The following is a 57671-nucleotide window of genomic DNA, read 5'->3' on the forward strand; positions in this document are numbered from 1 at the left end:
CAGGAAGAGCCCATGTTTGTCGCCATAGGCGGCATACAGGCTGCCCGGCAACACGCCGAGGCCCTCTTTGAGGTCCCGCAGTGATGTGGCGGCGAAGCCGCGGCTCCAGAAAAGCTCCATGGCGCCCTCGGCGATCTGGTGGTCGTCGAAGGAGCGTGGCCGTCCGGTTCGTGGCATGAGCGCATGGTACGACTTCTTGACAGCTCGCTCAAGAAGTGTAGTGTGTCGACTCACTTCTTGATTGATCAATCAAGAAGTGAGTCGACAAGGAGATCCCATGAGGCGCCTCTTCCTGCACATCAACGTGTCGATCGACGGCTACATCGCCGACCTGGACGGCGACATCGATTGGCGATTCGCCGACGAGGAGTTCCAGGCGCACCTGGACACCATGCTGGAGTCGATCGACGGCATGGTCTTCGGCCGGACGGCTTTCGAGCAGCTCGCGGGCTACTGGCCGACAGCGGGTGATGAGGTCTCAGCCACGCAGCGGCGCCGGATGCACGAGCTGCCGAAGTACGTCATGTCGCGCACCCTTCGGGACACCGAGTGGCACAATTCCCATCTGCTCGGCGATGACCCCGCGACCGCCCTCAACGATCTCAAGCGCCAGGACGGGCAGGACCTTGCTCTCTTCGCGGGCGGTCAGGCCGCCACCGCCGCCATCGGCCTCGGCGTCCTGGACCAACTGCGCCTTCTGGTCAATCCCGTCATCCTCGGGTCCGGAACTCGACTGTTCGACGGGACGTACCCGAAGAAGGACCTCCGGCTCGTCGGCACCAGGAAGTTCGCTTCGGGCGCCCTGCTCAGCACCTATGACCTGGTGGCTGAGGAATAGCCGCCGGAAGGATCTCAGGACTTGGGGCGGAACTCCTGCCGGAGCCGCCAGTATTTCTTGCCGGACGCGGTGCAGGCGGTCGCCGTGGAGTAGCCGTACATGGAGTCGAACCCCGACCGGTTCATCGTCGTGCCCGCCGCGGCCGTGTCGTAGACGCTGTCGACCATGACCAGGACCTGGGTGAACAGGCTCCGCATGCGGGGTCGAGGTGGACATCGGCCGGCACGTGTATCACGGTGAGCCGACGGCCCGGCCAGGGCGGGTGAACGCCTGGGCCGGGCCGGTGGATGTCAGGAGGGTCTGTCGTCGGGTGGGGGTGCGAACTGGCCGAAACGGACGTCTCGGGTCCGGTCCTCGTAGGGCGGCTGGGGCCGGCCCTGCGGGGGCGCGGGCTGTCCGTACGGGCCGGCGCCGTGCGGGCCGCTGTGCTGACCGCCCGGCTGGTGGGCACCGTAGTGACCGCCGCCGTACTGGCCGTACTGGCCGCCCTGGTGGCCGCCGTGCTGGTCCGCGCCGTTCGGGACGTTGTTGTGCTGCGGGCCTGAGCCGTACGGGCTCTGCGCCTGGTGATGCGGGGCGGCGGGGAGCTGCTGCATCGGGTACGGCGACGGCTGGGCGTAGCCGCCGCCCGGCGGGTGCGGAGGGAAGGACGGCGGGGGACGCCGGCGGCCGCGCAGGACCTTGACCAGGATCAGCGCGACCACGAGGGCGACCAGCGCGCCTGCCCCGATCAGCACCCACATCATGATCGGCCGGGGCGACTGGTCCTTGCCCGCGGAGATCGCCTGCTGGGTGTCGCTGATGTACTTGGCCACGTACGGGTGGTTCGGGAACAGCGCCTGGACCTCGCGGAACTTCGGCAGCGCGTCCTCGTAGTAGTGACGGAAGTAGTCGTTCAGCGCCTCGTTGTACCGGGTGGTCGTGGTGGCCTGGGCCGCCTTGATGTTCTTCTCGCCGAGCTTCTCCTTGACGATGCTCACCGGCAGCACGAAGCTCTCGCTCTCCGAGGCCTCGCCGCCCTGGCTCACGGTGCCGGCGATCAGCATGCCGATGACCTTGCCGTCCTTGCTGAAGACGGGGCCGCCGGAGTTGCCGTGGTAGGAGGGCGCCTGGGTCTGGATGTACGGCACTCCGGTCTGCGTGGCGCGCGTGGCGTTGTACGGGCCCTCGGTCAGCGCCGGCTCCAGCCTCGACTCCAGGCTGAAGAACGCCGTGTTGGTGACCAGGCCGGGGAAGCCGCTGATGTAGAGCGTGTCGCCGGTGCGCACGTCGCCGTCGTCGCCGAGCGGCACGGTCGGCATGTTCTGCTGGCCGTTGACCTTGAGCAGCGCGAAGTCCTTGCCGGGGTAGTTCTCGCCCACCGAGACCAGCTCGGCCGGTACGGCCTTGGCGGTCTTGTCCACGCCGCCGCCGGGCAGGCTCTGCAGAACCGTCAGGCTCTGCTGCAGGCCGCGGATCTTCATGTGGGTGCTGTTGAACGTGACGAAGATCTGCTGCGCGAGCTTGAGGATCTCCTCGTCCGTCTCGATGCCCTGCAGACCGCTGACGATCCCCTGGGCGTCTTCCTTGTTGAACGTGGCCAGCGCCTGCTGCGCGAACATCTGCGCGAGCGCGGTGTCGCCGACCTGGACGCAGTGCGCGCCGGTGACCATGTAACCGTCGGGGGTCACCCACCAGCCGGTGCACAGGCCGCCGACCTCGGCTTCGACGGTGCGCTCCGGCGAGCTCACGGTGAGGTAGGCGTCCACGTTGCCGGCGATCCGCTGGAACATCCACTTGGCGATGCTGCGCTCGTCCGCGGAGATCTTGCCCGACGTCACGGCGTCGGTGGCCTGCACGGTGAGCTGGTTGAACGCGGCCTGGTTGAGCGCGCTCGACGGCACGGCGACCGTGCCGGTGTAGGTGAGGCTGATCAGCTGCACCGCCGGCTGGGTGCGGGCGGCCAGCCAGGTGCCGACGGGCACGTCGGGACGCTCGTCGGCGCCGTCGTCGGCGACCGCCGGTAGGGCGGGCAGCGCGACCGCCATCGCGACCACCGCGGCTGCGGCGATCTTTCGCAACTTACTGCTGTGATTTCCACGCACAACCGCACATGGTGACGGATCGATCTTGTGTATGACTTGTGGATGACTTGGCGACAGTGCCGCTGAGGATCACGTGGTGACGGTCACGTCGCGCAGCAGGAGCCGGCTGGCCGCGTAGGCGTGCAGATAAAGGTGGAAATTCTCTGCCTTGGCCTTGGCCGACCTGTCCGCGGTGACGATCGTGGCGACCACGTACCTCTGCGAAGGGTTCGTACGGATCATGCCGTAGGCGAAGTCGGCATGCGTCATGTCCCTGCGGACGTTGACCGAACTGTCCGCCCGCTTCTGCAGTTTTCTGGCGGTGGCCTTGGCGGCGCCGGCCGTCGGGAACTCCATCATGACCTGCACCGCTTTCACATGTCCGCGGTAGGCCGTGTAGGCGATCTGAATGGCGCGCTGACACTTGTTCCCGGCCAGCACACCCCGGGCGTCCACCGGGTCGCACGTGTCGTACGTCCAGCCGCCGACTTTCTTGGCCGAGTAACGCACGCCCTGGAACTCGAACCGCCAGTCCTGGAACTCGGTGTGCGCGAATCGCGTCCCCGACTCGTCCGGCGCGGCTGTCGGTTCGGGCTCGGCGGTCGGCTCCTGCGAGGGCTCCTCGGACGGCTCGCCCGACTGCCAGGGCGCCGTCGTGGGGAACGAGGGCGCGGTGCTCGGCTGGGCGGCGGGCGCGGAGCCGGAGGCGTTGACGTAGTAGGCCGCGCCGGCCACGCCCCCGCCCACCAGGATCACGGCCAGGCCGACGGAAAGCGCGACGATCAGGCCGGTGTTGCGCCTGGGCGGCGGGTCATACGGAGGCAGGTTCATGCCGAACCCGTCCTGCCAGGCCCGAGGGTCGAACTGGTCCTGCGGGCCGTGGTTCCGGTGGCCGGTTCCCCGGGTCTGACCGGTGTTGTCCCACTGTCCGAAGTCGGGCCGGGGGAACGCGTGATCGGGGGACGGCTGCCGCCCGTGTCGCATCGGTGGCCGCTGTGGCCGAGAGGCCCAGGGGTCGTCCGGATGAGGCTGTCGAGGGTCGGTCATTGCCCCATTGTGAGATGACTTTTCGCAGTTAATCGGACTACGCCGGTTAATGGCATGGAAGTGAACCGGACCGCCGCTTTCGTGCGTACTACCTCAATCGAGCCGTCTCGCGAACAACGGGATCCTCACTCACGGGGAAAGGCTGAAACCATTCTCCCTATGCGCCTTTCCCTCCGTCATCGGCAGCGCCGGCCATAAGGAGCAGGGCGGCATGTTCCGCCGGTACATCATCTGGCGGAGCAAGCATGCCGCCGACGAACGGCTCCGCGAGGTCGTGAACAGGGCGGAGGTTGCCGGACGCGGCACGACTAGCGCCACGGATCGAGGGCGTGCTTGCCGCGGGTCCGGCCGGCTTCGAGTTCCCGCAGCACCGTCGCCCCCGCAGCCAGGGGGTGAACCTGGGGGGTGCCGGGCGTGTACACACCGTGGGCGATGAGAGCGTCGATCTCGACGAGCAACGACTGATAGATCGACGGGGCCGCGGTCGCCAGCGCACCGATGTGCAGGCCCTTGACTTGAACCTGGTGGGTGAAGACCAGGTCGTGCGTGGTCAGGGTGGCGTCGCCGGAAGCGGCGCCGAACACGATGACGCGTCCGGTGAAGGGTTTGGTGACCGAGAGGCTGGTTTTGAACGTGGCCTGTCCCACCGATTCCAGGACCAGGTCGACCCCGCCGGTCAGGCGGGTGATCGCCTCAGCCAGATCGGGACGCCGGCTGTCGAGGATCTCGTCGGCGCCGAGCGCTTCGACGGTGTTGTGCTTCGCTGGTGACGCCGTGGCGATCACGCGTGCACCGTAGTGGCGGGCGAGACGAACGGCGGCCTGCCCCACGCCTCCGGCCGCGGCATGAACGAGCACCACCTCACCCGTCTTGATCTCGCCCAACGGCTTCAGTGCCGCCAAGGCGGTAGCCCAGTTCAGCACCAGGCCGAGGGCTTCGGCATCGCTCCAGCCGGAAGGCACGGGCAGCACACCCGCAGTCGGCATCGTCATGTACTGCGAGAATGCGCCGGGGCCGGCTCCGACGACGCGGGTGCCGAGCCGCAGTGGCCTCTCAACGTTCGGGCCAACACCCACGATCTCCCCGGCGGCCTCGAAACCCGCCACATAGGGCGCCTGCGGGCCTCCTCCGTAAGTTCCACGGGTCTGCATGACGTCAGCGAAGTTGACCCCGGCGGCGCCCACGCGGATCAGGTACTCGCCGGGCCCTGGGGTGGGGCGGCGATGATCGGCCGTGAGGGTCAGATCCTCCGGTCCCCGGTGCGACCGCTGGACCAGCGCTCGTACCCACTGCTCAGCGGTGTGCTGCTCGTTGATCTCCATGCGCCGAAGGTAGGAGCCTCACACTTACGTCAGGGTCAAGTAGCTGTCAGAGATCAGTGCGGCAGGCTTCTCGAAGGTAGGCGTCGAGTGCCGCCTGCTGATCGCTGAGAATCGCGATGCGCGCGGCGAGCCGATCGCGATAGCCCTGCACCTCGTGCAGGAACTCGGCGCACACCACGTCGGTGCCGTCATCGGATCCGTCGGTGAGGCCGGGCAGGACTTCCCTGATCAACCGAACGGGCAGCCCGGACTCCAGCAGCGAGCGGATGATGAGCACCCGGTCGATCGTGGACTGGCAGTAGTCGCGGAACCCATTGCTGAATCGGCCAGGGACGATCAAGCCCTCATCCTCGTAGTGCCGCAGCGATCTCACACTCACACCGCTCACCCTGGAGGCTTCGCTGATCTTCACACTCGGAGACAACACCCAGGAGCACCGCGGTCTTCCAGCGATCACCACGACGAAGTGCACCGCGCCGGGATCAGCGCACGTCACAACAGGGCGAACGTCGCCTGATGCGGCATTAGGGCTGTCGACGCGCGCGCAGGTGGTGACCGGACCGTCCACACCAAGACCGTCAACACCCCCTGGCAGCACGAGACCGCCTCCCGCACCCGCTCCTGGGGCACCTCAGCCGCGGTCCTGACCGGCGTCGCCACCACCCGCACCTGGACCGCCATGGACGGCGGCGGGTGGCGGCAGACCCGCACCGACACCGCCCACGACACCGTGACCGGCCTGCCGACCGAGGTCGACGACCAGGGCGACACCGCCCGCCAGGACGACGACCTGTGCACCACCACCACGTACGCCGTCAACGACGCCGCCTGGATCCGCGACCTGCCCGCCCGCGTCGAGACGGTCGCCGCCCGCTGCTCCGCCACCCCGGCCAGGCCGGACGGGATCGTCTCCGACGTCCGCACCTTCTACGACGGGGGCGCGTTCGGCGCCGCGCCGAGCAAGGGAGACCCCACCCGGGTGGAGAAGATCGCGGCGCACGACGGCACCGGGGCGACGTACGTGCCCTCCGTCCGGACGACGTACGACGCGTACGGCAGAGTCACGGCCGTCACGGACGCGGCCGGCCACACGACCACGACCGCCTACACCGAAACGGCCGGACTGACCACCCGGACCGTCACCACCGGACCGCCCATCACACCTGGGGACCCGTCGAGCGCACACGTCACGACCGAGACCCTCGACCCCGCCCACGGCCGGGCCACCGCACGGACCGACCCCGCCGGCCGCACCACCAACCTGACCCACGACGCGCTCGGCCGACTCACCAAGGTCTGGCTGCCGGGCCGCGCCACCACCGACACCCCCGACATCGAGCACGCCTACCAGGTCGCCGAGGGGAAGATCGGCGCCGTCACCACCAGGACCCTGACTCCTTCCGGCGGCCGACGCGTCACCCAGCAGCTGTTCGACGCGCTGCAACGCCCGGCGGCGAGACCGACACCGTCAGGTCCTACGCCAACGCGCCCGCAGGGCAGGGGCACCAGCTCCGCTCGGTCTCCCAGACCGGTGGCGCGAACCCCCGCACCGAGACATTCGACTACGACGCTGCCGGCGGCGTGACGCTGGGGGTGGACGGTCAGGTGGGGACCGCGATGCGCGGTGACGGCTCGACGGGCCATGCCGAGACGTCCGCATCGGTCGTCGACACCTCCAGGACGTACGCGGTGGGCGCCTGGGTCAGGCTCGCCCACACCGACGGCTTCGCCACCGTCGTCAACCAGGACGGCGACGTGGTCAGCGGCTTCTACCTGCAGTACGTCAAGGACGAGAACCGCTGGTCGTTCAGCCTGACCAACGCCGACGCCGTCCAGGGCGGGGTCCGGGTGAAGTCGCTCGCCCCGCCCGAGGTGGGGGAGTGGACCCACCTGCTGGGTGTGTACGACGCCGTGGCGAAGAAGGCGACCCTGTACGTCAACGGCGTGCCGCAGGAGGAGAAGCCCTTCACCGTCACCTGGAACGCCACCGGCCCGATGGCCATCGGCCGCGCGAAGCACAACAGCGCCGCAGTGGACTTCTTCCCCGGGGAGATCGACGATGTACAGGTCTACGACCGCCTGGTCAGTGCGGAGGAGGCCGCAGACCTGTTCACCCGTCACCCCGTGCTCTCCGGCCGCTGGACGCTCAACACCGACGGGCAGGACGGCGCCGGCGGCTGGCAGGTCGAGATGCCGGGCTCCGACGCGTCAGGCGCGGTGGCTCAGCGGGCGGAGCACTCCGCCTATCAGAGCCAGCTCGACTGGGACCATGTGGCCATCGTGTACGACTCCTTCGCGGACGTCCTGCGGCTGTATGTCAACGGCTGGCTTGAGGAGACCGAGGAACGGGTTTCGGCTCGCTGGCACACGATCGGCTTCGACGCCACCGGCCCGCTCCAACTGGGCCGTACGAAGACCGCGGGTGCCTGGGGCGAGCACTGGTCTGGCGTGATCGACGACGTGTGGGCCTTCTCCGGGGTGCTCACCCAGGAGCAGATCCAGACGCTCGCGGGCTACACGGAACTCCCGTCGGACTCTCCTTTCTGACTTTGGGTGAGATGGCGAATCATCGGTAAACAGAATGGATCTGTAATCGGCGTAAGAATGAATCGGGCGTGCCTTTTGGCGCCGGTCCGGTCAAGCCGGGGCGTGCGGCGGTTCGCCGTCATTCGTGGCCGAAGCCGCCACCTTCTCCCGGAAAGCGCGCAGTGCCGCGGCGCCCACCGCCTTGTCCTGCTCGCCGTTGCCGCCGCTCACGCCCACGGCGCCGACCACCTGGCCCTCGTGCACGATGGGGAAGCCGCCGACGAAGACGGCGAACCTGCCGGGGTGCATGTGGCTGATGCCGAAGGCCTCGTTGCCGGGCAGGGCGGGGCCGTTCGGGGGTTCGTTGAAGAGGTGGGTGTCGCGCTGGTGGCCGGCCGCGGTGAATGCTTTGGCGATCGCGATCTCCACTCCGGTGAGGCGGGCGCCGGTCATCCGGTGGAGGGCGATCGGATGGGCCCCGTCGTCGGCGACGCAGATGGTCTGTTTGACGCCGATGCGGCGGGCCTCCTGTTCGGCGGCCTCCAGCATGACGAGGGCGTCCTCAAGGGTGAGGCGGAAAACCGTGTGCATTGCCTTTTCAGCTCCTGCCCGCATGAATATTCCGGCCGTCTGACAAGAGAAAGCGGCGCGACGCCATTTACCGGCGACCCGCGGTCCCTGACATCGGGCTATTGCCTTCCGTTCCCCCGAAATGGAAAATGAGGGAAATCCGTCCTCCCTCCTCACCCGTGACTCGCGGCGACTCCGTTGACACCGTCAGTCTCCGAGGGCCGGTGGCCCACGGCTACGTACACACTGCCGAACCGGCGAGACAGGATTTGGGCACATGGCACAGACGTCCTCCAGCAGTGTCGACCTGATCGATGCCCAGGACCGTGACCCCAGTGGGCAGATCTCCCTGCGAGCGCTTCTGGCCGAACCTCTGCTGCGCGGCCGGGTCATCGCGGGCACGGCCGGGCTGAGCCGGAGCGCGTCCTGGTGCCTGCCGCTGTCCGAGCTGGGGGAGGCCGGGCCGGTGTCCTCGCCGGACCTCTCCGGCATGGTCGTCCACCTGCCCGCGGACGCGCTGGCCGAGCCGGACGAGGCGTGCGCGCTGGTCGCCGACCTCGCCCGCAGGGACGCCGTCGCGCTGCTGGTCTGGCCGTCTCCCGAGGGCCGCGTCCCGGACCTGACCAGGGCCGCGCGGGCGGCTGAAGAGGCGCGCATCCCGCTGCTCGTGCTGCCGGCGGAGGCCGACTACCGTGCGGTGAGCCGTCTGGTGGGGCAGAAGGCCCTGGCCCAGACCTCTCATGTGCTGGAGTACGGTTCGCGGGTGCACCGCACGCTGGCCGAGGTGCTGGCCAGGGGGTCGGGAATCCCGGCCATGGCGCGGGCGGTCGCCGGGCTCGCCCGCTGCCCGGTCCTGGTCATGGACGCCGACGGCGAGACCCTCGTCTGCGCGGGCTTCGAGCCGGGCGCCGCCGGTCTGGCCGCCGAACCGGCCAGGATCGCCGACCTCATCGCCGAACGCCTGCCCGACCTGCGGGAGAGCGACGACTGCGCCCGGACGCTGACGGAGCTCAACCTGCGCGAAGGCGAGCTGGACGACCCGGTCCGCGTCCTGATCGCGCCCATCGTGGTGGGCGGCGACCTGTACGGCAGGCTGGTGCTCGTGGAGAACGTCTGGCCGCCGGACGCCCACGACCTGGCCCAGCACCGGGTCATCGCCGAGCACGGGGCCACCCTGACCGGCTCGGAGATGTTACGCCAGCGTTCGGTGCGGGCCGCCGAGGAGCAGGCCAGGGGCGACTTCGTCGAGTCGCTCGTGCACGGCCGCTTCGCCGACCCGCACGAGCTGGAGGCCCGCGCCCGCCACCACGGCTTCGACCCGGAGGGCCGCTACGCGGTGCACGTGCTGACGGCGGGCGCCCTGCTGCCGGCCGGCCGGCGCGACCAGCGCCGGGCGGGGGCCGTGACCCGCATGGTCCAGGTGGTCGAGCCCTCGGACACCCAGCGGACGCTGGCCGCCGCGATCGGCCCCTTCATCGTGGTCATCCGGCAGGTCACCGGGGACGCGCTGGCCGGGCAGGCGTCCGTGGCGCAGTTCGCCGGGCAGCTGCACCGGGCACTCCGCCCTCACCTGGGGGACGACCTGCGGCTGACCCACGGGCGCGCGGGCCGGGGCGCGGCGGGGGTGGCGGCCAGCTACTACGAGGCGCGGGTGGCGATGGGGCTGGCCCGGCACACCGGCGCCGCCCCCGTGTGCGGGTACGACGACCTGCGCGTCCACGCCGCGCTGAAGGACGTGGCGGCCAGCGTCGAGGGGCGGGCGTTCGCCAGGGAGATCCTGGACGCGCTGCGCCGCGTGCACAGCCAGACCGGCGACCTGGAGCAGGTGGTGCTCGCCTACATCAGGTCCGCGGGCAACCTGAACGCCGCCGCCCGGACGCTGAAGCTGCACCGCAACACCATGCTGTACAAACTGGACCGGGCCTCCAGGGCGCTGCGGATGGACATCCGGTCGGCCGACGCCCAGTTCATGGTCTGGCTCGCGCACCACATCGACACTCTCGCGGCGGTCACCGGCGCGCTCTCCGACGAGTTGTCCCCGCCCGTCGACTCCGTCGAGGCCCCCTGACGGCTCAGCCCTGGGCGGCCTGCCGCCGGCGCCTGGGCCCGTCCTGCTCCTTGGCGTCGTCGGGAAGCAGCACGAAGATCTCGCCGTTCTCCTCGCGCACCGGATACACCCTGATGGGACGCGTCGCGGGCGGCAGGATCGGCTCGCCTGACTCGTAGTCGAAGACGCTGCCGTGGCAGGAGCAGAGCAGCCCCTCCTCGGTGGCCCGGCCGGAGGAGAGCAGGCAGTCCAGGTGGGTGCAGTAGTTGGACATGGCGTGGACCCGGCCGTCCCAGCGCGCCACGGCGACCTCCACCTCGTCCACGAAGAATCTGCGTACGAGCCCGTCGGGCACCTGCCCGGACCGTGCGACACGGCGGTATTCCATGGTCTCTCCTCAGAGCAGGTCGATCAGGTCGGTGTCCTCGTCGCGGAGCGCGGCGGGGTCGGGTGCGGCCCCGGCCGCCATGAGCTGCCGGGCCGCGGACACCTCGGCGCCCCGGTCCATCCCGAAGGCGGCCTTGAGCACACCCTTGCGCAGGTAGAAGGCGACGAAGTCGAACTCCTCGGCCGAGCCGCGCACGACCAGCTCGTCCCAGCCCTCGGCGTGTCCCGCGTACTGCAGGTCGCGGCCGAACTGCTCCGACCAGAACCAGTGCGGGGTCGTGTACGGGACGTCGCGGCCGAGGATGTTCCTGGCCGCCGCGGCGCCCTGGCCGCTGGCGTTGTCGAAGTGCTCCACCCGCACCGGCCTGCCGGCCAGGGGATGGAAGGCGCGGGCGACGTCGCCGGCGGCGTAGACGCCCGGCACGTTCGTCCGGCAGTACTCGTCGGTCAGGACCCCGTCGTCCAGGTCGATGCCCGAGCCGGCGAGCGGTTCGACGTTGGGCACCATGCCGACGCCCACCACCACCACGTCGCCCTCGACGATCCGGCCGGCGCTGGTCCGCACGGCGGCGACGTCCGGCGTCTCGGCGTACTCCACGACGCTCTCCCCGGTGCGCAGCGTCACCCCGCCCGCGCGGAGCAGCGCGGCGCACACGGCGCCCATCTCCTCGCCGAGCACCTGCCCGAGCGGGTGGTCCAGGCGCTCGATCACGGTCACCGCCGCGCCCCTGGCCCGCGCCGTGGAGGCCACCTCGGAGCCGATGAACCCGGCTCCGACCACCACGACGCGGGCCCCGGGCCGCAGGTCGGCGCGGAGCCGGTCGGCGTCGGCCACGGTGCGCAGGTACCGTACCCGGTCGCCGGCCACCCCCGGCAGCGCGCGCGGCCGCCCCCCGGTGGCGATCAGCAGCGCGTCGGCCGCGGCCGTGGAGCCGTCGGCGAGCTCCACGGCGCGGTCCGCGCCGCGCACGGCGGTCACCGCGGTGCCCAGCAGCAGCTCCACCTCGTTGGCCGCGCACCATCCCGCGGTCAGCAGGTCCAGCCCTGCCCGGTCCTCCTCGCCCGCCAGGTACTCCTTCGACAGCGGCGGGCGCTGGTAGGGCGGTTCCGGCTCGGCGCCGACGAGCGTGACACGGCCATCGAAGCCCAGCCGCCGCAGCGTCCGGGCCGCCACGGCGGCCGTCTGCCCGGCCCCGGCCACCAGCACCGACCGGATCATCGGCTCTCCTCCGGCGTCAGCGCCCGCGGCCGCGGGTCCACGTAGACCACGCCGTCGTCGACCCGTACGGCGTGCACCGGCTGGCACCGGTCCTGCCCGTCGGCCTCACCGGTGCGCGGGTCGAAAGACCACTGGTGGCCCGGGCAGATCACCCTGCCGTGCAGCAGCGTGCCCTTGCTGAGCGAACGCCGCTTGTGCACGCAGGTGTCGGCCAGCGCGTACACCTCGCCGTCCACCAGGAAGAGCGCGATCGGCTCGGCGCCCACCGTGACCAGCTTGCGGTTGCGCCGCTCCAGCTCGCGGAGCGAGGCGACCTCCACCCACTCGGCCGGCGTGCTCACTCCGCGGCCACGAGGTCCGGCCGGACGTAGTGGTCGTACAGGCCCTGCGTGTACGAGTAGCGCATCTCGGCGCCCCACCGGCACATCCGCAGGCACCGCTGCTGCAGCTCCGGCGTGTCGGCGTGGTCGAGCACGATCTGGTAGCCGCGCTCGCCGTGCACCTCGTCGGAGGTGATGTGCAGGTCGAAGAACTCGATCTCGTCCTCGCTGAAGCCGTAGACCTCGCGCAGGGGGACGATCTGCTTGCGGTAGATGTTCGGCACCTGCGACTCCAGGCCGACGACCAGCGCGGCGGTGGCCACCACGAAGTGCTCGCGCATGGCGACCGCGTAGCACCACGACTGCAGGCCGCGGGTGATCGGGTTCGCGTTGTCCGGGTCCTCCACCCGCTCCCGGGTGGTGCCGCACGCCTCCGCGAACTTGATGAGCAGATCGGTGTGCCGGATGTCGGCCAGCTCCTCCTCGTACATGTTCTGCAGGGTGAAGTCCTTGGCGCCGGTGTACTGGTCGGGGGTGTTGGCGTAGACGTAGGCGAGGTAGTCGGCGAACGGGCCGACATAGTGGTAGTGGTTCTCGGCCCAGCGGGCGAAATGCTCCCGCTTGAGCTTGCCCTCCGCCCAGGCGACGCTGAAGTTCGCTTTCGAGGCCTGCCGGCCCTTGATCGCGTTCTCCAGGGCCGAGCGGAAATCATCCCGCGACAGCAGTTCCGGCATTTCCGGTCTCCCTTTCCCCGAGACGGCTTTTCTCGTCTCACAGTAGGAATTTCGTGGTTCGTTTCGTACGGTCAACCGGCACAGGGAACCGCCGATTTCGTGTGCACGTTGCACGGCTCATTCGAGCGCGGACAGATAAACACTTTTCTCCTGTGTGTAGAAGAGCATCATCGTGGGCCCGGCCTGCTCCTTGAAGGTCTGCGTCCCGGACTCCTTGAGCCCGCCGAAGGGCACGTTCATCGCCATGCCGGTGGTCGGCTGGTTGACCTTCACCAGCCCGGTACGGCTGCGCCTGGCGAAGTCCAGGGCCCGGCCGAGATCCCGGGTGACGATGCCGGAGGCCAGGCCGTACTCGGTGGCGTCGGCCAGCGCGAGGGCCTCTTCGAAGTCGGCGGCCCGCTGGAACGCCAGGACCGGCCCGAAGATCTCCTCGCGGGCCAGCCGCATGTCCGGCCGCACCCCCGCGAACACCGCCGGGGACACGAAGAACCCGCGCTCCAGGCCGTCACCGGTGAGCCTGCGGCCCCCGGTGACGAGCTCCGCGCCCTCCTCCTGGCCGGCGCGCACGTGGTCGAGCACCTTGGCGAGCTGGAAGTCCGCGGCGAGCGGGCCCATGTCCACGCCCGGCGCCCGGCCGTCGCCGACGGTGCGTTCCCCGGCCAGCTTCGCCACCCGCTCCAGCAGCGGCTCGTACACCTCGCCGAGCGCGATCACCAGGCTGGTGCCGGTGCACGCCTGGCCGCTGAGCCCGAACGCCCCGGTCGCGATGATCTGAGCGGCCCGGTCGAGATCCGCGTCGGGCAGCACGACCACCGGGTTCTTGCCGCCCATCTCCAGCTGGACCCGGCGGGACGGGCCGGCGGCGGCGTGCACGGCGCGGCCGGTCGCGGTGGATCCGGTGAACGTCACCGCTCCCACCCTGGGGTCGCCGGCCAGCGCCGCGCCCGGCTCGGGGCCGCCGTGCACCAGCGCCAGTGCGCGCGCCGGCAGCCCGGCCGCGAGCAGCGCCTCCACCAGCCGCTGCGCCGTCAGCGGGGTGAGCGGCGAGGGCTTGAACACCACGCCGTTCCCTGCGGCGAGCGCGGGACCGAGCTTCCTGGACGGGATGTTGAGCGGGAAGTTCCACGGCGTGATCGCGCCGACCACGCCGACCGGCTCCCGCCAGGTGTAGACCAGGGCGCTGCCGGGGGCGGCGTAGGTCTGACCGCTCATCCGCACCGCCTCGGCGGCGTGGAAGCGCAGGTTCATCGGCGTCCGGCGGGTCTCCACCGACGCCTCGGCCAGCGTCTTGCCCTCTTCCCGTACGATCTCCGCGGCCAGTTCGGCGGCCCGGGCCTCCAGCAGGTCGGCGGCCTTCTCCAGGACCCTCGCCCGGGTCTCGGCCGGCGTGGCGGCCCACTCCGCCGCGCCCCCGGCCACCGCCGCCACGGCGGCGTCCACGTCGGCGGCGGAAGAGTCGGGGAACGCGCCCACCACGTCGTCGACGTCCGCCGGGTTGCGGCGGGTGAACGTCTCACCCGAAAGCGCGGGCACCCACCGGCCCCCGATCAGGTTGCGACCCTCGTACGCGCTCACCGGCGCACCCCCTCGGGCACACGCCGGGAAAGCGCGTCGGGTGTGGCGTTTTGCGGGATGAGGGCGGTGGGTGCGGTGTCTTGCGCGGTGGAGGTGTCGGGTGCGGCGTCTCGCGGGATCGGGGCGGCGGGTGCGGTGTCCTCCGTGATGGGGATGTCGGGTGCGGCGTTGTGCGTGGTCGGGGGGTGTTGGGCTGCTGCGGTCAGTTCGATCTCCACGGGGGCGCCGCCTGGCAGGGCCCGTACGCCTACCGCTGTGCGGGCGGGGGTGCCGAGCGCCGGTGCCGTACGGGCCAGCGCGGCGGACGCGCCGTCCGCCACCGCCGACAGCTCCGTGAACCCGTCCACGCAGGCGATGAAGACGCTCAGCCGGAGCAGCCCGCGCAGCCGGTCGAGCCCGCCCGCCGCGTCCGCCACCGCGGCCAGGGCGTTGCGCGCGGCCAGCCCGGCCGCCTCGGCGGCCGCGGCCGTATCGACCTCGCCGCCGACCAGGCCGGTCACGGTGAGCGTGCCGTCGCGCCTGGGCGTCATCCCGGCGCTCACCACCAGCGCCGAGCAGGGCACGTACCCGCGTCCCAGACACAGCGGGTGCGGCTGGCTCACCGCGGCAGCGTAGGCCCCGCGCGGGCACGGCACCTCGGGAAGCCCTTCCGGGACCGCTCCGCCCGTACTCATGTCGGTCTCAGACACCGAGAGCCACTCCGTCCTGTCGCGGATCCGCCGCGCCGAGCAGCGCGCCGGACTCCTCGTCGATCGAGATCACCAGGGCGCTGCCGCCCGCCCCCCACGCGCCCTGCGTCCGGACCTCGTGCCCCAGCCCGGCGAGCCGGGCCAGCGTCCGCCGCCCCAGCCGGGTCTCGCACCGCAGCTCGTACGGGCTGCCCAGGGTGTCGGCGTCGCTGCCGGGATGCACGGTGAACCGGGGGGCGCCCACCGCCCGCGCGGGGTTCGCCCCGTGGTCGAGGAGGTGTGACAGCAGTTGCGTGTTCCACTGCACCTGGCCGTCGCCGCCGGGCGTGTTCCCCGCGTGCCGCAGCCGCCCCGCGTCGTCGGTGACCAGCCAGGCGTTCAGCGTGTGCAGCGGGCGGCGGCGGGGGGCCACCTCGTTGGGGTGCCCGTCCCGGAGGTACGCCCCCCGGCCCAGCCGGTTGTTCAGCACCACGCCGGTGCCGGGCACCGTGACCCGGGCGCCGAACGTGAAGGCGAGCGAGTGGATCAGGCTCACCGCGCGCCCGTCGCCGTCCACGGCCACCACCGAGGTGGTGTCGCCCGCCGCCGGCACCGGCGGGGCAACCGGGGCGGGCAGCCGCCCGGCGGCGAGCAGCGACCGGCGGGCGGCGATCTCCCGAGGCGTCAGCAGCTCCCGCCACGCGTCGTCGCCGTCGCCGCAGCGGGCCAGCCGGTCGGCGAACGCGAACCGCGCCGCGCCCGCCGCCCAGTGCACCGCCTCGGCCGACAGCCAGGGCAGCTCCGCCAGCGTGCCGTCGCAGATCCCCGCCTGCTGGAGCACCATCCATCCGGGGGAGGGCGGCGGGGTCTGGTGGACGTCCATGCCCCGGTAGCGCCCGGTCAGGGCCGGGCCCGGCACGACCTTCCCCGTCTCGGCCCACTCCATCCCGGAGAACGGCGCGCCGGCGGCGGCCAGCGCGGACACGGCCCGCTCCGCCAGCTCTCCCGTGTAGAGGTCACCGGGGTCGCCGGCGAGGCGGCGCAGCGTGGCGGCCAGCTCCGCCTGGACGATCGGGGCGCCCACGGCCGGCACGGCGCCGCCGGGCAGGAACACCGCCGTGGTCCCGGGATCGGCGGCCAGGGCGTCACGGTGTTCCAGGATGTCGGCCCTGGTCTTGGCGGTGCAGCGCAGCCCGCCCTGCGCGGCGGCGATCGCGGGGGCCCAGAGCTCGGCCAGGCTCCGGGTGGCGCCGGCGCCGTGCAGCGCGGCCAGAGCCGCCATCGCGCCGGGCGCGGCCACCGCCAGCGGCCCCTCCATGGGGATGGCGGTCAGCCCGCGCGCCCGGTAGAAGTCCGCGGCGCCCCCGTCGGGACCGTATCCGCTGCCGGAGAAGGAGACCACCGCGCCGTCCGGGCGCCGCAGCAGGGCGAAGGCGTCCCCGCCCACGCCGCACTGACCCGGCAGCGCCAGCCAGCTCATCGCGGCCATCGCGAGGACCGCGTCCACGGCGTTGCCGCCGTCCTGGAGCACGCGCACCCCGCTGAGGCTGACGGCGGGATGGCTGGAGGCCACCATCCCTCCTGCCGACACCGCCGGTCCCCGTGGAGGGTCCTGCCAGTCCTGTCGTTCTGAACGCACGAACCACAGTGTCTGCCTGTCCGCAATGTCCGGATATGGAGGAAGTGTTGGATTCGGCGTGCGGAACTTGGGCGTCCTGCACATCCAGGGAAGCGACCCCCGGCGCGGCGACGCGGGCGTGAGCCGGTTCCGGGCTGCCGTCGCATCGGCACGCTGCACAAACAGCCGGGCGCTTAATGTGCAGTTTCCTCATTGTTCGCCTCGGGCCGACCCAGGACATTCTGTGCAACAGTTCGCAGCTTTGGTACGCCATGCCGTACCGAAAGGGAGGTGCCATGGAACTGGGTGCCGCTCACTGGATCTACCTGGCGGGAATGGCAGTGATCATCGGCGTGATGATCGCCCGCAAGAACATCGTCATCCCCGCCGTCGCCGCCACTTTCCTCACCGCCTGGGCATACACGGGAGACCTCGTCTCCGGGTTCCGGTCCGTCTTCGGCGCCAGCCTCACGGCCGCCGCCGAACTCTTCAACATCTTCCTCATCATCGCCCTGGTGACCGCGCTGCTCGGCGCGCTGAAGTCGCTGGGCGCCGACCGGCGCATGGTCGAGCCCTTCCGGGTGGTCATGCGCAACGGGCACACCGCCTTCTGGGTGATGGCGGCGGTGACCTACGTCATCAGCCTGTTCTTCTGGCCCACCCCCGCCGTGCCGCTCATCGGCGCGATCCTGCTGCCCGCGGCCATCAGGGCAGGGCTGCCGCCCTTGCAGTCCGCCCTGGCCATGGCCATCGCGGGTCAGGGAATGGCGCTGTCGAGCGACTACGTCATGCAGGTCGCCCCCGGCCTGTCGGCCACCGCCGCCGGAGTCGAGGCGAGCGTGGTGGCCGACCGCGCCATGGTGCTGTCCCTCATCACCGGCGGCGTCGCGCTGGTCCTCGTCTACGTCATGAACCGCAAGCACATCCTGCGGCCGAGCATGACCCATTTACAGGCGTGGGAGGCGCTCTCCACGAGCGCCGCCGGGACCGTCCAGGAGACCGGCGCCCAGAACGGCGTTCCCCAGCCCGCCGGGAGCAGCGTGCCGGTGGCGCACACGGCCGCCGGGCCGGTGGAGATGACCGCGGCCGGCGCCACGGTGGCCGTCGCGCCCGCCCCCCAGGACGGCGGGCCGGGCCACGGCGGCCCTCCCGGGGAGGGCGCCGGGGCGGGGCGCTCCAGGGCCTTCGCCGTCATCGTGCCGCTCGTCCTGCTCGCCGTGGTCGGCTACATGCTGCTCGGCAAGTTCACCGGCCTCGTCCCCGAGACGGTGGGCTCGGACGCCGCCGCCCTCGTCGGCGGCGTGGTCGCGCTCCTGCTGCTGGCCGCCTCGATCACCAAGGACGCCCGGGGCAGCCTGGAGGCGTGCGCCGAGCACGTCGTGGACGGCCTGGTGTTCTCGATGAAGGCGATGGGCATCGTGCTGCCGATCGCCGGCTTCTTCTTCATCGGCAACGGCGACTTCGCCGGCCGGATCATGGGCCTGGAGGAGGGCGCCGAGGCGCCGAGCTTCCTGTTCGAACTGGTGAGCGCCGCGCAGGGCGCGATCCCGTCCAACGCCTTCTTCATGGCCTTCGCCCTGCTCGTCATCGGCATGATCACCGGCCTCGACGGTTCCGGGTTCTCCGGCCTGCCGCTGACCGGCTCGCTGTCGGGGGCGCTGGGACCCGCCGCGGGCGTCGACCCGGCCACCCTGGCGGCCGTCGGCCAGATGGGCGCCATCTGGGCCGGCGGCGGCGTGCTCATCGCCTGGTCCTCGCTCATCGCGGTCGCGGGCTTCGCCCGCGTCTCGGTGCTGGACCTGGCACGGAAGGCGTTCCTGCCGGTGATGCTGGGACTGCTGGCCTCCACGCTGGTGGCCGTGCTGATCTTCTGATGGCCGCCTCCCTCTCCGGTTCTTGCAAGGTTAGGCTAACCTTATCTAGCATGTCCGGCAGAGGGAGGCGATGCCTCGGTGGAGACACTGCTGAGCGGACCGGACGGCACCTACGACATCCTGGGAATCGGCTTCGGCCCATCCAACCTCGCGCTGGCGATCGCGCTGGCCGAGCACAACACGCGGGTCCCGGAGAGCGAGCGGCTCCGCGTCGGATTCCTGGAGAAGCAGCACGACTTCGGCTGGCACAGGGGGATGCTCCTCGACGACGCGACCATGCAGGTGTCCTTCTTGAAAGACCTGGTCACCATGCGCGACCCGGCCAGCGACTTCAGCTTCCTCTGCTTCCTCAAGCAGAGCGGCAGGCTGGTGGACTTCCTCAACCACAAGACGCTCTTCCCGTTACGCATCGAGTTCCACGCCTACTTCGAGTGGGCCGCCGCGCGGATGCGCGACCTGGTCGAGTACTCGGCGGAGGTGGTGTCCGTCGAGCCGGTGACCGGGGAGGGCGGTGAGGTCCACGCGTTCGACGTGATCGTCCGCGATCCGGAGCGTCCGGAGCGCACCTTCATCCGCCGCGCGCGCAACCTCTGCGTCGCCACCGGCCTGGAGCCGCACCTGCCGCCGGGGACCGTCGTCTCCGACCGGGTGTGGCACAACAGCGAACTGCTGCCCCGCGTGACCGCGCTCCAGGAAGCCGGGACCCGGGTGCGCAGGGCCCTGGTGCTCGGGGCGGGCCAGAGCGCCGCCGAGACGGCCGACTACCTGCACCGCACCTTCGACCAGGCGGAGATCTGCGCCGTCTTCGCCAAGTACGGCTACACCCCCGCCGACGACAGCCCCTTCGCCAACCAGATCTTCGACCCGGCCGCCGTCGACACCTACTTCGGCGCCCCGCCCCAGGTCAAGCAGTCCCTGCTCGACTACCACCGGAGCACGAACTACTCGGTGGTGGACATGGACCTCATCGAGTCCCTCTACCGGACCGTCTACCGGGAGAAGGTCCGGGGCAGCGAGCGGCTGCGCCTGCTGCGCGCCTCGCGCATCCGCGAGGTGCGCGCGCTGGACGACCGGCTCCGCGTCGAGGTGGAGTTCCTGCCCACCGGCGCCCGCGAGGTGATCGAGGCCGACCTGCTCGTCCACGCCACCGGCTACCGGCCCCAGGACATCGGCGCCGTGCTCGGCCGGGCCGCCAAGCTCTGCCTCCGCGACGAGGAGGACGAGGTCAGGATCGGCCGCGACTACCGCGTACTGACGCCCCCGAACGTGTCGGCCGGCATCTACCTCCAGGGGGCGGGCGAGCACACCCACGGCCTCACCTCGACGCTCCTGTCCACCACCGCGATCCGGGCCGGGGAGATCCGCGACTCGCTGCTCGCCCACCGCACGCCGCGGGCCAGGGCGGCGACCTAGTGGTCGTCGCCGAGGGCCGGCCGGGCGTCTCCGCGCAACGGCCGGCCGGCCTCGCCGCGGGCGACGCCGGCCGGAGCGGCGTCCTGCTCCTGCTCGTGGCGGCGCTGGCCGCCACGTGCGTCCTCAGCGTCGCCGCCGGCACCAGGACCATCGCCCTCGGCACGGTCTGGGACGCGTTCGCGCACTTCGCCGGCACGGAAGAACACGTGATCGTCCGCGAGCTGCGCGTGCCGAGGACGCTGCTCGGCCTGCTGGCGGGGGCCGCGCTCGGCGTCTCCGGGGCGGTGCTCCAGGCCGTGACCCGCAACCCGCTGGCCGACACGCAGATCCTCGGGATGAACGCCGGCGCGGCGCTCTTCGTGGTGTTCGCGATCGGCGTGCTGGGGCTCACCGGCATCTGGTCGTACGTGTGGTTCGCGTTCGCCGGGGTGGCCTTCGCCACGGTCCTCGTCTACGCGCTCGGCTCGATCGGGCGCGGCGGCGCGACGCCGCTCCGGCTGACGCTGGCGGGCGTCGCGCTCGGCGCGGTCATGTCGGGCGCCTCGGCCGGGATCCGGCTGGTGAAGCCGAGGGCCTTCGACTACCTGCGCTTCTGGGACGTCGGCACGCTCGCCGGACGGCCGGCGCAGATCGCCGTGGCCGTCGCCCCGTTCGTCGTGCTCGGCCTGGGCCTGGCGCTGGCCGCGGCCCGCTCGCTGAACGCCGTCGCGCTGGGCGACGACCTCGCCCGCACGCTCGGCGCAGGGGTCGTCAGGACGCGCGTGCTGTCGGTGCTCTCGGTGACGCTGCTGACCGGGGCGGCGACCGCGGCCGTGGGGCCGATCGGATTCGTGGGCCTGATGGTGCCGCACGCCGTCCGCCGGATCGTCGGGCCCGACCAGCGCTGGATCCTCGCGTACACGATGATCTGCGCGCCGATCCTGCTGCTCGGCGCGGACATCGCCGGGCGGATGCTGATCCGTCCGGCGGAGCTGCAGGCGGGCATCGTCACCGCGTTCCTGGGCGCGCCGGTCCTGATCTGGCTGATCAGGCGGAGAGCGGTGAGCGGCCGGTGAACGGGGTGGACTTCGGCCACCGGGTCGTGGTCGCGCGGGGACCCGGCCCGCTGTCGGTCCGGTTCGGCGCGCGTACCGCGCTCGTCTGCGCCGGGCTCGGCCTGACCGCCCTTGCGGTCGCCGTGCTCGGGCTGGGCACCGGCGAGTTCGAGGTGCCGCCTGGCGAGGTGATCGGGGCGCTGGCCGGGCAGGGCTCCGGCGCGACGCGGCTGGTGGTCGTCGAGTGGCGGCTGCCGCGCGTGCTGCTTGCCCTGCTCGTCGGCGCGGCGCTCGGGCTGAGCGGCGCCGTCTTCCAGTCGCTGCTGCGCAACCCGCTCGGCAGCCCGGACGTGATCGGCTTCAACACCGGCGCCTACACCGGGGTGCTGGTCACGATGCTGCTGGTGGGCCGCGACTACCACCAGACCGCGGCCGGCGCGCTGGCCGGGGGACTCCTGGCGGCCGCGGTGGTCTACCTGCTGGCCTACCGGCACGGCGTCCACGGGTTCCGGCTCATCGTCGTGGGCATCGCGATCAGCGCGATCCTCGCCTCGGTGAACCAGTGGTTCGTCATCAAGGTCCAGCTGCAGCTCGCCGTCGCCGCCGCCATCTGGGGGCAGGGCAGCCTCAACACGGTCACGTGGGAACAGGTCCCGCCCGTGGCCGTCGCGGTCGCGCTGCTCACCGCGGGCCTGCTGGCTCTCGGGCCGCGCCTGTCGCTGCTGGCCATGGGCGAGGAGTCCGCCGCCGCTCTCGGCGTGCGCACCGAACGGACCCGGCTGCTCTACCTCGTCATCGGCGTCGCGCTGACCGCCGTGGCCACCGCCGCCGCGGGGCCGATCTCGTTCGTCGCGCTCGCCGCCCCGCAACTGGCCCGGCTGCTCACCCGTACGGCGGGCGTCGCCCTGGCGCCGTCGGCCGTGATGGGCGCGCTGCTGCTGACCACGAGCGACTGGCTCGGCCAGCGGCTGTTCGCGCCCACCCAGCTTCCCGTGGGCGTGGTGACGGTGTCGCTCGGCGGGCTCTACTTCGCCTGGCTCCTGGCCAGGCCGATGCGGAAGGCGGCACCGTGAGACTGAGCGCCAGGGACCTCACGCTCGGCTACGACCAGCGGCCGATCAGCGAGCACCTCGACCTGGAGATACCGGACGGCCGGCTCACCGTGATCGTCGGGCCGAACGCCTGCGGCAAGTCCACCCTGCTGCGGGCGCTGGCCCGGCTGCTCAGGCCGTCCGCCGGGCAGGTCGTGCTCGACGGCGAGGACATCCACGCGTACCCGGCCAAGGAGGTCGCCAGGCGGCTCGGCCTGCTGCCGCAGACGTCGATCGCCCCGGACGGCATCACCGTGGCCGACCTGGTGGCGCGCGGCCGCCACCCGCACCAGAAGCTGCTGCGGCAGTGGTCGGAGCGGGACGAGGCCGCCGTGGTGAACGCGATGGCGGCCACCGGCGTCACCGACCTGTCGGGACGGCTCGTCGACACGCTCTCCGGCGGCCAGCGCCAGCGGGTCTGGGTGGCGATGGTGCTCGCCCAGGAGACCCCCATCATGCTGCTGGACGAGCCGACCACCTTCCTCGACATCGCCCACCAGATCGAGCTGCTCGACCTCTGCCTCCGGCTGAACCGGGAGCAGCGCAACACCATGGTGGCCGTCCTGCACGACCTCAACCAGGCCTGCCGGTACGCCGACCACATCGTCGCGATGAAGGCGGGCGCCGTCGTGGCCCAGGGCGACCCCAAGGCGATCGTCACCGCCGAGCTGATCGAGGACGTGTTCGGGCTGCCCTGCCGGATCATCGACGACCCGGAGACCAACACCCCGCTCGTCATCCCCCGCTCCCACCACGCGAACAGGAGAAACGATGTCCGACAACCCCTTCGACGATGAGGACGGCACCTTCTACGTGCTGATCAACGACGAGGAGCAGCACTCCCTCTGGCCCACGTTCAAGGAGGTGCCACAGGGCTGGCGCGTCGTCTTCGGCGGGGAAGGCCGGAGCAGACGCCAGGAATGCGTCGACTACGTCGAGGAGCACTGGACGGACCTGCGGCCGAGGAGCCTGCGCGAGAGCATGGCCGCCGAGCAGTGACCCGACCCATGACCCGCCCCGTCACCGGGCGCCGCGTCCTCTGGCGCGCGGTGACCCGCAACCGGCGCCGCCTGGGCGCCGGCACCGGCCTGATCAGCCTGCACCAGGTGTGCGAGTCGCTGGTGCCGATCCTCATCGGGGTCATCGTCGACCAGGCCATCGGGCCGGGCGACGGCGGCGCGCTCCTGCTGTGGGTGGCGGCCATGGCCGCGCTGTTCACCGCGCTGACCATGTGCTACCGCTTCGGCGCCCGCCAGCTGATGATCGCCATCGCCGACGAGGCGCACACCCTGCGCGTCGAGGTCGCCTCGAAGATCCTGCACCCGCGCGGGATCAGGACAGACCGGCGGGCCGGCGACCTGCTCACCGTGGCCGTCAACGACACCGACAACACCTCCTACCTGCTCGACTACGTGCCGCGCGTCGCCGGAGCGGTGACCGCGACCGCGGTGAGCGCCGTCGCGCTGCTCGTGATCGACGTGCAGCTCGGGCTGGCCGTGCTGATCGGCACGCCCGTCGTGCTCGTCGCCCTCCAGGCCGCCACCCCGCTGATCACCAGGCGGGTGGCCGAGCAGCAGGAGCTCGCGGGCGAGGCCACGTCCCTGGCGGCCAACGTGGTCAGCGGGGTGCGCCCGCTGCGCGGCATCGGCGCCGAGGGCGCGGCGGCCCGCCGCTACGACGAGGTCAGCAGGCGCTCCCTGCGGGCGGCGCTGCGCGCGGCCCGCACCCAGGGCGGCTACCTGTCCGCCTCCATGTCCAGCGGCGCGTTGCTGGCGTGCGGCGTCGCGATCCTGGCCGGGTGGTTCGCGCTCAACGGGCGGATCACCGTCGGCGAGCTCATCACCGTCATCGGCCTCGCGCAGTTCCTGATGGAGCCCATCGGCCTGCTCGCGGTCGTCCCCGGCTGGGTGGCCGAGGCCAGGGCCTCCGCCGACCGCGTCGCCGGCGTCCTGGACGCCGAGCCGCTGCTCCCCGAGGGTACGGAGGAGGTCGCGGGCCCGTCCGGCCTGGAGCTGCGGACGCTCAGGTACGGCCCGCTGGACGGGGTCGACCTGCGGGTGCGGCCGGGCGAGTTCGTCGGCGTGGTGCCCCACCGCGCCGCCGATGGTGAGGCGCTCGTCAAGATCCTCTCCGGACAGGTGGCGCCGGAGGAGTACGAAGGCGGCGTGCTCGTCGGCGGCGCGCACCTGTCGCGGCTCGCGCCCGCTGACGCCCGCCGGGTGATGCTGGTGGAACCCCACCTCACCGACCTGTTCACCGGGACCGTCGAGGAGAACGTCACCGCGGGCGGGCCGCTGGACGAGGCCGCGCTGGAGGCGTCCGCGGCCGGCCAGGTCGTCTCCGCCCATCCCGACGGCCTCGCCCACCTGGTCGCCGAGCGCGGCGCCAGCCTCTCCGGCGGGCAGCGGCAGCGGCTCGCGCTCGCCCGCGCGCTGATGGCCCGCCCGCCGATCCTCGTGATGCACGACCCCACCACCGCCGTCGACGCGGTGACCGAGCACGAGATCGCCCGGGGCCTGCGCGCGCTGCGCGGCACCGGGGAGCTCACCACCGTGGTGGTGACGAGCAGCCCGGCGCTGCTCGCCATGACGGACCGGGTCGTGGTCCTCGACGGCGGCCGGGTCACCGCCGAGGGAACCCACGCCGACCTGGCCGTGACGGACGACGACTACAACCGGGCGGTGCTGAGATGACGGCCTCCGACCAGACGACGGGCCCGGAGCGGCTGCCCGTCGCGGACGCGCGCAGGACATGGGCGTGGCTGCGGGCGGAGCTGCGCGGGCGGTGGCGGGCCGGGGCGCTCGCCGTGCTGGTGGGCGCCGTGGGCGCCGCCGCGTCGGTGGTGCCCGTGTACGCGCTCGGCAGGCTCGTCGACCTCGTCACCGAGCAGGCTCCCGGCTCGGCGATCGTCCCCGTCGCCGCGGTGATCCTCGTGGGGGCGCTCGTCGGCGGCCTCGCCGCCGGGCCCGGCACGTACCTGATCAGCCGATTGTGCGAGCAGATGCTCGCCGACCTGCGGGAAAGCACGGTGGCCCGCGCGCTCTCCCTCCCCGTCACCACCCTGGAACGGGTCGGCAAGGGCGACCTGCTGTCACGGGTCAGCACCGACACGGCCGCGATCGGCAAGGCGGCCTCCAACGTGATGCCCACGATGATCTCCGCGTTCCTGCTGGTCGTGGTGAGCGTCGCCGCGATGGCCGGGCTCGACTGGCGGCTCGGGCTCGCCGGCGCGGTCGCGATCCCGCTGTACGTGATGGCGCTGCGCTGGTACCTGCCACGCGCCGCGCCGAAGTACGCCGAGGAGCGGCGCGCGGTGGCGGACAACTCGCAACTGCTGGTGGAGAGCATGCAGGGCGTCCGCACCGTGCACGCCTACCGGCTGGAGCAGCGGCGCCTGCACGGCATCGGGAATGCCTCGCACGAGGTGCGCGACATCTCGGTGTCGGTCTTCACGCTGTTCACCCGGTTCGTCGGACGCGTCAACCGCTCGGAGTTCTTCGGCCTGGCCGCGATCCTCGTCACCGGCTTCCTCCTCGTCCGCCAGGGGCACGTGACCGTCGGCGAGAGCGCGGCGGCGGCGGTCCTGTTCCACCGCCTGTTCAACCCCATCGGCATGCTGCTGTTCACCTTCGACGAGGTGCAGGCGGCGGCGGCGAGCCTGGCCAGGCTCGTCGGCGTCATCGACCTCGCCCCCGCGGAGGAGCCCCGCGACGGGACGGGAGAGCCGGCAGACGCGTCCCTTGAGCTGGCGGACGTGCACTTCCGTTACGACGGCGCCCCCGAGGTGTTGCACGGCGTCTCCATCAGCCTGCCGGCCGGCTCGCGGGTCGCGCTGGTCGGATCGACGGGCGCGGGCAAGTCCACCATCGCGGCGATCGCCGCGGGCATCCTCACGCCCGGCAGCGGCTCCGTACGCGTCGGAGGAGCGGCGCTCCCGCCCGGGAGCCTGCGCGAGCATGTCGCGATCATCACCCAGGAGGTCCACGTCTTCGCCGGACCGCTCATCGAGGACCTGCGCCTGGCGCGGCCGGACGCCTCGCCGCAGGAGGCCGCCGCCGCGCTCGCCGCCGTCGGCGCCCTGGACTGGGCGAAGGACCTGCCCGACGGCCTCGGCACGGTGGTCGGCGAGGGCGGGCACGAGCTCACCACCGCCCAGGTCCAGCAGCTCGCCCTCGCCCGCCTGATCCTCGCCGACCCCCCGATCGCCATCCTCGACGAGGCCACCGCCGAGGCCGGCAGCCTCGGCGCCCGCAAGCTGGAGGAGTCCGCCGTCGCGGCCACGCGCGGACGCACCACCCTGATCGTCGCCCACCGCCTGACCCAGGCCGCCTCCGCCGACCGGGTGGTCGTCCTGGAGCACGGCCGGATCGTCGAAGAGGGCGGGCACCGGGAGCTCGTCGCCGCGGGCGGCCGGTACGCGGAGCTCTGGCGTGCCTGGGAGGCGCGCACCCCCACGTCGTCATCACGTTAGGGCAGCCATGGAAGCGAACCGTCCCGCCAGGATCACCACCATCGCCGACCTGTTCATCGACCAGGTGCGCCGGACCCCCGGGGCGCCGGCCGTGGTCGCCCCCGACGTGCGGCTGACGTACGCGGAGCTGGGCACGTACGTCTTCCAGCTCGCGCGGCACCTGCAAGCGCGCGGGTTACGGCCCGAGGACGTCGTCGCCGTCGCGACTCCGCGCTCCGCCGAGATGGTGGTCTGCGTGCTGGCCGTCATGGTCGCCGGCGGCGCGTTCGTGCCCGTCGACCCGTCCTGGCCGCGGGCTCGGCAGCGGCAGGTGCGCGCCGAGGCGGGGGCCGTCCACGTGCTGGACGCGCGCGAGGTCGATCTCTCCTCCTGGCGGTACGGCGACGAGCCCGCCGAGCCGCCGGCCGTGTCCATCCAGGGCGGCCGGCTCGCCTACGTGATGTTCACCTCCGGCTCCACCGGCACGCCCAAGGGCGCCATGATCCGCCACGAGGCGATCAGCCACCGCCTGCTCTGGCAGATGGAGGAGATCCTCGGGTTCGGGCCCGGCGACGCGTCGCTGTTCAAGGCGCCGCTGTCGTTCGACATCTCCGTCAACGAGATCCTGCTGCCGCTCGTCTCCGGCGGGTACGTGGTGGTCGCGGAACCTGGCGGCGAGCGCGACCCCCAGTACCTGCTGGACCTGATCGCCCGCGAGGGCGTCACGTTCGTCTACCTCGTGTCGTCGATGCTGGACGTGCTGCTGGAGATGGCGCGCGGCACCTCGCTGCTGTCCGGGCTGAAGCACGTCTGGTGCGGCGGCGAGGTGCTCACCCCGGAGCTGTTCGAGCGCTTCCGCGGCCAGCTCTCCACGACGCTCTACCACGGGTACGGGCCGGCCGAGGCGACCATCGGCGTCTCCCACGTCATCTACCGCGACACCGCCGAGCGCATCGCGACCTCGATCGGCCGCCCCAACCCGCACACCCGGCTGTACGTGCTCGACGAGCGTCTGGAGCGGGCACCCGAGGGGGCCGTCGGGGAGCTGTACGCCGCCGGGTTCCTGCTCGGCCGCGGCTACGTCAAGGCGCCGTCGCTGACGGGCTCCCGGTTCGTCGCCGACCCGTTCGCCGCCGACGGCTCCCGGATGTACCGGACCGGCGACCTGGCGAGATGGGCGCCCGACGGGTCGCTGGAGTTCGTCGGCCGCGCCGACCACCAGGTGAAGATCCGCGGTATGCGGCTGGAGCTGGAGGAGGTCGAGGCCGCCCTCGCCGCCCACCCCCAGGTGCGGCAGGCCGTGGTCGTCGTGGACGCCACCGGCCGGCGGCTCGTGGGGTACGTCCGGGCCGACGGGCCCGTCCCGGCCGCCGCGCTGCGCGACTGGTGCGCCGGCCGCCTGCCCGCGTACATGGTGCCGGAGTCGTACGTCGTCCTGGACCGCTTCCCCCTCACCGCCAACGGCAAGGTGGACCGGCAGGCGCTGCCGGAGCCCGCCGTGCGCGCCCGCACGCGCTTGCCACGCACCCCGCGCGAGCGCGCGCTCTGCGAGATCTTCGCGCGGGTGCTGGGCGTGGCCGAGGTGGGGGCGGACGACGACTTCTTCGCGCTGGGCGGTGACAGCATCGTCGCGATCGGCGTGGTCAGGCAGGCGCGGCGCGCGGGCCTTGAGGTACGTGCCCGTGACCTGTTCGCCCATTCCACGCCCGCCGCGCTCGCGGCCGTGGTCACGCCTGTGGACGTCGTCGCGGTGCCTGGAGTGAACGGGGTCGGCGCGGTCCCCGCCACCCCGATCACGTCGTGGCTCCAGGACGTCGGCCCCTCGATGGAGGGCTTCGTCCAGTCGATCACCGTCCGCACGCCCCCGGGGCTCACGGGCGGCCAGCTCGAAACGCTGGTCGACGCCGTACTGGAAACCCACGACATGCTCCGCGCCCGTACGGTCGCCGTCGCTGATCAGGTCGTGTCCGGGGGAGTGGGGGCGGTCGGTGGTGACGGTGGTCAGGGCGTGTCCGGGGGGTTGGGGTTGGGCGCGGTCACTGGTGATCAGGCCGGATCTGGGGGTGTGGGGGCGGTCGGTGGTGACGGTGGTCCCGTCTCTGGGGGGTTGGGGGAGCGCGGGGGGCCGTCCGGTGGTGGCCGGGATGGTCGTGGTGAGGTGCGGTGGGGGCTGGTGGCGGGGGAGCCCGGGTGGCCGCGGGCCGCGGAGGTGATCACTCGGGTCGCGACGGAGGCGGAGCTGGAGCGGCAGGCCGCCGTGGCGGCGGAACGGCTTGACCCGGGCCGTGGACGGATGATCGACCTGGTGTGGCTGGACGGCGGGGCGCACGCGCAGGGGCGGCTGACCATCGTGATCCATCACGTGGTCGTGGACGGCGTGTCGCTCCGCGTGCTCCTGGAGGACCTGAGCCAGGCGTGGGAGGCGGTGCGGGCGGGGCGTCCCGTCGAGCTGCCCCCGGTGCCCACGTCGTTCCGGCAGTGGGCGACGCTGCTCCAGGCCCGCGACTTCGCCGCCGAGGAGGACCACTGGCGGGGCGTCTGCTCGGCGCCCGACCCGATGATCGGCGACCGGCCCCTGGACCCGCGCCGCGACGTGGTCGCCACGGAGGAGTCCCTCACGGTCGAGATCCCGGCCGAGATCGCCGGGCGGCTGCTAGGCGCGGTCCCCGCCGCGGTGCACGGCGGGGTCAACGACGTGCTGGTCACGGCGGCGGCGCTCGCGCTGGGCCGATGGCGTGGTTCCGGTCCGGCCGTGCTGCTGGAACTGGAAGGACACGGACGGGAGGAGGAGGCCGTCGGGGACGTGGACCTCTCCCGTACCTTCGGCTGGTTCACCACCCTGTACCCCGCGCTGATCGACCCCGGCTCCGGAACGCCGGGCGAGGCGGTGAAAGCGGTCAAGGAACAGCTCCGCCGCGTGCCGAACCGCGGGCTCGGCTACGGCGCGCTCCGATACCTGGGGGACCGGCCCCGCCCCGACCTGGCGGTCACCCCACAGGTGCTCGTCCACTACCTCGGCCGCTTCGACGCGACCCCCGACACCGACCCGGACACCGGGCGGGGTGCCGGGGTGGTCGGTGACTGGGCGCCTGTGGGGGAGGGCGAGGTCGTGGGGGAGCGGCGCGATCCTCGGATGCCGCTGCCGCGGGTGCTGGAAATCAACTCCGTTGCCGTGGACGGGGCCGGTGGGCCGGTCCTGACGACCAGGTTCAGCTGGCCGGCGGGTGTGCTGGACGCCGGGCGCGTGCGGGAGCTGGCCGCGATGTGGACGCGGGCGCTCACCGCCATCGCCACCAGCGACACGGTCACCGGGCACACGCCGTCCGACTTCCCGCTCGTACCGCTGGACCAGGAGGACGTGGCCGCCATCGAGGCCGAGTCGCCGGACCTGGCGGACGTGCTTCCGCTGTCGCCGTTGCAGACCGGGCTCTACTTCCACGCCACCTTCGACCCCGGACGCGACCCGTACGTCGTCCAGCAGATCATCGAACTCGACGGCCCGCTCGACGGCGAGCGCCTGCGCCTGGCCGCCGACCGGCTGATCGGACGGTACCCGAACCTGGGCGCGGCCTTCCGCACCACCGGTGACGGTCACGTCGTGGCCGTGATCACGGGCCGTCAGACGGTGCCGTGGCGTACCGAGGACCTGAGCCACCTCGACCACCCGCGGCCCGCCGTCGAGGCGGCGGCCACGGCGGAGCGGTCGGCGCCGTTCGACCTCGCCCGGCCTCCCGCCATGCGTTTCGCGCTGCTCAAGCTCGGCCCTCGGCGGCACGCGCTCGTCCACACCGTGCACCACATCCTGGCCGACGGCTGGTCGGTGCCCCTGATCCTGCGCGACCTGCTCTCCCTGTACGAGGACAGGGACCTGCCCGCACCGCCGCCCTACCGCGAGTTCTTGAAGATGCTCGCGACGCGCGACCCCGGACCGGCGATCGAGGCGTGGACCGCCGCCCTGGCAGGAGTCCACGAGCCCACCCGGCTCGCCGAAGCCCTCACCGGCCCCGCCGACGGCCCAGCCGGTGGGTTCGGGTGTGTTGTGCGTGAGTTGCCGGATGAGGTGGGGGAGCGGCTGCGGGGGTGGGCGCGGGAGAACGGGCTCACGGTGGGGTCGGTGCTCGCCGCTACGTGGGGGGTCCTGCTCGGACGTCTGACCGGCCGGGACGATGTGACGTTCGGATCGACTGTCTCCGGACGGGCGTCCGGAGAGGTGCCGGGCATCGACGCGATGGCCGGGCTGCTGATCAACACGGTCCCGGCGAGGTTGCGGTGGCATCCGTCGGACACGCTGGCCGACGCGTTGAGCCGATTCGCCCGCGCCCAGCGGGAGGTGATGGAGCACGAGCACGTTCCGCTGGCGACGCTGCACCGCAGGCTGGGCGTGACCGAGCTGTTCGACACGCTGGTGGTCGTCGAGAACTACCCGGAGTCCCCGGCCGGGGAGGGTGAGCTCCGGATCGCCGGGGTCGACACGATCGAGGCGCCCCACTATCCGGTGACGCTGCTAGCCCAGCCGGGGACCCGGATCGCGCTCACGCTGACCCACGACCGGCGGCTGATCTCCGGCACGTCGGCTGCTCTGCTCATCGGTCAGTACGAGAAGCTGCTCGCCGCCGTCGCCGACGACGCCACCCGGACATGCGGCCAGGTGGAACTGGTCTCCGAGGAGCAGTACGCACAGCTGACGGCTTTCGGCACCGGAGCCCCGGCGGGTGGTGGCGCCGGCGTGAGTGACGCGTTCGAGCGCCAGGTCGCCGGAGTTCGGGGGAGTGGTGACGGCACCGTAGTCGGCCTGTTCGAGCGTCAGGCCGCTGAGCATCCCGCGCGCACCGCCGTCGTCTGTGCCGGTGACACGTTCACCTACGCCGAGCTGCGCGACCGTGCCGATCGGGTGTGCGGGACGCTGATTGCTGCCGGGGTACGGCGCGGTGACATCGTCGCGGTGGCTGCCAGCCGCTCGGCGGACATGGCGGTGGCCCTGCTCGCCGTCATGCGGGCCGGGGCCGCGTACCTGCCCGTCGACCCCGGCTACCCGGCCGCCCGGATCGAGTTCATGCTCGCCGACGCCCGCCCGGTCTGCGTCCTCACGGACGAGGTGAGCGCCAGGACCCTGCCCCCGCACGACCTGCCCTCCTTCACCATCCGCGCAGCAGCCGCCGGACCGCCCGACCGACCGCTCGCTGGGTCAACCGTCGTCGGGCCGTTGGGCGTGGTGTCCGTCGTCTATACCTCCGGCTCGACCGGGCGGCCCAAGGCGGTCGTGGGCACGCACGGCGCGCTCGCCAACCGGCTCGGGTGGGCGGCGGAGGCGTGGGACGCGCGGGTGCGCCTGGCCAAGAGCTCGCTGAGCTTCATCGACGGTACGACCGAGCTGCTCGGCGGCCTGGTCGCCGGCGCCACCACGGTCATCGCGGGCGACCGGGAGGCGACCGACGGGGCGGCGCTGGCCGGGCTCGTCGAACGGTCGGGGGCGACCCAGCTCCTCGCCGTGCCCAGCCTGGCGGCGGCGCTCGCCGACACCGCGCCCGAGCGGCTGGCCGCGCTCACCCGCTGGATCTGCAGCGGCGAGCCGCTCGACCGGGCCTGCGTGCGGTCGCTCAGGAAAGCCTCGCCGAACGCCCGGATCGTCAACTCCTACGGCTCCTCCGAGGTCGCGGGAGACGTGCTCCAGGGCGAGGCCGGCCCCGAGGCGCCGGTGACACTGGGCAGGCCGGTGCCGGGAACGCGCCTCTACCTGCTCGACTCCACCCTCCATCCGGTGCCGCCCGGCGTGCCCGGGGAGATCTACGTCGGCGGCGTCCAGCTCGCCCTCGGCTACCTGAACCGGGCCGGGGTGACGGCGGGCCGGTTCGTCGCCGACCCGTTCGGCAGCGGCGCCCGCCTCTACCGCACTGGTGACCTCGGCCGGTGGACGCCTGACGGGCAGGTCGAGTTCCTGGGCAGGGCCGACGACCAGGTGAAGATCAACGGCTACCGGGTCGAGCCGGGCGAGCTGGAGGCCGCGCTGATGCGCCGCGCGGGCGTGGCCGACGCGGCGGTGGCGGTGCGGGGACGGGCCCTGCACGCGTACGTGGTGGCCGCGCCGGGAGAGCGGCTCGACCCGCGGGCGCTCCGGGGCCTGCTCGGCGCGGAGCTGCCCGCCTACCTGCTCCCTGCGACGGTGACCGTACTGGACCGGCTCCCCACGCTGCCCAACGGCAAGCGGGACCGCCGCGCGCTGCCCGACCCCGAGGTCACCACCGGCGGCGGGAAGCCGCGGACGGCGGGGGAGGCGGCGGTCCTCGCCCGCGTCGCCGGTCTGCTGGGCATCGACGACCTCGGCGTCCACGACGACTTCTTCACCGCCGGCGGCGACAGCATCCTCGCCATCCGCCTCGTCAGCCTGCTCGCCGGGGACGGGATCGAGGTCACCACCGGTGACGTCTTCCGCCTGCGCACGCCCGCCGCCATCGCCGCCGCCGTGACGGGGACCGGACAGGATACGGCGGAGACCCTTGAGGGCGAGGTCTGGCCGCTGTCACCGCTCCAGCAGGGCGTCTACTACCAGGCGACGTTCGCCGACAGCGGCAGCACCTACATCGCCCAGAACGTCTTCGACCTCGACCGCCGCGTCGACGTACCGGCCATGACGGCGGCGTTCGCGGCCCTGCTGCGCCGTCACCCCACCCTGCGCGCCGCCTTCGCCGCCGACGGCGCGTCCCAGCGCATCGCCGCCACGGTGCCCGCCGAGGTGCGGGTGGTCGATCTGACCGAAACCGCCGCGAAACCGGCTGAGGAACTCGTTGAGATGAGGGCGGACGGGCTGGGTGCCGTGCGCGGCGAAGGGCTCGCTGGGGGGGAGGTGCCCGGGCTGGGTGCCGTGATCGAGGCGGTGACGCGGGCGGATCGGGAGGAGCCGTTCGATCTGGCGCGTCCGCCTCTGGTCAGGGTGACCGTGGTGCGGCTGCCGGGCGGGCGGGACCGGCTGCTGCTCACGTCCCACTTCCTGCTGTGGGACGGGTGGTCGCGGGAGCTGGTGCTGCGGGAGCTGTTCGCGCTGTACGAATCGCGTGGCGCACGCGGCGCGCTCCTGCCCGCGGAGAGCACGTTCGCCGACTACCTCGCCTGGGTCGGCGGCCGGGACCGTGACGCCGCCGCCGCGGCCTGGGGCGCGGCTCTCGCGGGCGTCCGGGAGCCGACCATCCTGGCGCCGGAGGCCATCGGCCGCGAGCCGGTGGTGTCGGAGCGGATCGTCGCCGCGCTGCCCGCCGAGGTGACCACCCGGCTCGGCGAGCAGGCCGGCCGCGGCGGCGTCACGCTCAACGCGCTCCTGACCGCCGCGCTCGGCATCCTGATCGGGTACGAGGCCGGTCGCCCCGACGTGGTGTTCGGCACGACCGTCGCCGGGAGGCCCACCGAGCTGCCCGGGATCGAGAACGTGGTCGGCCTGTTCCTCAACACGGTCCCGGCCAGGGTGGCGGCCACGCCGTCGGCCACCGTGATCGAGCTGGCCCGCCGGGCCCAGGACGACCGCGTCGAGCTGGCGCCGCACGAACACCTCGGGCTCGGCGACATCCATCGCGCCTGCGGCCAGGAGCAGCTGTTCGACACCCTGTACGTGCTGCAGAACTTCCTGAACGACAGCACGTTCACCGAGCTGGAGCGCGAGCACGGCATCGTCGGCGTGGAGTACACCGACACCACCCACTACCCGTTCACCTGGGTGCTCACCCCTGGCGCCAACCTGCGGATCAAGCTCGAATACCGGCCGGACGTGGTGCGCGAACGCGACGCCCGGCGGATGGTGCGCCGCTTCACCCGGCTGCTGGAGCACCTCGCGGGCGGCCTGTCGGCGCCGGTCGGCGCGCTCGACCTGATGCTGGACGAGGAGCGCGCCGAACTGGCCGGGCAGTGGGCGGCGGCCGAGCATCCGATCGGCACGGCGACGATCGCCGGACTGCTGGCCGAGCGGGCCCGCGCCTGCCCCGACCAGGTGGCGCTGGTCTTCGGCGCGCGCTCGCTGACGTACGCCGAGCTGGACGGCCGGATCAACCAGTGCGCCAGACTGCTGCGGTCGCAGGGCGCGGGGCCCGGCGAGATCGTCGCGCTCGGCCTGCCGCGCGGCGTCGAGATGGTCGTCTCGCTCTTCGCGGTCCTGCGCACCGGCGCCGCCTACCTGCCGCTGGAGCTGGACCATCCCGTCGAACGGCTGGCCGTCATGCTCGACGACGCGCGTCCCGTCCTGCTGGTCTGCGCCGACCCCGATGGCGACCTGGCCGCGCACCAGCGGCGGCTGGGCGGGCGGTGCGTCGTCCCGGACCGGCTCGCCGGCTTCCCGGCGGAGCCGCTGGACGTGGACGTGCCAGGTGACCTGCCCGCCTACGTCATCTACACCTCGGGATCCACCGGCCGGCCCAAGGGCGTGGTCACCCCGTACCGGGGTCTGACCAACATGCAGCTCAACCACCGGGCCGAGATCTTCGGCCCGGCCGCGCGCCGCACCGGGCGGGACCGGCTGCGCATCGCGCACACCGTGTCGTTCTCGTTCGACATGTCGTGGGAAGAGCTGCTGTGGCTGGTCGAGGGCCACGAGGTGCACATCTGCGACGAGGAGCTGCGCAGGGACGCCACCGCGCTCGTCGCGTACTGCCGGGACCACCGGATCGACGTCGTCAACGTGACCCCGACCTACGCCCACCTGCTGTTCGAGGAGGGCCTGCTGGACGGCGGCCACGCGCCCTGCCTGGTGCTGCTCGGCGGCGAGGCCGTCGGCGACGCCGTCTGGGACCGGCTGAGGCGGCCGGGCGGGCCCGAGGGCTACAACCTGTACGGGCCGACCGAGTACACGATCAACACGCTCGGCGCGGGCACCCGCGACAGCGCCACCCCGACCGTGGGCCGCCCCATCTGGAACACCCGCGCGTACGTGCTGGACCGGTGGCTCCGGCCGGTGCCCGCGGGCGTGGTCGGCGAGCTGTACGTCACGGGCGCCGGGCTCGCCCACGGCTACCTGCACGCGCCCGGTCTGACGGCCGGGCGCTTCGTGGCCGACCCCTTCCTGCCCGGCGGGCGCATGTACCGCACCGGCGACCTCGTCCGCCGGCGTGACGACGGCAACCTCGACTTCCTCGGCCGCGTCGACGACCAGGTGAAGATCCGCGGATACCGGGTCGAGCTCGGCGAGGTCGAATCCGCCCTGTCGGCGCTCCCCCAGGTACGGCAGGCCGCCGTCGTGGCCCGCCCCGACCGCCGCGCGCCCGGCCTCAGGAAACTGGTCGCCTACGTGGTCCCGACCTCCACCGCCGCCACGGGGTCGGTTGGTTCGGCGGGTGATGAACCGGCCGCCGCCCGCTCGGGCGGGGCCGAGTTCGCGGCGCGGTTGCGGGCGGCGCTGGCTGAGCGGTTGCCCGGCTACATGGTCCCCGCGCTGTACGGGATCACGCCCGAGTTGCCGCTCACCATGAACGGCAAGCTCGACGTCGCCGCGCTTCCCGAGCCCGTGGCGCCGGGAGGCGGGGCACGGCAGGAGCCGCGCGGCGCCGCGGAACGGACCCTGTGCGGCGTGTACGCCGAGGTGCTCGGCCTGCCGGAGGTGGGGATCGACGACGACTTCTTCGCTGTCGGCGGTGACAGCATCTCCTCCATCGCCGTGGCCGGTCGCGCCCGCGCGGCCGGGCTGAACCTCACCCCGCGCGACATCTTCCGCCGCCGCACCGTGCGCGCGCTCGCCGCCGCCCTGCCGCAGGCGGCCCCCGAGGCCGCGCACGACCCCGGCGCCGGGACGATCCCGCTCACCCCGATGCTGGCCGAGACGATGCTCGCCCGCACCCCGCTGGAGCGCTTCTATCAGTCCATGGTCCTTCCTGCCCCGGCAGGGCTCGACCGGGAACAGGTGGAACGGGCGGTACGCGCCCTCTGCCTCCACCACGACCTCCTCCGGGCCAAGCTCGACCGCCACGACGACACATGGACGCTGTCGGTCCCCCCGCCCGCGGAGTTCGACCCCTCCACCCTCTGCATGAACGCGGACCCGCAGGCTGAAGAGAAGGCGGCAGGGCGGCTCGACCCGGAGCGCGGGATCATGGTCCAGGCGGTCTGGTTCGATGGCGGCCCGCGCCCCGGACGGTTGCTGCTGGTCATCCACCATCTGGTCGTCGACGGCGTCTCCTGGCGGGTGATCGCCGAGGACCTCGCACGCGCCTGGACGGACGTGCGGGCGGGCCGCGAACCCGCCCTGGCCCCCGTCCCCACCTCCTTCCGCGCCTGGGCGGAGAAGATCCGGGACACCCGGGCGAGCTTCCGCGACGAGGCAGGCCACTGGCGCGACGTCCTCGCCACCGACGACCCGCCGCTGGGCGCCCGCCCGCTGGACCCGGCCGTCGACACGGCCGCCACCGTCAGTTCGCTGACGGTGGCGCTGCCCACGGACACGAGCGCGGCCCTGCTGTCCGCCGTGCCCGCCGCGATGCACGGCGGCGTCAACGACGTGCTGCTGACCGGCTTCGCCGTGGCCCTCGCCCGGTGGCGGCGCACGCACGGGCGCGGCGGCGGCTCCGCCGTACTCCTCAGCCTCGAAGGCCACGGCCGCGACGGCGAGCTCGCCGGCGGCGCGGACCTGTCACGGACCGTGGGCTGGTTCACCGCCATCCATCCGGTGCGGCTGGATCCCGGGCCGCTGAGCTGGGACGAGGTCATGGCGGCCGGCCCCGGGCTGGCCGATGCGGCCAAGGCGGTCAAGGAACAGTTGCGCGCGGTGCCGCGCAACGGTCTCGGGCACGGGGTCCTGCGTCACCTCGACGGCCTGGACCTGCCGCGGCCGCCGCAGATCCTCTTCAACTACCTGGGCCGGTTCGCCGGCGGCGGGAGCACGCTGCGCGAGGGCGTGCACCCGGACAATCCCGCGATGGGGCTGGAGATCAACGCCCTGGCCCAGGACGGGCCGGACGGGACCACGTTCACGGCCACGCTCTCCTGGCCGTCCGGCGTCATGCCCGCCGAGGACGTCGCCGAGCTGGCGGAGCTCTGGACGGCCGCGCTGACGGCACTGACCCGCTGCGCCGAACTGGCCGGGCACACCCCGTCGGACTTCCCCCTGGTCAAGCTGACGCAGCGGGACGTGGACCGGTTCGCGGGCGCGCGTGACATCCTCCCGCTGCTGCCGCTCCAGCAGGGCATGTACGTCCACGCGTCGTTCGGCGACGGCCACACGGACACGTACGTGGTGCAGCAGGTCGCCGAGCTGTCCGGGCCCGTGGACCGGGCGGCGCTGCGCCGCGCGGTGACCGCGACCGTGCACCGCCACGACGCCCTGCGCGCGAGCTTCCGCGAACTGGCCGACGGGCGGGTGGTCCAGGTGATCGCCGAAACCGTCGAGGTGCCGTGGCGCGAGGCCGACCTGAGCGGCCTGCCCGCCGAGGAGGTCCGCGCCCGGCTGGCCGAGCTGACCGCCGCCGAGCTGGCCGAGCCGTTCGACCTGGCCGCCGCGCCGCTGGTGCGCTACGCGCTGGTCTCGCTCGGCGACGCCGACCACCGGCTGGTGGAGACCATGCACCACATCGTCGCCGACGGCTGGTCGTACCCGCTGGTGTTCAGTGACATCGTCGAGTCGTACGAGCGAGGGAGCGCGCTGCCCGCGCCGGCGGTGACGTTCCGCGACCACGTGGAGGCGGTGGCCGGGCTCGACCGGGCTGCCGCCCGCGACGTGTGGGCCGCCGCGCTGACCGGCGTCTCCCCGACCCGCCTGTACGACGGCGCGTACGCGGTGTCCAGGCACGACGGCGTGCACCGGGACCTGCCCGTCGGCGAGGTCGTCGCGGCGGCCCGCGAGCGGGGGGTGACGCTGAGCACGTTCGTGCACGCGGCGTGGGGGCTGGTGCTGGGCGGGCTGCTCGGGCGCGCGGACGTGGTCTTCGGCTCCACGGTGTCGGGGCGCGGCGGGAGCCTGCCCGGCGTCGAGACGATCGTCGGCCTGCTGATCAACACCATTCCCGTGCCGATGTCCTGGGACCCCGGCGCCACGCTGGGCGACGTCCTCGACCGGCTGCACGCGCGGCAGGGCGACCTGCTCGACGCGCAGCACGTCGGGCTCGCCGAGCTGGCCCGTCTCACCGGGGTCCGGGAGCTGTTCGACACCATGGTCGTGGTCGAGAACTTCCCCGCGGTGCCCGCCGGTGAGCGCTCCGGGCTCACGTTCCGCGGCTTCACCGGCACCGACTCGCCGCACTACCCGGTCTCCCTGGTGGCCTTCCCCGGCGAGCGGCTCACCCTGGAGATCAAGTACGACGTCGCGCTGGTCGGCGAGGAGCGGGCCGGGCGGCTGCTCGACCTGGTCGTCCGGGTCCTCGGCCAGCTGGTCCACGCCCCCGGCACGCTCGTCTCGCAGCTGGACCTGCCGTCGCTCGGCACGTCGCCGGGCCGAGCGGGTGTGGCGGCATCCCGTACGGCGTTCCTCGGGGCGGCCACGCTGGCGGACGCGTATGCCGCCGCTCGGCCGGAAGGCACCGCCACGGCCGTGACCTGGCGCGACACCTCGCTCACCCACGCCGAGCTGGACGAGGCCGCCACCAGGCTGGCCAGGACGCTGGTCGCCAGGGGAGTGGGGCCCGAGTCGAGGGTGGCCGTGGCGCTGCCGCGCTCGGCCGATCTCGTCGTCGCGCTGCTCGCCGTCGTCAAGGCCCGCGGCTGTTACGTGCCGCTGGACATCGACGCCCCCGCCGCCCGGCTGAGGTTCATCATGGACGACGCGGCCCCGGTGTGCCTGCTGACCGATCCCGCGACCCTGGCCCGCCTGCCCGAGCCCGCCGTACCGGTCGTCCTGCTGAACGAGCCGCCCCAGGACGGCCATCAGTACGGTGCGGATCTGGACGGACCCGGTGCCGCGGACAGCGCGGCGTACGTCATCTACACCTCCGGGTCGACGGGGCGGCCGAAGGGGGTGGCGGTGACGCATCGCAACGTGCTGTCGCTGTTCGGCGCGGCCGGTGAGGTCTTCGACTTCGACGCCTCGGACGTGTGGACGATGTTCCACTCGGTCGCGTTCGACTTCTCGGTGTGGGAGCTGTGGGGGGCGCTGCTGCACGGCGGGCGGCTGGTGGTCGTCGACCAGGAGGTGGCCCGCGACCCGCGGCGCTTCCTGGGCCTGCTGGAGCGCGAGCGGGTGACCGTGCTCAACCAGACCCCGTCCGCGTTCTACCCGCTGATCGAGGCGGCGCGGGGCGAGCTCGCGCTCCGGTACGTGATCTTCGGCGGCGAGGCGCTGGACCCGGGCCGCCTGGCCCCGTGGCGGCGGCGCCATCCCGCCACGGCCCTGGTCAACATGTACGGGATCACCGAGACGTGCGTGCACGTCACGTTCCACGCCCTGACGTCGGACGACACCGCGAGCGTCATCGGCGGGCCGCTGCCCGGCCTCCGCGTGCACGTGCTCGACCGCCACCTGCGGCCGGTCCCGCCGGGGGCCGCGGGCGAGGTGTACGTCGCGGGTGACCAGCTGGCCCGCGGGTACCTCGACCGCCCGGCGCTGACCGCCGCCCGCTTCGTCGCCGACCCGTTCACCCCGGGCGGGCGGCTGTACCGCAGCGGCGACCTCGCCCGCCGCACCCCCGGCGGGGACCTCGTCCATCTCGGCCGCGCCGACCGGCAGGTGAAGATCCGCGGCTACCGGATCGAGCTCGGCGAGGTCGAGTCCGCCCTGCTGACGCTCGGCGGCGTCGCCGACGCCGCCGTGGTCGTCCGGGAGGACCGGCCGGGCCGCCGGCGCCTGGTCGCGTACGTGGTCGCGCGTCAGGGAGCGCGGGTGGACATGAAGGAGGCCAGGGAGCACCTGGCCAGGCTGCTGCCTTCCTACGCCGTCCCGGCCGCGTTCGTCCCCCTCGACGCGCTGCCGCTCACCGTCAACGGCAAGCTCGACCGCGACGCCCTGGCCGCCCTCCCGCCTGCCCCGGCCCCCGCCGGGCCGGGCGCGGAAGGGGGCGCGGCGGAGGTGCTGCGGGCGCTCTTCGCGGAGGTTCTCCAGCTCGCCTCGGCCGGGGGCGACGACGACTTCTTCCACCTCGGCGGCGACAGCATCATCGCCATCCAGCTCGTGAACCTCGCCAGGCGCCGCGGGCTGCGGCTGTCACCGCAGGACGTGTTCGTGCACAGGACCCCGGCGGCCCTCGCGGTGGCGGCGGCTCCGCGGCCGGTCGAGCCGGTGGCGGACGCCGAAGAGGGAGACGGCGTCGGCGAGATCATGCTGATGCCGATCGTGCACCGGCTGGCCGAGCTGGGCGGGAGGATCTCACGGCTGAACCAGGCGGAGCTGCTCCGCACCCCGGCGGGGATGACCCGTGAGGAGGTCGCCGCGCTCGTCCGGGCGCTGGTCGACCGGCATGACGCGCTGCGGTCGCGGCTGAGCAGGCCGTCGCCGTTGCTGTGGTCGCTGGAGGCGCGAGCGGCCGGTGACACGCCGGATCCCGGCGTGCTCGCGGTCGACGCGACGGGGCTCGGCGACGACGGCCTGAGCGCCGCGATCGCGGCCGAGTCCGACGCCGCCGCCGACCGGCTCGACCCCGACGCCGGGCGGATGGTCGAGGCGGTGTGGTTCGACAGGGGGCCGGACCGGCAGGGCAGGCTGCTGATCGTCGCCCACCATCTGGTGATCGACGGGGTGTCCTGGCGGATCCTCGCCGAGGACCTGAGGCAGGCCTGGGAAGCCGTCTCGGCCGGGGAGCGGCCCGTGCTCGACCCGGTCGGCACCTCCCTGCGCGCCCACGCGCGCTCGCTGGCCGAGAACGCCGCCCAGGCCGCGAGGCTGGCCGAGTTCGAGCACTGGGCGGCCACGCTGCGGCCGGGCGGCGGGCTCGACCCGTCGGCCACGACCGCCGGCCTGACGGTGGGCGCCACCCGGGACCACGTCCTCCGCGTGCCCGGCGACGTGGCCGGGCCGCTGCTCACCACCGTCCCGGGCAGGCTGGGCGTGGACGTCACCGAGGCGCTGGTCGCCGCGCTGCGCACGGGCGTCGCGCGCTGGCGTGCGGCGAGGGGCCGGGACGCCGGGGCGCCGCTGGTGATCGACCTGGAAAGGCACGGCCGCGAGGGCGACGCCGACCTCTCCCGTACGGTCGGCTGGTTCACCGCCATCGCGCCCGTACGGCTGCCGGGCGGCCCGGCCGCGCCCGCCGAGGTACGGCGAGCCGTGCGGGCGGCCCCGGACGGCGGGCTCGGGTTCGGGCTGCTGCGCTACTGCAACCCCCGGACCGCGGCCCCGCTCGCCCGGCTCGGCACGCCCCAGCTGCTCTTCAACTACCTCGGCAGGTTCCCCGTCGGAGGGGAGGGGGATTGGGACACGGCGCCGGAGACCGCCGCGCTGCGCGTGGCCCCCGACCCCGACCTGGGCACCCCGTACCTGCTGGAGATCAACGTCGCCTGCCACGACACGCCCGACGGGCCGGAGCTGCGCGCCGTCCTCACGTACGCGGAAGGAGGACTGGGCGCGGACGACGTGCGGGCGCTCGCCGACGACTGGGCCGCCGCGCTCCGCGACCTCATCCTGGAGCAGGCCGAGCCGCGAGCACTGACCGCGGCCACCCGGGAGCCCCGGACAGCTGCCGGGACCGCGGCGGCGCCGGGGGACGGGCCGCGGACGTGGGCGCTGTCCCCGTTGCAGGAAGGGCTGTTCTTCCAGGCGCGTTACGCCGGGGACGCCGACGTGTACGTGGCGCAGAACGCGTTCGACTTCGCCGCGCGGCTCGACCTCGGGCGTCTGCGGCGGGCCTACGCGGCGCTCCTCGACCGGCACGCGACGCTGCGTCTCGGGTTCGTCGCGGACGGCGGGCACCGGCCGGTCGCCGTGGTCGGGAGCGGGCTGGACGCCGCCGTCGGGGAGATCGACCTGTCGGCGGACGGTTCCCGGCTGCCGGAGGTGATGGAGGAGGACCGGCGGCGGCCCTTCGACCCGGCCGCGCCGCCGCTCTGCCGGTTGACCGTGGTCCACCTGCCCGGCCGTGACCGCCTGCTGCTCACGTACCATCTGCTCCTGTTCGACGGCTGGTCGCGGGAGCTGGTGCTGCGCGAGCTGTTCGCGCTGTACGAGTCCGGCGGCGAGCGCGGCGTCCTCCCCGAGGGCGGAGCGGTCTACACCGGCTACCTCGCCTGGCTGGCCCGCCAGGACGGCGACGCGGCGGCGCGGGCCTGGGCGGAGGCGCTCGCGGGCCTGGAGCCCACCATCCTGTTCCCCGCGGCGGCGGGGACCGCGCCGGTGCCCGCGACCAGCCTGGCGTTCCGGCTCACCGAGGAACAGACGCGGCGCGTCACCGGCCAGGCCCGCCGGTCCGGGGTGACGCTCAACGCGCTGCTCACCACCGCGCTCGGCCTGGTGCTGGCCCACGCGTCCGGCCGCCGCGACGCGATCTTCGGCACGACCGTCGCCGGGCGGCCGACCGAGCTGGAGGGCGTCGAGTCGGCGATCGGCGTGTTCCTCAACACGGTGCCCACGCCGGTCCGGCTCGCCCCGGACGAGAGCGTGCTGGACGTCATGCGGCGGGTCCAGGCCGACCGCGTCGCGCTGATGCCGCACGAGTATCTGGGGCTCGGCGACATCCAGCGCGCGGCGGGCCGCGACCAGCTGTTCGACAGCCTGTACGTGCTGCAGAACTTCCTCGGCGACGACACGTTCACCGATCTGGAGGAGGCGCACGGCATCGTCGGCGTGTCCAGCGTGGACGCCACGCACTTCCCGCTGACCTGGGTGGCCACCCCGGGCGCGCGGCTCTCCGTGCGGCTGGAGTACCGGGCCGACGTGGTGGCGCGGGAGCGGGCGGAGGCGCTGCTGGCCCGGCTGGAGCGGGTGCTGCTCCGCCTCGTGGACGACCCGGCGGCGACCGTGGCCGACGTGCCGCTGCTGCTGCCGGGGGAGAGCGCCGTGCCCGCCGGGGCCGTGCGGCCCATCGGCGAGGACACGATCGCGGACCTCCTGGCGGCCCAGGCGCGGCGCACCCCGGAGCGGCCCGCGCTCACCTCGGGCACGCGGACCCTCACCTACGCCGAGCTGGACGCCCGGGTGAACCAGATCGCGCGCTCGCTGCTGGCCGGGGGAGCGGGACCCGAGAAGATCGTCGCGCTCGCCGTGCCCCGGTCGGCCGACATGGTCGCCGCGCTGTTCGCGGTGCTCCGCACCGGGGCGGCCTACCTCCCGCTCGAACTCGACAACCCCGGCGACCGGCTGCTGGCGATGCTGGCCGACGCCCGCCCCGTGCTGCTGGTGACCACGCGGGCGGTGGAGCCCAGGCTCGCCTCCCATCCGGTGGCGCGGCTGTGCCTGGAGGACGTGTCAGGCCCCGCCGATCCGGTCACCGTCGCGCGCGGGCCGGGCCACCTCGACCATCCCGCGTACGTCATCTACACCTCCGGCTCCACCGGCCGTCCCAAAGGCGTGGTCACGCCGTACCGGGGGCTGACCAACATGCAGCTCAACCACCGGGAGGCGATCTTCACGCCGGCCGTCGCCGCGACCGGCGGGCGGATCCTCACCATCGCGCACACCGTCTCCTTCTCCTTCGACATGTCGTGGGAGGAACTGCTCTGGCTGGTCGAGGGCCACCACGTGCACATCTGCGACGAGGAGCTGCGCAGGGACGCCACCGCGCTCGTCGCCTACTGCCACCGCCACCGCGTCGACGTGGTGAACGTGACGCCCACCTACGCCCGGCACCTGCTCGACCAGGGCCTGCTCGACGGCCCGCACCGCCCGCCGCTGGTGCTGCTCGGCGGCGAGGCGGTGCCCCAGTCCCTGTGGTCGGAGCTGCGCGACGCCGAGGGCGTGAGCGGCTACAACCTCTACGGGCCGACCGAGTACACGATCAACACGCTCGGCGCGGGCACCGGCGAGAGCGCCACCACCACGGTCGGGCGGCCGATCTGGAACACCCGCTGTCACGTGCTGGACGCCTTCCTGCGCCCGGCCCCCGTCGGCGAGCTCTACATCGCGGGGGCGGGCCTGGCGCGCGGCTACCTCGGCCGCGCCGGGCTGACCGCCGGGCGGTTCGTCGCCGACCCGTCCGTCCCGGGCGGGCGCATGTACCGCACCGGCGACCTCGTCCGCGTCCGGGAGGACGGCAACCTCGACTTCCTCGGCCGCACCGACGACCAGGTGAAGATCCGCGGGTACCGGGTGGAGCCGGGCGAGGTCGAGGCCGCCGTCACCGCCCGGCCCGGGGTGCGCCGGAGCGCCGTCCTCGCCGTCCCCGACGGCTCCGGCGCCAGGCGCCTGGTGGCCTACCTCGTCCCCGACGGCCCCGCGGGCGCCGAGCTGGCCGCCGCCGTCCACGCCGGGCTCAAGGAGGCGCTGCCCGGCTACATGGTGCCGGCGGCGTACGCGGTGGTGGACGCGCTGCCGCTGACCGTGAACGGCAAGCTCGACACCGCCGCGCTGCCCCCGCCCAGCGCGCCGGCGTCGCGTTCGCGACCGCCCGCCGACGAGCGGGAGCGGCTGCTGTGCACGCTGTTCGGCCGGGCGCTCGACACCGGCGACGTCGGGCCCGACGACGACTTCTTCGACCTGGGCGGGCACTCCCTGCTGGCCATCCGGCTGCTCGGGCTCGTGCGCGCCGCCACGGACGCGGACCTCACGCTGCGCGACCTGTTCGACGCGCGCACCCCCGCCCGGCTCGCCGCCCGTCTCGCGAGCGGCGCGGCGCCGGCCGGGCGGCCCCCGCTCACCCGGCGGCCCCGCCCCGACCGGGTGCCGCTGTCGCCCGCGCAGGAGCGGCTCTGGCTGCTCCAGCAGCTCGAACCCGGCTCGACCGCCTACACCTACCCGCTGCTCGTCCGGCTGCGCGGCGCGGTGGACGCCGCCGCCCTGCGCGCCGCGCTCGGCGACGTGGCGGCCAGGCACGAGGTGCTGCGCACGGTCATCGACGACGGGCCCGCGCAGCGGGTGCTCGCCGCACCCCGGATCGACCTGGACGTCGTACGATGCCCGGACGCGGGCCCGGTGCTGGCCGAGGCGCTCGCCCGTCCCTTCGACCTGGCCGCCGGGCCGCCGCTGCGGGCCACCCTCGTCGAGGAGCACGACACCGGGCACACCGTGCTGGCGCTGGTGCTGCACCACATCGCGATGGACGAGTGGTCCGACGGCCCGCTGCTGCGCGACCTCGGCGCCGCCTACGCCGCCCGCCTGGCGGGCCGGGCCCCCGACTGGGAGCCGCTGCCGGTGCAGTACGCCGACTACGCCCTCTGGCTGTCGCTCGACGACCGGCACGACGACGACCGCGCCTACTGGGAGCGGCGGCTGCGCGGCCTGCCCGCCGAGATCGCCCTGCCCGCCGAGCGTGCGCAACGGGTACGGACCGGGCGCCCCGCCGGGCAGGTGACCGCCACGATCCCGCCGGAGCTGGCCGCGTCGCTGCGGGAGCTGGGGCACGCCGAGTCGGCGAGCATGTTCATGGTGCTCCACGCGGCGCTCGCCACCCTGCTCAGCCGTCTCGGCGCGGGCACGGACATCCCCATCGGCACCCCCGCCTCCGGCCGCGCCGACCCCGCCCTGCACGACCTCGTCGGGTTCTTCGTCAACACCGTCGTGCTCCGTACGGACCTGTCCGGCTCGCCCACCTTCGCCGAGCTGCTGCGGCGGGTGCGCGAGACGGACCTGGCCGCGTTCGAGCACGCGAGCCTGCCCTTCCAGCAGGTGGTCGAGGCGGTCAACCCGGCGCGGGCGCAGGGCCGCAACCCGCTGTTCCAGGTGATGCTCGGCTACCTGCACCGCCCGGCCGGGCGTGACACCGTGCTCGGCCTGCCGGTGGGGGAGGCGCCCCCGGTCGCCGCCGACCCGAAGGTGGACCTGAACCTCACCTTCGTCGACGGCGAGCCGTTCGAGCTGGTCCTGGAGTACGACGCGGACCGCTTCCACCCGGCGACCGCGCGGCGGCTGGCCGACCGCCTCCTGGTGCTGCTCGCCGAGGTCGCCGCATGCCCGGAGCAGCCGATCGAGACCCTGGACGTCCTGTCCGAGCGCGACCGGACCGACCTGGCCGACTGGCAGACCGGCGGCCCGGCCCCGATCGGCGGAGCGCCGTGGCACGCCCGGTTCTCGGCGCTGGCGAGGGCGACTCCGGAGGCGGAAGCCTGCGTGTTCGAGGGCCGGACGATGAGTTACGCCGAGCTGGACGCCGCCTCCGACGCCTTCGCCGCCAGGCTCGCGGAGCTCGCGGAGCTCGGGCCGGAGGACCTGGTCGGGATCGCCCTGCCGCGGTCGGCGGAGCTGCTGGTGGCCGTGCTCGGCGTGGCCAAGGCGGGCGCCGCCTACCTGCCGCTCGACCCCGCGTTCCCGGCCGAGCGGCTGCGCTTCATGGTGGAGGACGCGCGCCCGGCCGCGATCGTCGTGGACGACCGCACCCGCGACCGCTTCCCCGGCGGCATCACGCTCGACGGCCCCCCGGCCCCCGCCCCGGCGCGTGACGAGTCAGCGCCGGGCGATCCGCGGACGGCGGCGTACGTCATCTACACCTCCGGTTCGACCGGACGCCCCAAGGGCGTGGTGGTGACCCGGGGAGACCTGGAGTGCTTCCTCGGCGCGCTGCCCGTGACCGGGCCGGGCGACCGGCTGCTCGCCGTGACCACGCTCTCCTTCGACATCTCGGTCCTCGAACTGATGGGGCCGCTGCGTACCGGAGGCTGCGTGGTCATCGCCTCGGACACGCAGGTGAGGGACCCGCGGCTGCTCGCGGGGCTGATGCGGGACGAGCGGGCCACGATCGTGCAGGCCACCCCGTCGCTGTGGTCGGCGCTGCCCGCCGACGCCGAGCTCGGCGGGGTGCGCGTGCTGGCCGGCGGCGAGGCGCTGCCCCCCGCCCTGGCGGAGCACCTGGCCGAGCGGGCCGCGAGCGTGACCAACCTGTACGGCCCCACCGAGGTGACCGTCTGGGCCACCGCCGCGGCCGTCCGCCCGGGTGAACGTCCCGCGCTCGGCCGCCCGCTGCCGGGCACGGCCGCGTACGTGCTGGACGCGGCGCTGCGCCCGGTGGCTCCCGGCGTCGCGGGGGAGCTGTATCTCGGCGGCGCCCAGGTCACGCGCGGCTACCTGCGCCGCCCGGGGCTCACCGCGGCCAGGTTCGTCGCCGACCCCTTCACCGGCGGGCGCATGTACCGCACCGGTGACCTCGCCAGGTGGAGCGCCGAAGGGGAGCTGGAGTTCCTCGGGCGCGCCGACCACCAGGTCAAGGTGCGGGGCTTCCGCGTCGAGCTCGGCGAGATCGAGGCGGTCGCCGCCACCTGCCCCGGCGTGGCGGCGGTCGCGGTCGCCGCCCGGCGGGACCGGATCGTCGCCTACGTCACCGCGCCGGCCCCCGGGCTCCGCGACCACCTCGCGGAGCGGCTGCCGTCCTCCATGGTCCCCGCCGCCGTCGTCGTGCTCGACGAGCTGCCGCGCACCCCCAACGGCAAGGTGGACCGGGCCGCGCTGCCCGACGTGGACTTCGCGCCCTCGGCCGCCGGCGTCGCGCCGCGCACCCGTGCCGAGGCGGCCGTCTGCGCCGTCATGGCCGAGGTGCTGGGCGTCGGACGGGTCGGCGTGGACGACGACTTCTTCGCCCTGGGCGGCCACTCGCTCCTGCTCGTCAGGCTGGCCGCCGCCCTGCGCGCGGAGCTGGGCGCCGAGATCCCGGTCGCGGACCTGTTCACCGCCCCCACCGCCGCCGCCCTGGCCCGGCGGATCGCCGGCGGCGCCCCCGCCGGCGACGCGATGGCCGAACTGCTCGTCCTGCGGCCGGGCGGATCGCGGCCGCCCCTGTTCTGCTTCCCGCCCGCGAGCGGGCTCGCCTGGCAGTTCGCCGCGCTCAAGCGCCACCTGCCGGAGGACGTCCCGCTGTACGGGCTGCAGTCGCCCCGCCTGAGCCGCGACACCGCCCTGCCTCAGACCATGGACGAGCTCGCCGCCGAGTACGCCGGGCTCATCGGACGCACCGCCCCGGCAGGCCCCGTCAGCCTGCTCGGCTGGTCGTTCGGCGGCGCGGTGGCCCACAAGGCCGCGGTGCTGCTGGCCGCGGGGGGCCGCGAGATCGGCCTGCTCGGCATGCTGGACACGCCGCTGGAGGTGACCGGAGGTGCGGACGACGTCGCCGCGCTGCTGGCCGAGATGGGCTACCGGGTGCCGGACGGGCGCATGTCGGTCGCCGACGCCGTCGCGTTCCTGCGCGGCCTCGGCGACGGCGTCGCGGTCCTGGCGGACGAGCAGATCGGGCGCGTCGTGGAGAGCTATCTGGACAGCGACCGCATGATGGCGCGGGCCGGGTACGACGTGTTCCCCGGCGACGTGCTCTTCGTCGACGCCACCGTGCCGGAGCCGGGCTTCACCGGCAGGGCGTCCGGCCGGTGGCGCCCCCACGTGGCGGGCGAGCTGCGCGCGGTCGCCGTGGAGTGCCGTCACTCCGAACTGCTGGACGCCCGCGCGCTGGAGATCGTCGGCCCGCTGCTGGCCCGCCTCATGTGATGGCGGACAGGTCCTTGACCGGGGTGGAAGGGTCCATGTCGGCGGCGTTCGCGAGCTGCGGCACGAGCACGTCGAGCGCGTACAGCAGCGCGTCCGGCCCGCTGTAGGAGAGCGCGCCGCCGAGCGGGGTGGAGAAGTCCGTGTAGATCGTGCGGTCGCTCTCGACCACCTTCAGCCGGGAGAAGACCGGCGAGGCCAGCATCTTCTCCTTCGTCGAGCCGTTGACGAACAGCACGTCGCGGTCGATCAGGTCCAGCCGCTCCTCGCTGATCTCGTTGGCCTCGCTCTGCGCGGCGAAGCCGAGCGCGTCGAACAGCGCGCGGCGCGGATCGCGGGCCGGGATCAGCCAGTGCTGCCCGTTCTCCGGCCCGAAGTCCACCACCAGGACCTTGCCGGCGAACTCGGGGTGCGCCCGCTTCGCTTCAGTGATTCTCGCGTTGACCTTGCCGACGAGGGCCTGAGCCTCGGCGGCCTTGCCCAGCGCCTTGCCCGTGGTGATCGTCTGGACGTCCCAGGGGGTCTGCTCGTCGGCGTAGGCGTCCGACTGGATGACGGTGGGCGCGATCTGCGAGAGCTTCTCGTACGTCTCCTTGTTGATCGTCTCGTAGATCGCAATGATCACGTCGGGGCGCTGCTTGATGATCGCCTCGAAGTTGAGCTCCGCCGAGAACGTGGACAGCTCCTGGCCGCCCAGCGCCTTCTTGACCCACGGGAAGGTCGCGTACGCGTCGAACCACGCGCGGGTGCTGACCGGGACCACGCCCAGCGCGAGCGCGAAGTCCTGGTCGTTCCAGCCGACGGTGACGACCCGGGCGGGCCTGGTCTCGATCGTGGTGCTGCCGAACTTGTGCTCGATGGTGACCGGGAACGCGGTGTCCGCCGGCGCGGAGGCGCTCGGGGCGGCGGGCTCCGGGGCCGAGCAGGAGACCAGCGAGGCCGCCAGGAAGAGGGATAAGAAGGCTCGCGGAACCGCACGGGAACTGATCATGGGGATTCCTTCTGGCCGGAGGGCTGCAATCAACTTAGGATAGCATTACCTAACTTTGATCATCGGAGGCTGGAGATGCAGCGCACCCTGCTCGGCGGGAAGATCCATCGGGCCACCGTGACCCAGGCCGACCTGCACTACGTCGGCTCCCTCACGATCGACAAGGTCCTCATGGACGCGGCCGGGCTCGTCGAGGGCGAGCAGGTGCACGTCGTCGACATCGACAACGGGGCACGGCTGGTCACCTACGCCATCGAGGGCGCCCCCGGCTCCGGCGTCATCGGCGTCAACGGGGCGGCCGCCCATCTGGTGTCGCCGGGCGACCTCGTCATCGTCATGTCCTACCGGCAGGTGACAGAAGACGAGCTCGGCTCGTACGTCCCGTCCGTGGTGCACGTCGACGGGCGCAACCGGATCGTCGCGGTCGGCGCGGACCCGGCCGCCCCGGTGCCCGGAGCGGCCGGGCAGGTCACCGGCCGGTGAGGTAGCCGCCCATGGTGCGGAAGACCTCGGTGGCGGGCAGGTCCGCGCCCTCGTCGGTGCGGACCCGCTCGATCACCAGCCCTCGGCTGCGCCCCCGGCGGGCGTCGGCGCCGGCGACGATGACCACGCCGTCGCCCTCGCGGATGAAGACCCTCCCGGGAGTCCCTCCGTAGACGCCCTCCGACACCGACGCCTTCAGCACCCGTACGCGCTCGCCCCGGTAGAAGGTGAAGGCGTTCGGATACGGGTCCGACTGGGCGCGCACCAGCCGCTCGATGTCCTCGGCCGGCCAGGTCCAGTCGATCCGGCTGTCCTCCGGCGAGCGTTTGTGGAAGAAGCTCGCCCTGGACCGGTCCTGGGGGACCGGGACGGCCCGGCCGGTGTCGATCAGCGTGAGGGCGTCCCGCACGATCGGCTCGATCAGCGCGACGGTCCGGTGGAAGAGGTCGGTGGCCGTGTCGGACGGGCCGACGCGGACCGCGCGCTGCAGGAGGATGTCGCCGGCGTCCAGCTCCTCGTCCATCAGGTGCGCGGTGACGCCCACCTCCTCCTCGCCGTTGATCAGGGCCCAGATGAGCGGGGAGAAGCCCGCGTAGGCGGGCAGCAGCGAGTCGTGCACGTTCAGCGTGCCGTGGCGGGGCAGCCGGAAGATCTCCGGCGGGATCCAGGTGCGCCAGTTGTTGGCGACGATGATGTCCGGCTCGGCCTCCTTGAGCGCGGTGACGAGCTCGTCGTCGGGCCGGGCGCGCAGCAGCACGGGCACGCCGTGCTCGGCGGCCAGGCCGGCGACGGAGTCGTCCCAGATCTTCTCGTAGGCGTGTTCGCTCTTGGGGTGGGTCACGACGAGCGCCACGTCGTGGCCGGATCCCAGCAGTGCCTGCAACGTGCGGTGTCCCCAGGTCTGGTAGCCGAACATCGCGACCCGCATCTGCGCCTCCTGGTGGGGAGAATCCCTGATTAGGTGAGCCTAACCTAAATAAGGTCGCTCAAGGAGGGCAGTTTTCCGAGCCCTGCTCGGAGTTTCCGACGCGTTCCTGGTAGGAGGACTATACGTTTGGGAGCGCTCCCAACCGTCGTCCTAACAGAAGCGCAGATGGCGGTGAAAAGGTTGACTCGCGTGCTGACGCGAGCCTAGCGTTCCGTTTGGGAGCGATCCCAACGATCTTGCGAGTGGGGCGTGTGGCTGCCCCTTGCTGAACCCCATCACCGGCGATGAGCGCCCGTTTCGTGGCGCACGGTTCCCTTGGTGACGGGTGTCGTTTCCGCGCTACGAGGAGAATGCGTCATGGCTGTGCTCGGCGTGCTCGAAAACGAGGTCATGCGGTTGTGGTCCGAGATCCTCGGGGTCGAGGTCGCGTCCGCGGACCAGGATTTCTTCGAACTGGGCGGCCAGTCGCTGGCGATGGTCCAGTTCCTGGCCATGGTGGAGAGTGAGTTCCGGATCGAGTTGCCGGTCGAGGTGCTCTTCGTCGACGGGTTGACGGTCGCCGAGGCGGCGCGGGCCATCGAGGAGGGGTCGCAGGCCCAGGCCGCGGCCGGGGAGTCCCCTTGACCACCGTCATCATGGTCACCCACGGCACGCACGGCGACGTCCTGCCGTTCGTGGGTCTTGGACGGATCCTCCGGGAACGCGGGCACCGGGTGGAGATCCTCACGCACGCCCCCTTCGAGGCGGTGGCCCGGCGCGAGGGCCTGGAGTTCACGCCCATCGACACCGAGCGTGAGTACGAGCGATACCTCTCGGACACGCCGATGCTGCTCGGCGCCGGGATGGACCGGTGGCGGCGCTTCTACGACGCCATCGGGCTGTTCGACCAGATCCGGTTCGAGTGCGAGGTGCTCAAGGCCCGTCACGTGCCAGGGGAGACGGTGTTCGTGGGGCGCCACACCACGGCGATCTCGACGCTCTTCGCCGGCGAGGTGCTGGACGTGCCCACCGCGTGGGTGGCCGTGACGCCGGTGCAGTACATGTCAGAACGCCCCGCCGTGCACATGTACCGGGAGACCATGAGCGACCGGCTCGACGCGGTGCGGGCGACGCTCGGGCTGGGGCCTGTCGGCGACTGGACGTCCTGGTTCACCTCGGCCCGGCTCCACCTGGGGCTGTGGCCGGAGTGGTTCGACCGGGCGGGGGTCGCCGCGCCGTCGCGGGTCCGGCTGACGGGGGCGCCGTACGGCGACGACACCTTCACCGGCCCGGTCCCGCCCGAGGCCGAGCGCCTGCTCGACCGCGGCGCGGTGATCGTGACGGGCGGCACCGGCCGCATGATCCACGAGCGGTTCTACGCCGCCGCCGTCGCGGCGTGCGCGGCCGCGGGCGTGCCCGCCCTGGTCGTGGCCAGGCATCGGGACCTGGTGCCCGCCGACCTGCCCCAGGACGTCTCCTGGTTCCCGCACCTGCCCTTCCATCAGGTCATGGGGCGCGCCAGGGCGGTGCTGCACCACGGCGGCATCGGCACCGTGGTCAGGGCGGTGGCCGCGGGGGTCCCGCAGGTCCTGCTGGCGCACGGTTTCGACCGTTCCGACAACGGCATGCGCCTGGCCAGGCTCGGGCTCGGGTCCTGGCTGCCCGAGCGGCGGTGGACGACGGAGGAGATCGTCCCCCTGCTGAACGAGGCGCTGGCCGCCGACGGCCACCGTGAGCGGGTGGCCCCGTACGCGGGGGCGGCGCGGCCGGGGCTGCGGGCGGCCGCCGAGGCCGTCGAAGAACTGCTGCACGTCTGATCCCACCGGAGCTGACCATGTCGAACCGGAGTTGACCATGCCAGTTTTGGGAGCGCTCCCAACCCTTGTCGAATCGTTCGGGCGCCAGGCGGCGAGCACCCCGGACCGGATCGCGCTCGTCGCCGGCGACGAGCGCCTCACCTACGCCGCGCTGGACGAGGCCGTGGACCGGCTGGCCGCCAGGCTCGCCGGCGCCGGGGCCCGCCCCGGCACCCTCGTGGGGATCTGCGCGGCCAAGTCGGCGGCCTGCGTGACGGCGATGCTCGCCGTCCTGCGGACCGGCGCGGCCTACCTGCCGCTCGACCCCGCGCACCCGGCGGCCCGCGTCGAACTCGTCCTGGCGGACTCGCGCGCGGACCTGCTGCTGACCGAGGGCGAGCCGGTCACGACCGCGGTGCCGGTGCTCCGCTTGGACGGGGAGCACCCCCCGGCCGCGCCGGTCCCCACCGCGCCCCCGGACCCCTCGTCCCCGGCGTACGTGATCTACACCTCGGGCTCGACCGGCACGCCCAAGGGGGTGGTGGTGCCGCACCGGGCGCTGGCCAACCTGCTCGCCGGCATGCGCGAACTGGTGGGCTCGACGGCCGGCGACGTCTGGCTCTCGGCCGCCTCACTCACCTTCGACATGTCCGTGCCCGAGCTCTACCTGCCGCTCGTCACCGGAGGACGGCTGGTCCTCGTCGACCCCAAGGCCGCCCTCCTCGGCAAACGGCTCGCCGCGCTGATCGAGCGCGAGGGCGTGACCCACATGCAGGCCACCCCCTCCGGCTGGCGGGTCCTGCTCTACGCCGGGTTCCGCGGCCCCCGGCTGACCGCGCTCGCCGGCGGTGAGGCGCTGCCCGCGGCCCTGGCAGGCGACCTGCGTTCCCGGGTCGGACGGCTCGTCAACATGTACGGCCCGACCGAGGCCGCCGTCTGGGCCACCTCCTGGGAGGTGCCGATCGAGCCGGCGACGGTCTCGATCGGCGACCCGCTCCCCGGCGCCACCGTCCACGTCGTGGACGACGGGCTCGACGAGGTCGGCCAGGGCGAGCTGGCGATCGGCGGCGTCTGCGTGGCCGACGGCTATCTCGGCCGGCCGGCCCTCACCGCCGACCGATTCGTCCCCGACCCCTACGGCGAGCCGGGCAGCAGGCTGTACCTGACCGGCGACGTGGTGCGGCGCACCGGCGCGGGACTGGAGTACCTGCGCCGGGCCGACACCCAGGTGAAGGTGCGCGGCTACCGGGTGGAGCTCGGCGAGGTGGAGGCCGCCATGGACGGCCTGCCCGGCGTGCGGCAGTCCGTGGCGGCCGTGTCCGGCGACGCCCTGGTGGCGTTCGTCGTCGGCGACTGCCCTGACCTGCGCCGCCGGCTGGCCGCGATCCTGCCCGCGTACATGGTGCCGACCAGGGTGATCCCCCTGGACTCCGTGCCGCTCACCCCCAACGGAAAGATCGATCGGCGCGCTCTTGAGGAGAAGATATGAGCGATGTTCTGGTGGTCGTCAACCACGAGGAGCAGTACTCCGTCTGGGCCGCGGGACGGGAGCTGCCTCCCGGCTGGCGGGCCACGGGCTTCGCCGGCACCCGTGAGGAATGCCTGGCGCACATCGAGACCGTGTGGACCGACATGCGTCCCCTCAGCGTGCGCGGCGGGGGGTGACGCGGCATGGACTCCAACCCTGACGCCGTCATCGTCGGCGCGGGCCTGGCCGGCCCCCTGCTGGCGAGCATGATCGCACGGCGCGGGTACCGGGTCGACCTGGTCGAAGGCCGCCCCGACCCGCGCTCGGCCCGCCACGACAGCGGCCGATCCATCAACCTGGGCATGTCGGCGCGGGCCATCGCGGCGCTGCGCGAGGTGGGCCTGTGGCAGGAGGCGCGGCGGCTGTCCGTGCCGATGCGCGGGCGCATGGTGCACACCGCCGGCGGGCGGTCCTCGTTCTACCCGTACGGCAAGGACCCGTCGCAGATCCTGCACTCCATCAGGCGGGACGCGCTGGTCTGCCTGCTGGTCGAGCACGCGGAGAAGCAGCCCGGCGTGCGGCTGCGCTTCGGCACCAGGTGCGTGGCCGTCGACCGGGACGGCGCCGCCGTCACCATGGAGGACGGCGGCAAGCTGACAGCCGGCTTCGTGGTCGGCGCCGACGGCGCCTCCTCGCTCGTCAGGACCGAGATGCAGCGCGGCCTGCCGGCCGGCTTCAGCCGCGAGTACCTCGAATGGGGCTACAAGGAGATCACGATCCGGGCCAGGCCCGACGGCACGCCCGCCGTACCGCTGGAGGCGCTGCACATCTGGCCGGGCGAGCGCGGTCTCGGGGTCGCCCACCCCAACGTCGACAACAGCCTGACCTGCACGCTCTTCCTGCCGCGCGACGAGCCGCCGGACCGGGCGTCCGACGCCTTCCCGCACCTGGCGGAGCTGGTGCCCGACCTCGACGAGCAGGCGTCCGCCGCGCCGATGGGGCACCTCACGACCGTACGCACCGCGCCCTGGCACCACCGGGACACGATGGTCCTCGTCGGCGACGCGGCGCACGCCGTCTACCCCTTCTACGGCCAGGGCATGAACGCCTCGTTCGAGGACTGCCTGGCGCTCGACCGGATGCTGGCCCGGCACCCGCGCGACCGGCAGGCCGCCTTCGCCGCCTACGAGCGGTCCCGCAAGCCGCACACCGACGTGCTGGCCGAGCTGTCCGCGCAGAACTTCCTGGAGCTCCGCGACGGCATGCGCTCCCCGCTGCGGCTGGCCAGGAAGCGCCTCGACCTGCTGCTGCACAAGGCGTTCCCCGGCACCTGGGTGCCGCTCTACACGCTCGTCTCGCACACCACCGTGCCCTACGGCGAGGCGCTGCGGCGCGCTCGCCGCCAGGACCGGGTGGCCGCCGCGCTGACCGTGACCGGGGTGGGCGCGGCCGTCGCAGGCCTGCTCGCCGTGCTCGCGCGCCGCCACGGGAGGACCTCTCGATGATCACACATCCGCACGACGCATCCCTCGTGCTGTTCGACCCGGCCGACGTGGAGGCGGACCCCGCCGCGCACCCCCTGATCGGCGAGCACCGGGCCGACCTGCGGGCCGTCGTCGAATGGGCGCGCGCCTACCTGTGCCGGCCGCACCCGGAGCTCGGCCGGCTCGGGCCGGTGTGCCCGTACGCGCAGGCGTCGCTGGACCGCGGCGCCTTCCGCCTGGCCGTCCAGCCGGGCGGCGGCCACACCGTCGAGTCGTTGAGCGCGCTGCTGGCGCCCTACCGCGACTGGTTCCTCGACCTCGCCCCCCGCAGGATGCCCGCCGCGCAGTCGACGACCATCCTCGTCCTGCTGCCCGGCATGCGTGACGCGCGGGAGGTGATCGACGCCGCGCAGTGCGCGCTCAAGGACGCCTACGTGGGACACGGCCTGATGATCGGGGAGTTCCACGACGGGCCGCCGGACAAGGCGGGGCTGTGGAACCCCGGCTTCCGCCCGCTGCGCAGCCCGGTGCCGATGCTGGTGATCAGGCACATGGTGCCGACCGACCTGCCGTTCCTGATCTCCGAGGAGGCGCACCTGGCCGCCTACCGGGATCTGTTCGGCGAGCAGGTGCCCGGGCACCTGCGGGACCTGGTGGCCAAGTCATGACCGGCACGAGCTTCCCCCTGACGCCCGCCCAGGAACGGCTCTGGTTCCTGCACCAGGCCGGCCACGACCCGTCCGGCTACCACGTCTGGGGCGGGCACCGGTTACGCGGGCCCCTGGACGCCGGACACCTGGGCCGGGTGCTGAACCGCCTGGCCGCCAGGCACGAGGCGCTGCGCACCGGGCTGGCCGACACCGGGGACGGGCGCCCGATCCAGATCGTGAGCGACGCGTCCGAGGTGGACCTGGAGGTCGTGGAGGTCCAGGACGAGGCCGCGGCGCACGCGGCGTGCGACACGTTCGTGGCCCGGCCGTTCGCGCTCGGCCGGGCGCCGCTCATGCGGGCGCTGCTCCTCCGGCTCGCGCCGGACGACCACGTGCTCGTCCTGTGCCTGCACCACACGATCTGCGACGGGCGCTCGCTGCAGGTCCTCTTCACCGAGCTGTACGGGATGCTGGCGGGGACCTTCGAGCCCGCCGAGCCCGCCGTCCCGTTCTCGGAGTACGTCGCCCGGCTCCGCGGGGGCAGCCGGGAGCGGGCCCAGGCGGCGCGCGACTACTGGCGTACCCGGCTGGCCGGCGCGCCCTCCCTGCTGGGCCTGCCCACCGACCGGCCCCGTCCCGCCGTACCGAGCGGGCGCGG

Annotated in this window: 37 protein-coding genes (2 of these 37 cut by a window edge); 21 read left to right on the plus strand and 16 right to left on the minus strand. The window is 73.2% G+C overall.

Annotation, left to right across the window (positions count from 1 at the left end):
- Positions 1-177: the start of a TetR/AcrR family transcriptional regulator gene (locus tag KME79_RS17270; RefSeq protein WP_219545295.1), read on the minus strand. It extends 453 nt beyond the left edge of the window; the window shows 177 of its 630 coding nt (coding positions 1-177); the start codon lies at positions 175-177; its stop codon lies beyond the left edge, outside the window.
- Between the two features lie 100 nt (positions 178-277).
- Here KME79_RS17270 and KME79_RS17275 point away from each other — a divergent pair, with 100 nt between their 5' ends.
- Positions 278-838: a dihydrofolate reductase family protein gene (locus KME79_RS17275; protein ID WP_219545296.1), complete on the plus strand. Its 561-nt coding sequence runs from the start codon at positions 278-280 to the stop codon at positions 836-838.
- Between the two features lie 14 nt (positions 839-852).
- Here KME79_RS17275 and KME79_RS17280 read toward each other — a convergent pair whose 3' ends face one another.
- The 5 genes from KME79_RS17280 to KME79_RS17300 form a co-directional block, all read right to left on the minus strand.
- Positions 853-1035, minus strand: a complete 183-nt coding sequence (locus tag KME79_RS17280; RefSeq protein ID WP_219545297.1) for a hypothetical protein — start codon at positions 1033-1035, stop codon at positions 853-855.
- Positions 1036-1128: 93 nt separating this feature from the next.
- The gene (locus KME79_RS17285; protein ID WP_246639972.1) at positions 1129-2898 is read right to left on the minus strand and encodes a S1 family peptidase; all 1770 of its coding nucleotides are present in this window, start codon (positions 2896-2898) and stop codon (positions 1129-1131) included.
- Positions 2899-2991: 93 nt separating this feature from the next.
- Positions 2992-3885 (minus strand): hypothetical protein, encoded by an 894-nt coding sequence (locus KME79_RS17290; protein WP_219545298.1) that lies wholly within the window; start codon positions 3883-3885, stop codon positions 2992-2994.
- A gap of 371 nt (positions 3886-4256) precedes the next feature.
- Positions 4257-5270 (minus strand): NADPH:quinone oxidoreductase family protein, encoded by a 1014-nt coding sequence (locus tag KME79_RS17295; RefSeq protein ID WP_219545299.1) that lies wholly within the window; start codon positions 5268-5270, stop codon positions 4257-4259.
- A gap of 46 nt (positions 5271-5316) precedes the next feature.
- The gene (locus KME79_RS17300) at positions 5317-5682 is read right to left on the minus strand and encodes a MerR family transcriptional regulator (protein WP_219545300.1); all 366 of its coding nucleotides are present in this window, start codon (positions 5680-5682) and stop codon (positions 5317-5319) included.
- Positions 5683-5949: 267 nt separating this feature from the next.
- Here KME79_RS17300 and KME79_RS17305 point away from each other — a divergent pair, with 267 nt between their 5' ends.
- Entirely contained in the window at positions 5950-6855 is a 906-nt protein-coding gene (locus KME79_RS17305; protein ID WP_219545301.1) for an RHS repeat domain-containing protein, read from the plus strand.
- Positions 6852-7817, plus strand: coding sequence for a LamG domain-containing protein (locus KME79_RS17310; protein WP_219545302.1), 966 nt, complete (start codon positions 6852-6854; stop codon positions 7815-7817). Before KME79_RS17305 ends, KME79_RS17310 begins: the two co-directional genes overlap by 4 nt.
- A gap of 90 nt (positions 7818-7907) precedes the next feature.
- On the opposite strand, the gene KME79_RS17315 is transcribed toward KME79_RS17310, so the two are convergent.
- Positions 7908-8387 carry a GlcG/HbpS family heme-binding protein gene (locus tag KME79_RS17315; protein ID WP_219545303.1) on the minus strand — a complete coding sequence of 160 codons (480 nt, stop codon included), beginning with the start codon at positions 8385-8387 and terminating at the stop codon, positions 7908-7910.
- Between the two features lie 256 nt (positions 8388-8643).
- Here KME79_RS17315 and KME79_RS17320 point away from each other — a divergent pair, with 256 nt between their 5' ends.
- Positions 8644-10434, plus strand: coding sequence for a helix-turn-helix domain-containing protein (locus KME79_RS17320; protein WP_219545304.1), 1791 nt, complete (start codon positions 8644-8646; stop codon positions 10432-10434).
- A 4-nt stretch (positions 10435-10438) separates the two neighbouring features.
- Here the strand turns inward: KME79_RS17320 and KME79_RS17325 are convergent, their stop codons facing one another.
- The 7 genes from KME79_RS17325 to KME79_RS17355 form a co-directional block, all read right to left on the minus strand.
- Positions 10439-10801 (minus strand): Rieske (2Fe-2S) protein, encoded by a 363-nt coding sequence (locus KME79_RS17325; protein WP_219545305.1) that lies wholly within the window; start codon positions 10799-10801, stop codon positions 10439-10441.
- Between the two features lie 9 nt (positions 10802-10810).
- A complete protein-coding gene (locus KME79_RS17330) occupies positions 10811-12019 on the minus strand; it encodes an NAD(P)/FAD-dependent oxidoreductase (RefSeq protein WP_219545306.1) in 1209 nt (402 codons plus the stop codon).
- The gene (locus KME79_RS17335) at positions 12016-12360 is read right to left on the minus strand and encodes a Rieske (2Fe-2S) protein (protein WP_308248945.1); all 345 of its coding nucleotides are present in this window, start codon (positions 12358-12360) and stop codon (positions 12016-12018) included. The genes KME79_RS17330 and KME79_RS17335 overlap by 4 nt, the downstream gene beginning before the upstream one ends.
- Positions 12357-13073 (minus strand): iron-containing redox enzyme family protein, encoded by a 717-nt coding sequence (locus KME79_RS17340; RefSeq protein WP_148033148.1) that lies wholly within the window; start codon positions 13071-13073, stop codon positions 12357-12359. The genes KME79_RS17335 and KME79_RS17340 overlap by 4 nt, the downstream gene beginning before the upstream one ends.
- A gap of 117 nt (positions 13074-13190) precedes the next feature.
- The gene (locus tag KME79_RS17345) at positions 13191-14648 is read right to left on the minus strand and encodes an aldehyde dehydrogenase family protein (RefSeq protein ID WP_219545307.1); all 1458 of its coding nucleotides are present in this window, start codon (positions 14646-14648) and stop codon (positions 13191-13193) included.
- On the minus strand, positions 14645-15250 hold the full coding sequence (locus tag KME79_RS46330) for a Rid family hydrolase (RefSeq protein ID WP_219545308.1): 606 nt from the start codon (positions 15248-15250) through the stop codon (positions 14645-14647). Before KME79_RS46330 ends, KME79_RS17345 begins: the two co-directional genes overlap by 4 nt.
- 79 nt (positions 15251-15329) lie before the next feature.
- The gene (locus KME79_RS17355; RefSeq protein WP_219545309.1) at positions 15330-16907 is read right to left on the minus strand and encodes a gamma-glutamyltransferase family protein; all 1578 of its coding nucleotides are present in this window, start codon (positions 16905-16907) and stop codon (positions 15330-15332) included.
- A gap of 323 nt (positions 16908-17230) precedes the next feature.
- Here KME79_RS17355 and KME79_RS17360 point away from each other — a divergent pair, with 323 nt between their 5' ends.
- The 9 genes from KME79_RS17360 (at position 17231) to KME79_RS17400 (ending at position 49237) form a co-directional block, all read left to right on the plus strand.
- Positions 17231-18808: a hypothetical protein gene (locus KME79_RS17360; protein WP_219545310.1), complete on the plus strand. Its 1578-nt coding sequence runs from the start codon at positions 17231-17233 to the stop codon at positions 18806-18808.
- Between the two features lie 78 nt (positions 18809-18886).
- Entirely contained in the window at positions 18887-20221 is a 1335-nt protein-coding gene (locus tag KME79_RS17365; RefSeq protein WP_219545311.1) for a lysine N(6)-hydroxylase/L-ornithine N(5)-oxygenase family protein, read from the plus strand.
- Positions 20221-21276 carry a FecCD family ABC transporter permease gene (locus KME79_RS17370; protein ID WP_308248946.1) on the plus strand — a complete coding sequence of 352 codons (1056 nt, stop codon included), beginning with the start codon at positions 20221-20223 and terminating at the stop codon, positions 21274-21276. The genes KME79_RS17365 and KME79_RS17370 overlap by 1 nt, the downstream gene beginning before the upstream one ends.
- The gene (locus tag KME79_RS17375) at positions 21273-22328 is read left to right on the plus strand and encodes a FecCD family ABC transporter permease (RefSeq protein WP_308248947.1); all 1056 of its coding nucleotides are present in this window, start codon (positions 21273-21275) and stop codon (positions 22326-22328) included. The genes KME79_RS17370 and KME79_RS17375 overlap by 4 nt, the downstream gene beginning before the upstream one ends.
- Positions 22325-23143, plus strand: coding sequence for an ABC transporter ATP-binding protein (locus tag KME79_RS17380; protein ID WP_219545312.1), 819 nt, complete (start codon positions 22325-22327; stop codon positions 23141-23143). Before KME79_RS17375 ends, KME79_RS17380 begins: the two co-directional genes overlap by 4 nt.
- Entirely contained in the window at positions 23118-23345 is a 228-nt protein-coding gene (locus KME79_RS17385) for an MbtH family protein (protein ID WP_148033141.1), read from the plus strand. Before KME79_RS17380 ends, KME79_RS17385 begins: the two co-directional genes overlap by 26 nt.
- An 8-nt stretch (positions 23346-23353) precedes the next feature.
- Positions 23354-25039 carry an ABC transporter ATP-binding protein gene (locus KME79_RS17390; RefSeq protein WP_219545313.1) on the plus strand — a complete coding sequence of 562 codons (1686 nt, stop codon included), beginning with the start codon at positions 23354-23356 and terminating at the stop codon, positions 25037-25039.
- Positions 25036-26817, plus strand: coding sequence for an ABC transporter ATP-binding protein (locus tag KME79_RS17395; protein WP_219545314.1), 1782 nt, complete (start codon positions 25036-25038; stop codon positions 26815-26817). The genes KME79_RS17390 and KME79_RS17395 overlap by 4 nt, the downstream gene beginning before the upstream one ends.
- Positions 26818-26824: 7 nt before the next feature.
- Entirely contained in the window at positions 26825-49237 is a 22413-nt protein-coding gene (locus KME79_RS17400; protein ID WP_219545315.1) for a non-ribosomal peptide synthetase, read from the plus strand.
- On the opposite strand, the gene KME79_RS17405 is transcribed toward KME79_RS17400, so the two are convergent.
- Positions 49230-50225: an ABC transporter substrate-binding protein gene (locus KME79_RS17405; RefSeq protein ID WP_219545316.1), complete on the minus strand. Its 996-nt coding sequence runs from the start codon at positions 50223-50225 to the stop codon at positions 49230-49232. The genes KME79_RS17400 and KME79_RS17405 overlap by 8 nt on opposite strands.
- Positions 50226-50300: 75 nt before the next feature.
- On the opposite strand from KME79_RS17405, the gene panD reads away from it, so the two are divergent.
- Positions 50301-50708 (plus strand): aspartate 1-decarboxylase, encoded by a 408-nt coding sequence (gene panD / locus KME79_RS17410; RefSeq protein ID WP_219545317.1) that lies wholly within the window; start codon positions 50301-50303, stop codon positions 50706-50708.
- On the opposite strand, the gene KME79_RS17415 is transcribed toward panD, so the two are convergent.
- A complete protein-coding gene (locus tag KME79_RS17415; protein ID WP_219545318.1) occupies positions 50695-51636 on the minus strand; it encodes a methionyl-tRNA formyltransferase in 942 nt (313 codons plus the stop codon). The two genes, panD and KME79_RS17415, sit on opposite strands and share 14 nt — an antisense overlap.
- A gap of 357 nt (positions 51637-51993) precedes the next feature.
- On the opposite strand from KME79_RS17415, the gene KME79_RS17420 reads away from it, so the two are divergent.
- The 7 genes in view from KME79_RS17420 to KME79_RS17450 are tightly spaced (at most 37 nt apart) and all read left to right on the plus strand, a layout consistent with a single transcriptional unit that may run on beyond the window.
- A complete protein-coding gene (locus KME79_RS17420) occupies positions 51994-52260 on the plus strand; it encodes a phosphopantetheine-binding protein (protein WP_219545319.1) in 267 nt (88 codons plus the stop codon).
- On the plus strand, positions 52257-53432 hold the full coding sequence (locus tag KME79_RS17425; RefSeq protein ID WP_219545320.1) for a glycosyltransferase: 1176 nt from the start codon (positions 52257-52259) through the stop codon (positions 53430-53432). Before KME79_RS17420 ends, KME79_RS17425 begins: the two co-directional genes overlap by 4 nt.
- Before the next feature lie 37 nt (positions 53433-53469).
- Entirely contained in the window at positions 53470-54900 is a 1431-nt protein-coding gene (locus KME79_RS17430; protein ID WP_219545321.1) for an amino acid adenylation domain-containing protein, read from the plus strand.
- Positions 54897-55076 carry an MbtH family protein gene (locus KME79_RS17435; protein WP_148033132.1) on the plus strand — a complete coding sequence of 60 codons (180 nt, stop codon included), beginning with the start codon at positions 54897-54899 and terminating at the stop codon, positions 55074-55076. The genes KME79_RS17430 and KME79_RS17435 overlap by 4 nt, the downstream gene beginning before the upstream one ends.
- Positions 55077-55082: 6 nt before the next feature.
- Positions 55083-56384: an FAD-dependent oxidoreductase gene (locus KME79_RS17440; RefSeq protein ID WP_219545322.1), complete on the plus strand. Its 1302-nt coding sequence runs from the start codon at positions 55083-55085 to the stop codon at positions 56382-56384.
- Positions 56381-57031 (plus strand): DUF6875 domain-containing protein, encoded by a 651-nt coding sequence (locus tag KME79_RS17445; RefSeq protein WP_219545323.1) that lies wholly within the window; start codon positions 56381-56383, stop codon positions 57029-57031. Before KME79_RS17440 ends, KME79_RS17445 begins: the two co-directional genes overlap by 4 nt.
- Positions 57028-57671, plus strand: partial view of a non-ribosomal peptide synthetase gene (locus tag KME79_RS17450; RefSeq protein WP_219545324.1) — the 5' end (the start) only. 3697 nt of this gene lie beyond the right edge of the window; the window shows 644 of its 4341 coding nt (coding positions 1-644); it begins with the start codon at positions 57028-57030; its stop codon lies beyond the right edge, outside the window. Before KME79_RS17445 ends, KME79_RS17450 begins: the two co-directional genes overlap by 4 nt.

The organism is Nonomuraea harbinensis (genome assembly GCF_019396385.1).
Taxonomy (GTDB): domain Bacteria; phylum Actinomycetota; class Actinomycetes; order Streptosporangiales; family Streptosporangiaceae; genus Nonomuraea; species Nonomuraea ferruginea.

Coding starts and splice junctions, on each gene's coding strand:
- KME79_RS17275 (WP_219545296.1), top strand. CDS start 278: ATGAGGCGCCTCTTCCTGCACATCAACGTGTCGATCGACGGCTACATC.
- KME79_RS17280 (WP_219545297.1), bottom strand. CDS start 1,035: ATGCGGAGCCTGTTCACCCAGGTCCTGGTCATGGTCGACAGCGTCTAC.
- KME79_RS17290 (WP_219545298.1), bottom strand. CDS start 3,885: ATGCGACACGGGCGGCAGCCGTCCCCCGATCACGCGTTCCCCCGGCCC.
- KME79_RS17295 (WP_219545299.1), bottom strand. CDS start 5,270: ATGGAGATCAACGAGCAGCACACCGCTGAGCAGTGGGTACGAGCGCTG.
- KME79_RS17305 (WP_219545301.1), top strand. CDS start 5,950: ATGGACGGCGGCGGGTGGCGGCAGACCCGCACCGACACCGCCCACGAC.
- KME79_RS17315 (WP_219545303.1), bottom strand. CDS start 8,387: ATGCACACGGTTTTCCGCCTCACCCTTGAGGACGCCCTCGTCATGCTG.
- KME79_RS17320 (WP_219545304.1), top strand. CDS start 8,644: ATGGCACAGACGTCCTCCAGCAGTGTCGACCTGATCGATGCCCAGGAC.
- KME79_RS17325 (WP_219545305.1), bottom strand. CDS start 10,801: ATGGAATACCGCCGTGTCGCACGGTCCGGGCAGGTGCCCGACGGGCTC.
- KME79_RS17330 (WP_219545306.1), bottom strand. CDS start 12,019: ATGATCCGGTCGGTGCTGGTGGCCGGGGCCGGGCAGACGGCCGCCGTG.
- KME79_RS17340 (WP_148033148.1), bottom strand. CDS start 13,073: ATGCCGGAACTGCTGTCGCGGGATGATTTCCGCTCGGCCCTGGAGAAC.
- KME79_RS17360 (WP_219545310.1), top strand. CDS start 17,231: ATGGAACTGGGTGCCGCTCACTGGATCTACCTGGCGGGAATGGCAGTG.
- KME79_RS17385 (WP_148033141.1), top strand. CDS start 23,118: ATGTCCGACAACCCCTTCGACGATGAGGACGGCACCTTCTACGTGCTG.
- KME79_RS17390 (WP_219545313.1), top strand. CDS start 23,354: ATGACCCGCCCCGTCACCGGGCGCCGCGTCCTCTGGCGCGCGGTGACC.
- KME79_RS17395 (WP_219545314.1), top strand. CDS start 25,036: ATGACGGCCTCCGACCAGACGACGGGCCCGGAGCGGCTGCCCGTCGCG.
- KME79_RS17400 (WP_219545315.1), top strand. CDS start 26,825: ATGGAAGCGAACCGTCCCGCCAGGATCACCACCATCGCCGACCTGTTC.
- KME79_RS17405 (WP_219545316.1), bottom strand. CDS start 50,225: ATGATCAGTTCCCGTGCGGTTCCGCGAGCCTTCTTATCCCTCTTCCTG.
- panD (WP_219545317.1), top strand. CDS start 50,301: ATGCAGCGCACCCTGCTCGGCGGGAAGATCCATCGGGCCACCGTGACC.
- KME79_RS17415 (WP_219545318.1), bottom strand. CDS start 51,636: ATGCGGGTCGCGATGTTCGGCTACCAGACCTGGGGACACCGCACGTTG.
- KME79_RS17420 (WP_219545319.1), top strand. CDS start 51,994: ATGGCTGTGCTCGGCGTGCTCGAAAACGAGGTCATGCGGTTGTGGTCC.
- KME79_RS17430 (WP_219545321.1), top strand. CDS start 53,470: ATGCCAGTTTTGGGAGCGCTCCCAACCCTTGTCGAATCGTTCGGGCGC.
- KME79_RS17435 (WP_148033132.1), top strand. CDS start 54,897: ATGAGCGATGTTCTGGTGGTCGTCAACCACGAGGAGCAGTACTCCGTC.
- KME79_RS17440 (WP_219545322.1), top strand. CDS start 55,083: ATGGACTCCAACCCTGACGCCGTCATCGTCGGCGCGGGCCTGGCCGGC.
- KME79_RS17445 (WP_219545323.1), top strand. CDS start 56,381: ATGATCACACATCCGCACGACGCATCCCTCGTGCTGTTCGACCCGGCC.